54 protein-coding genes and 2 pseudogenes (2 of these 56 cut by a window edge) are annotated in these 57,671 nt (G+C 44.2%); 19 read left to right on the forward strand and 37 right to left on the reverse strand.

The features are described from left to right. On the reverse strand, positions 1–655 hold the 5' portion of the coding sequence (lolC, locus tag ACED48_RS10895; RefSeq protein WP_017057028.1) for a lipoprotein-releasing ABC transporter permease subunit LolC. Its footprint begins 554 nt before the window's first position; 655 of the gene's 1,209 nt are visible here — the first part of the coding sequence; the start codon lies at positions 653–655; its stop codon lies off the left edge, out of view. 227 nt (positions 656–882) lie between these two features. Here lolC and ACED48_RS10900 point away from each other — a divergent pair, with 227 nt between their 5' ends. The 4 genes from ACED48_RS10900 to ACED48_RS10915 all read left to right on the forward strand — a co-directional run bounded on the left by ACED48_RS10900 (position 883) and on the right by ACED48_RS10915 (position 6,429). Then, positions 883–1,452, forward strand: coding sequence for a hypothetical protein (locus tag ACED48_RS10900; protein ID WP_017057027.1), 570 nt, complete (start codon positions 883–885; stop codon positions 1,450–1,452). Between the two features lie 6 nt (positions 1,453–1,458). Continuing rightward, positions 1,459–4,920, forward strand: a complete 3,462-nt coding sequence (gene mfd, locus ACED48_RS10905; protein WP_017057026.1) for a transcription-repair coupling factor — start codon at positions 1,459–1,461, stop codon at positions 4,918–4,920. Positions 4,921–4,982: 62 nt separating this feature from the next. Beyond that, positions 4,983–5,750 (forward strand): peptidoglycan binding protein CsiV, encoded by a 768-nt coding sequence (locus ACED48_RS10910; RefSeq protein ID WP_017057025.1) that lies wholly within the window; start codon positions 4,983–4,985, stop codon positions 5,748–5,750. 133 nt (positions 5,751–5,883) lie between these two features. Beyond that, a complete protein-coding gene (locus tag ACED48_RS10915; protein ID WP_017057024.1) occupies positions 5,884–6,429 on the forward strand; it encodes a GNAT family N-acetyltransferase in 546 nt (181 codons plus the stop codon). A 114-nt stretch (positions 6,430–6,543) separates the two neighbouring features. On the opposite strand, the gene ACED48_RS10920 is transcribed toward ACED48_RS10915, so the two are convergent. The 7 genes from ACED48_RS10920 to hinT all read right to left on the reverse strand — a co-directional run bounded on the left by ACED48_RS10920 (position 6,544) and on the right by hinT (position 13,081). Continuing rightward, a complete protein-coding gene (locus ACED48_RS10920; RefSeq protein ID WP_017057023.1) occupies positions 6,544–7,833 on the reverse strand; it encodes an NAD(P)/FAD-dependent oxidoreductase in 1,290 nt (429 codons plus the stop codon). A 493-nt stretch (positions 7,834–8,326) separates the two neighbouring features. Then, positions 8,327–8,866 carry an alpha/beta hydrolase YcfP gene (gene ycfP / locus ACED48_RS10925; RefSeq protein ID WP_017057022.1) on the reverse strand — a complete coding sequence of 180 codons (540 nt, stop codon included), beginning with the start codon at positions 8,864–8,866 and terminating at the stop codon, positions 8,327–8,329. 111 nt (positions 8,867–8,977) lie between these two features. Then, on the reverse strand, positions 8,978–9,832 hold the full coding sequence (locus ACED48_RS10930; RefSeq protein ID WP_017057021.1) for a phosphotransferase: 855 nt from the start codon (positions 9,830–9,832) through the stop codon (positions 8,978–8,980). A gap of 155 nt (positions 9,833–9,987) precedes the next feature. After that, positions 9,988–10,578: a penicillin-binding protein activator LpoB gene (lpoB, locus tag ACED48_RS10935; RefSeq protein WP_017057020.1), complete on the reverse strand. Its 591-nt coding sequence runs from the start codon at positions 10,576–10,578 to the stop codon at positions 9,988–9,990. A gap of 115 nt (positions 10,579–10,693) precedes the next feature. Further along, positions 10,694–11,077: a YcfL family protein gene (locus ACED48_RS10940; protein WP_017057019.1), complete on the reverse strand. Its 384-nt coding sequence runs from the start codon at positions 11,075–11,077 to the stop codon at positions 10,694–10,696. Next, positions 11,077–12,468: a COG3014 family protein gene (locus ACED48_RS10945; protein ID WP_017057018.1), complete on the reverse strand. Its 1,392-nt coding sequence runs from the start codon at positions 12,466–12,468 to the stop codon at positions 11,077–11,079. Before ACED48_RS10945 ends, ACED48_RS10940 begins: the two co-directional genes overlap by 1 nt. A gap of 262 nt (positions 12,469–12,730) precedes the next feature. Beyond that, positions 12,731–13,081 carry a purine nucleoside phosphoramidase gene (gene hinT / locus ACED48_RS10950; protein ID WP_004736268.1) on the reverse strand — a complete coding sequence of 117 codons (351 nt, stop codon included), beginning with the start codon at positions 13,079–13,081 and terminating at the stop codon, positions 12,731–12,733. A 277-nt stretch (positions 13,082–13,358) separates the two neighbouring features. Here hinT and ACED48_RS10955 point away from each other — a divergent pair, with 277 nt between their 5' ends. Both ACED48_RS10955 and ACED48_RS10960 read left to right on the forward strand, forming a co-directional pair. Further along, complete coding sequence (locus ACED48_RS10955) at positions 13,359–15,350, forward strand: methyl-accepting chemotaxis protein (protein ID WP_017057017.1); 1,992 nt, start codon at positions 13,359–13,361, stop codon at positions 15,348–15,350. 195 nt (positions 15,351–15,545) lie between these two features. Then, entirely contained in the window at positions 15,546–16,712 is a 1,167-nt protein-coding gene (locus ACED48_RS10960; RefSeq protein ID WP_017057016.1) for a DUF1887 family protein, read from the forward strand. A 192-nt stretch (positions 16,713–16,904) separates the two neighbouring features. On the opposite strand, the gene udp is transcribed toward ACED48_RS10960, so the two are convergent. The 4 genes from udp to ACED48_RS10980 all read right to left on the reverse strand — a co-directional run bounded on the left by udp (position 16,905) and on the right by ACED48_RS10980 (position 22,474). Next, entirely contained in the window at positions 16,905–17,663 is a 759-nt protein-coding gene (gene udp / locus ACED48_RS10965) for a uridine phosphorylase (protein WP_017057015.1), read from the reverse strand. 300 nt (positions 17,664–17,963) lie between these two features. Beyond that, positions 17,964–20,315 carry a zinc/cadmium/mercury/lead-transporting ATPase gene (locus ACED48_RS10970; RefSeq protein WP_029627074.1) on the reverse strand — a complete coding sequence of 784 codons (2,352 nt, stop codon included), beginning with the start codon at positions 20,313–20,315 and terminating at the stop codon, positions 17,964–17,966. A gap of 154 nt (positions 20,316–20,469) precedes the next feature. Further along, entirely contained in the window at positions 20,470–21,930 is a 1,461-nt protein-coding gene (locus ACED48_RS10975; RefSeq protein WP_102506288.1) for an MATE family efflux transporter, read from the reverse strand. A 127-nt stretch (positions 21,931–22,057) separates the two neighbouring features. Then, complete coding sequence (locus tag ACED48_RS10980; protein ID WP_017057011.1) at positions 22,058–22,474, reverse strand: CBS domain-containing protein; 417 nt, start codon at positions 22,472–22,474, stop codon at positions 22,058–22,060. A 418-nt stretch (positions 22,475–22,892) separates the two neighbouring features. Between ACED48_RS10980 and ACED48_RS10985 the strand changes: the two genes are divergently transcribed. Then, entirely contained in the window at positions 22,893–23,189 is a 297-nt protein-coding gene (locus tag ACED48_RS10985) for a hypothetical protein (RefSeq protein WP_017057010.1), read from the forward strand. Between the two features lie 121 nt (positions 23,190–23,310). Here ACED48_RS10985 and ACED48_RS10990 read toward each other — a convergent pair whose 3' ends face one another. Further along, on the reverse strand, positions 23,311–24,267 hold the full coding sequence (locus tag ACED48_RS10990) for a glycosyl transferase family protein (RefSeq protein ID WP_017057009.1): 957 nt from the start codon (positions 24,265–24,267) through the stop codon (positions 23,311–23,313). Between the two features lie 255 nt (positions 24,268–24,522). On the opposite strand from ACED48_RS10990, the gene ACED48_RS10995 reads away from it, so the two are divergent. Next, on the forward strand, positions 24,523–25,017 hold the full coding sequence (locus ACED48_RS10995; RefSeq protein ID WP_017057008.1) for a peptidylprolyl isomerase: 495 nt from the start codon (positions 24,523–24,525) through the stop codon (positions 25,015–25,017). Between the two features lie 81 nt (positions 25,018–25,098). Here ACED48_RS10995 and ACED48_RS11000 read toward each other — a convergent pair whose 3' ends face one another. The 8 genes from ACED48_RS11000 to ACED48_RS11035 form a co-directional block, all read right to left on the reverse strand. After that, positions 25,099–25,965: a DMT family transporter gene (locus ACED48_RS11000; protein WP_029627073.1), complete on the reverse strand. Its 867-nt coding sequence runs from the start codon at positions 25,963–25,965 to the stop codon at positions 25,099–25,101. A gap of 127 nt (positions 25,966–26,092) precedes the next feature. Then, positions 26,093–26,962, reverse strand: a complete 870-nt coding sequence (cyoE, locus tag ACED48_RS11005; protein ID WP_371692183.1) for a heme o synthase — start codon at positions 26,960–26,962, stop codon at positions 26,093–26,095. Between the two features lie 8 nt (positions 26,963–26,970). Next, positions 26,971–27,282, reverse strand: coding sequence for a cytochrome o ubiquinol oxidase subunit IV (gene cyoD, locus ACED48_RS11010; protein WP_017057005.1), 312 nt, complete (start codon positions 27,280–27,282; stop codon positions 26,971–26,973). After that, positions 27,282–27,899, reverse strand: coding sequence for a cytochrome o ubiquinol oxidase subunit III (gene cyoC / locus ACED48_RS11015; RefSeq protein WP_017057004.1), 618 nt, complete (start codon positions 27,897–27,899; stop codon positions 27,282–27,284). Before cyoC ends, cyoD begins: the two co-directional genes overlap by 1 nt. Next, positions 27,889–29,964, reverse strand: a complete 2,076-nt coding sequence (gene cyoB / locus ACED48_RS11020; RefSeq protein WP_017057003.1) for a cytochrome o ubiquinol oxidase subunit I — start codon at positions 29,962–29,964, stop codon at positions 27,889–27,891. Before cyoB ends, cyoC begins: the two co-directional genes overlap by 11 nt. Positions 29,965–29,969: 5 nt before the next feature. After that, positions 29,970–30,866, reverse strand: a complete 897-nt coding sequence (cyoA, locus tag ACED48_RS11025; RefSeq protein ID WP_077680639.1) for a ubiquinol oxidase subunit II — start codon at positions 30,864–30,866, stop codon at positions 29,970–29,972. Positions 30,867–31,609: 743 nt separating this feature from the next. Continuing rightward, positions 31,610–32,134: a lipocalin family protein gene (locus ACED48_RS11030; protein WP_017057002.1), complete on the reverse strand. Its 525-nt coding sequence runs from the start codon at positions 32,132–32,134 to the stop codon at positions 31,610–31,612. Positions 32,135–32,283: 149 nt separating this feature from the next. After that, a complete protein-coding gene (locus tag ACED48_RS11035; protein ID WP_017057001.1) occupies positions 32,284–33,246 on the reverse strand; it encodes an AraC family transcriptional regulator in 963 nt (320 codons plus the stop codon). A gap of 52 nt (positions 33,247–33,298) precedes the next feature. Between ACED48_RS11035 and ACED48_RS11040 the strand changes: the two genes are divergently transcribed. After that, on the forward strand, positions 33,299–33,469 hold the full coding sequence (locus ACED48_RS11040) for a hypothetical protein (protein ID WP_017057000.1): 171 nt from the start codon (positions 33,299–33,301) through the stop codon (positions 33,467–33,469). Positions 33,470–33,600: 131 nt separating this feature from the next. Next, positions 33,601–35,331 carry an amidohydrolase gene (locus tag ACED48_RS11045; RefSeq protein ID WP_017056999.1) on the forward strand — a complete coding sequence of 577 codons (1,731 nt, stop codon included), beginning with the start codon at positions 33,601–33,603 and terminating at the stop codon, positions 35,329–35,331. 75 nt (positions 35,332–35,406) lie between these two features. On the opposite strand, the gene ACED48_RS11050 is transcribed toward ACED48_RS11045, so the two are convergent. Together ACED48_RS11050 and ACED48_RS11055 are read right to left on the reverse strand one after the other, a co-directional pair. Continuing rightward, positions 35,407–35,856 (reverse strand): septal ring lytic transglycosylase RlpA family protein, encoded by a 450-nt coding sequence (locus tag ACED48_RS11050; RefSeq protein WP_017056998.1) that lies wholly within the window; start codon positions 35,854–35,856, stop codon positions 35,407–35,409. Positions 35,857–36,225: 369 nt separating this feature from the next. Further along, a complete protein-coding gene (locus ACED48_RS11055; RefSeq protein WP_017056997.1) occupies positions 36,226–36,717 on the reverse strand; it encodes a VOC family protein in 492 nt (163 codons plus the stop codon). 452 nt (positions 36,718–37,169) lie between these two features. Here ACED48_RS11055 and ahpC point away from each other — a divergent pair, with 452 nt between their 5' ends. Together ahpC and ahpF are read left to right on the forward strand one after the other, a co-directional pair. Beyond that, positions 37,170–37,727, forward strand: a complete 558-nt coding sequence (gene ahpC / locus ACED48_RS11060) for an alkyl hydroperoxide reductase subunit C (protein WP_016798107.1) — start codon at positions 37,170–37,172, stop codon at positions 37,725–37,727. A gap of 210 nt (positions 37,728–37,937) precedes the next feature. Continuing rightward, positions 37,938–39,530, forward strand: coding sequence for an alkyl hydroperoxide reductase subunit F (ahpF, locus tag ACED48_RS11065; RefSeq protein WP_017056996.1), 1,593 nt, complete (start codon positions 37,938–37,940; stop codon positions 39,528–39,530). Positions 39,531–39,696: 166 nt separating this feature from the next. Here the strand turns inward: ahpF and ACED48_RS11070 are convergent, their stop codons facing one another. Next, a complete protein-coding gene (locus ACED48_RS11070; protein WP_017056995.1) occupies positions 39,697–40,296 on the reverse strand; it encodes a LysE family translocator in 600 nt (199 codons plus the stop codon). Positions 40,297–40,417: 121 nt separating this feature from the next. Here ACED48_RS11070 and ACED48_RS11075 point away from each other — a divergent pair, with 121 nt between their 5' ends. Together ACED48_RS11075 and ACED48_RS11080 are read left to right on the forward strand one after the other, a co-directional pair. Then, positions 40,418–40,903, forward strand: a complete 486-nt coding sequence (locus tag ACED48_RS11075; RefSeq protein ID WP_017056994.1) for an Lrp/AsnC family transcriptional regulator — start codon at positions 40,418–40,420, stop codon at positions 40,901–40,903. After that, a pseudogene (locus ACED48_RS11080) lies at positions 40,904–41,017 on the forward strand (LacI family transcriptional regulator); the annotation flags it as partial. It abuts the gene before it with no gap. Positions 41,018–41,040: 23 nt separating this feature from the next. Here ACED48_RS11080 and ACED48_RS11085 read toward each other — a convergent pair. From ACED48_RS11085 to ACED48_RS11110, 6 genes are all read right to left on the reverse strand, one after another. After that, positions 41,041–41,454, reverse strand: a complete 414-nt coding sequence (locus tag ACED48_RS11085; protein WP_029627068.1) for a globin — start codon at positions 41,452–41,454, stop codon at positions 41,041–41,043. Positions 41,455–41,591: 137 nt separating this feature from the next. Then, positions 41,592–41,972 carry a VOC family protein gene (locus ACED48_RS11090; protein WP_017056992.1) on the reverse strand — a complete coding sequence of 127 codons (381 nt, stop codon included), beginning with the start codon at positions 41,970–41,972 and terminating at the stop codon, positions 41,592–41,594. Positions 41,973–42,114: 142 nt separating this feature from the next. Continuing rightward, positions 42,115–42,555, reverse strand: a complete 441-nt coding sequence (soxR, locus tag ACED48_RS11095) for a redox-sensitive transcriptional activator SoxR (protein WP_017056991.1) — start codon at positions 42,553–42,555, stop codon at positions 42,115–42,117. Positions 42,556–42,719: 164 nt separating this feature from the next. After that, positions 42,720–43,241 (reverse strand): NADPH-dependent FMN reductase, encoded by a 522-nt coding sequence (locus ACED48_RS11100; protein WP_017056990.1) that lies wholly within the window; start codon positions 43,239–43,241, stop codon positions 42,720–42,722. A gap of 325 nt (positions 43,242–43,566) precedes the next feature. Continuing rightward, the gene (locus ACED48_RS11105) at positions 43,567–45,129 is read right to left on the reverse strand and encodes a glutamate synthase-related protein (protein ID WP_017056989.1); all 1,563 of its coding nucleotides are present in this window, start codon (positions 45,127–45,129) and stop codon (positions 43,567–43,569) included. Between the two features lie 214 nt (positions 45,130–45,343). Continuing rightward, on the reverse strand, positions 45,344–45,901 hold the full coding sequence (locus ACED48_RS11110) for a DUF1439 domain-containing protein (RefSeq protein ID WP_017056988.1): 558 nt from the start codon (positions 45,899–45,901) through the stop codon (positions 45,344–45,346). 288 nt (positions 45,902–46,189) lie between these two features. Between ACED48_RS11110 and ACED48_RS11115 the strand changes: the two genes are divergently transcribed. Further along, positions 46,190–47,539 (forward strand): sigma-54-dependent Fis family transcriptional regulator, encoded by a 1,350-nt coding sequence (locus ACED48_RS11115; protein WP_017056987.1) that lies wholly within the window; start codon positions 46,190–46,192, stop codon positions 47,537–47,539. 94 nt (positions 47,540–47,633) lie between these two features. On the opposite strand, the gene ACED48_RS11120 is transcribed toward ACED48_RS11115, so the two are convergent. Further along, on the reverse strand, positions 47,634–49,424 hold the full coding sequence (locus ACED48_RS11120) for a hypothetical protein (RefSeq protein WP_017056986.1): 1,791 nt from the start codon (positions 49,422–49,424) through the stop codon (positions 47,634–47,636). A 387-nt stretch (positions 49,425–49,811) separates the two neighbouring features. On the opposite strand from ACED48_RS11120, the gene ACED48_RS11125 reads away from it, so the two are divergent. From ACED48_RS11125 to ACED48_RS11140, 4 genes and pseudogenes are all read left to right on the forward strand, one after another. Next, positions 49,812–50,198 (forward strand): thiol-disulfide oxidoreductase DCC family protein, encoded by a 387-nt coding sequence (locus ACED48_RS11125; RefSeq protein WP_029627066.1) that lies wholly within the window; start codon positions 49,812–49,814, stop codon positions 50,196–50,198. Positions 50,199–50,583: 385 nt separating this feature from the next. Then, positions 50,584–51,903: an AarF/ABC1/UbiB kinase family protein gene (locus ACED48_RS11130; protein ID WP_017056983.1), complete on the forward strand. Its 1,320-nt coding sequence runs from the start codon at positions 50,584–50,586 to the stop codon at positions 51,901–51,903. Positions 51,904–52,008: 105 nt separating this feature from the next. Then, positions 52,009–52,554, forward strand: coding sequence for a glutathione peroxidase (locus ACED48_RS11135; protein WP_017056982.1), 546 nt, complete (start codon positions 52,009–52,011; stop codon positions 52,552–52,554). A 24-nt stretch (positions 52,555–52,578) separates the two neighbouring features. Continuing rightward, a pseudogene (locus ACED48_RS11140) lies at positions 52,579–52,668 on the forward strand (DUF3429 domain-containing protein); the annotation flags it as partial. 17 nt (positions 52,669–52,685) lie between these two features. On the opposite strand, the gene ACED48_RS11145 reads toward ACED48_RS11140, so the two are convergent. From ACED48_RS11145 to ACED48_RS11170, 6 genes are all read right to left on the reverse strand, one after another. After that, a complete protein-coding gene (locus tag ACED48_RS11145) occupies positions 52,686–53,120 on the reverse strand; it encodes an N-acetyltransferase (protein ID WP_017056981.1) in 435 nt (144 codons plus the stop codon). Positions 53,121–53,462: 342 nt separating this feature from the next. Beyond that, positions 53,463–54,899: a lipopolysaccharide biosynthesis protein gene (locus ACED48_RS11150; RefSeq protein WP_017056980.1), complete on the reverse strand. Its 1,437-nt coding sequence runs from the start codon at positions 54,897–54,899 to the stop codon at positions 53,463–53,465. A gap of 16 nt (positions 54,900–54,915) precedes the next feature. Continuing rightward, positions 54,916–55,842 carry a glycosyltransferase family A protein gene (locus ACED48_RS11155; protein ID WP_017056979.1) on the reverse strand — a complete coding sequence of 309 codons (927 nt, stop codon included), beginning with the start codon at positions 55,840–55,842 and terminating at the stop codon, positions 54,916–54,918. 406 nt (positions 55,843–56,248) lie between these two features. Continuing rightward, positions 56,249–57,040 carry a ribonuclease H family protein gene (locus tag ACED48_RS11160; protein WP_017056978.1) on the reverse strand — a complete coding sequence of 264 codons (792 nt, stop codon included), beginning with the start codon at positions 57,038–57,040 and terminating at the stop codon, positions 56,249–56,251. A gap of 81 nt (positions 57,041–57,121) precedes the next feature. Further along, entirely contained in the window at positions 57,122–57,451 is a 330-nt protein-coding gene (locus ACED48_RS11165) for an AzlD domain-containing protein (RefSeq protein ID WP_017056977.1), read from the reverse strand. A gap of 2 nt (positions 57,452–57,453) precedes the next feature. Then, positions 57,454–57,671, reverse strand: partial view of an AzlC family ABC transporter permease gene (locus ACED48_RS11170; RefSeq protein WP_017056976.1) — the end only. 511 nt of this gene lie beyond the right edge of the window; 218 of the gene's 729 nt are visible here — the last part of the coding sequence; its start codon lies off the right edge, out of view; it ends in the stop codon at positions 57,454–57,456.

The following is a 57,671-nucleotide window of genomic DNA, read 5'->3' on the forward strand; positions in this document are numbered from 1 at the left end:
TGTCAGACTTATAACGCATCAAACGACCTGCATCTTGAATGTGGGTAACCATTAATTGAGCGTCAATATCTGAACCTGTATTGAAAATACCGGCTACGGTAAAATTTCGTTGGCTTGGAATACGCCCTAACGGCGTGTATTGACTAGCACTCGTAACCATTAAGCGAACTTTGTCGCCCATCGAGACTTTTAAGTTTCTCGCCAAAGTATGACCAAGGAATAACTGATACTGACCCGCTTTAAGTGAAGACAATCTACCGGCAATCAAGTGATTCTGAAGAGGGTCATCTGAATTAGGTTCAATGCCGATTAACAGACCCGCAGATAACTGAGCAGGGCTTTGTATCACTGCTTCACTACGAACAATCGGTTCAACGTGACCATTGAGCGACATTTGCTCTGCAAAGCTAGGGGCTTGAGCAGCAAGTAACGTTGTGCCTCCTTGCTCATAAACGACGGCTTGAGGGAGCACGCCAAGAATTCGGTCTTTTAACTGCGCTTCGAATCCATTCATTACCGATAAAACAGTAATCAAAGACAGCACACCAATGGTAATACCCGCCGTCGACATATAAGAAACAAAACGGCTAAAGCGATCACCTGAACGGCCTTTCAAATAACGCAGGCCAATAAACATTGAAATAGGATGAAACATACTTTGAACCATCAAAAAGGGATGCGGGTTAATGTAACGGGTATTGCTGTTACTGTGTAGGGGGTAATTGAAAATATAGAGTGAATTAACTCAATTAGTTAGGCTTGAAAAACAGAACCTTGTCAAATAGTGATATTTCAAACAACTATTTAAGACTTTCAATTAACTGACCTTGATTACTGCGGCCACATAGCGATAATCAATAGATCACTTCAAGGAACTAACGCATGACAGAACAAGAGTTTTTCACCGTTCACCACAGCCTTACCGCGAATATAGAACCAATGGAAAGTAACTTCACTTTACCCTCTCAAATTCAGTTCGAATCCGAGATCCCTGCCCCTTTTGTTGTGGCGAGTGAATTTAGCCAATTGGACCTGTTAGCCGACAGTGCTCGCGCTGAACTGAAAAACAGCGACTTGAAGAATGTCACCAGTTTATTGGATGCACAAAACTCTAAATTAAACCTCTTGTTGAGCTTTATGCTATCACAACAAGATGATGAGAAATTTCGTACACACACCTACTCTTTTGGTGCGAGTCAGTTCTCTTGTTTTTCCAAAACAGATATCGAAACAGGTCGCTTAGTTAAAGCTAAGCTATTTATCGAGCACCCTGCCGCCGCTATTTATTGCTACGCGGAAGTCTTCGCTAGCGAACCTAAAGATTCAGGCTTCGAAATAAAATTTAAATATGCTCATCTTCGCGATACTGACCAAGACTTACTGATCAAGGCTGCACTTCATCAACAACAGAAGCTCTTACGTCAACGCTCTCTAGAACGAGATAACAAGTAAATTAACATGACCAAACAATCTATTTTTACACTACCTACACTCAAAGGAGCCGGTGACAAGAAGCACATCGGTAACCTAGTCGGTTCCTCTCTCGCTCTAGCCATAGCTAAACTCGCAGAGCAACACAATAGCCATACTGTACTTGCAGTACCAGACCCACAAGTCGCACTTAAGCTACAGTCTGAAATAGAACAATTTACAGCGCATGAAGTCGCACTATTTCCTGATTGGGAAACACTGCCATACGACAGCTTCTCACCGCACCAAGAGATCATTTCAGATCGTATCGCACGCCTTTATGCCTTACCGACGCTAAAAGATGGTATTACGATCGTGCCGATCAGCACGCTATTGCAACGTCAATCACCGCGTGACTTTTTGCTGCAACACACCCTAATGGTCAAAACAGGCGACCTCTATTCACTAGAGAAACTGCGCCTGCAGCTTGAAAAGTCTGGCTATCGTTACGTTGATCAAGTATTTGGTCCGGGTGAATACGCAAGCCGTGGCTCTATTCTCGATCTGTTCCCTATGGGCAGTAAAGATCCGTACCGTATCGACTTCTTTGATGACGAGATCGACACCATCCGTACTTTCGATCCTGAAAATCAGCGCTCTATCGAAGACATCTCTGAGATCCGTTTGCTGCCAGCTCACGAGTTCCCAACCTCTGAAAGTGCTATTGAAGATTTCCGCATTCGCTGGCGCCAACAATTTGATGCGCGACGTGAACCAGAATCTGTTTATATGCAGGTATCTAAAGGCACATGGCCTGCTGGTATTGAATATTGGCAACCGCTTTTCTTCGACCACACCGAAACCTTGTTCGACTATGTTGCCGATGAAGCGCAACTCTTGGTACTTGGTGACGTAGAAGCAGCTGTCGACACTTTCCTCACAGATGTTGCTCACAGATACGAGCAACGCGGTGTTGATCCACTTCGACCATTACTGACACCAGAACAGCTTTGGTTGAAGAAAGACGAACTGTTCGCACACTTCAAACAGAAACCACAAGTCAGCCTGAGCTTAGATTCAATCGAAGAGAAAGCCGGACGTATCAACCTTCCAGTTGTGTCTCTTCCAGACCTCAGTGTACAACATCAGAATAAAGAGCCACTCGCAAACCTAAGAAAGTTCACTGAAGCCTTCGACGGCAAAGTGGTCTTTTCGGTTGAATCTGAAGGTCGCCGTGAAGCACTTAGTGAATTGATCCACGGCATCAAAGTTCGTCCAAGCGAAGTTGAAAACCTCGACGCGGCGATTAAAGGTAAAGATAAGTTCAGCCTGATCCTCGGTTCTGCTGAGCATGGCTTTATCCACGAAGAGCAAAACATCGCCATTGTCTGTGAAAGCGACTTACTCGGCGATCGTGTTGTACAGCGTCGTAAGAAAGATCAGAAAAGCGTAAACAGCGACACCGTAATTCGTCACTTAGCGGAACTTAAACCGGGTCAGCCTGTTGTTCACATTGACCACGGCATTGGTCGCTACATCGGCCTGCAAACACTTGAAGCCGGCGGCATGAAAACTGAATACGTGACCCTTGAGTATCAAAACGATGCCAAGTTATATGTGCCTGTTGCGTCTTTGAACTTAATTGGGCGCTACTCTGGTGGCGCTGAAGATTCTGCACCGCTACATAAACTCGGTGGCGAAGCGTGGCAGAAAGCTCGTAAGCGCGCGGCGGAGAAAGTCCGTGACGTTGCAGCAGAACTACTTGATGTTTACGCCAAGAGAGAGCTCAAACCTGGCTACAAATTTGTATTAGACCGCGGTCAGTACGCGACCTTCAAATCTGGATTCCCATTTGAAGAAACCGATGACCAAGCGATGGCCATCAATGCCGTTATGTCTGACATGTGCCAAGCAAAAGCCATGGACCGTTTGGTGTGTGGTGATGTTGGCTTTGGTAAAACGGAAGTCGCAATGCGTGCAGCGTTCGTATGTACCGATAACAGTAAACAAGTCGCTGTATTGGTACCGACTACACTACTTGCTCAGCAACACTTTGAAAACTTCCGCGACCGTTTCGCAAACCAACCGATACGTGTCGAAGTACTGTCTCGATTTAAGTCTGCTAAAGAACAGAAATTGATCATGCAGGATGTCGCCGACGGTAAGGTTGATATCTTGGTTGGAACTCACAAGTTACTTTCTAGCGATATTAAATTCAAAGACCTTGGCTTACTGGTTGTCGATGAAGAACACCGCTTTGGTGTACGTCAGAAAGAGAAAGTGAAAGCGATGCGTGCCGATGTTGACATCCTAACACTCACTGCAACGCCAATTCCAAGAACCTTGAACATGGCAATGAGCGGTATGCGTGACTTGTCAATCATCGCCACACCACCAGCACGACGCTTGGCGATAAAAACCTTCGTCCGCGAGAGTGATGATGCCGTCGTAAGAGAAGCGGTACTTCGTGAAATCATGCGTGGTGGTCAAGTTTACTTCCTGCATAACCAAGTCGACACGATTGAAAAGACGGCTGAGTCACTGCAAAAACTGATTCCAGAAGCAAGAGTCACCGTGGCTCATGGCCAGATGCGAGAACGCGAACTAGAGCGCATCATGAATGACTTTTACCATCAGCGCTTCAATCTTCTGGTGTGTACGACCATCATCGAAACAGGTATTGATGTTCCGACAGCAAATACCATATTGATGGATAGAGCAGACCACCTTGGTTTGGCACAGCTGCATCAATTGCGTGGTCGTGTGGGTCGTTCTCACCACCAAGCTTATGCTTACTTACTAACGCCACATCCGAAAGCAATGACCAAAGATGCCATCAAGCGATTAGACGCCATTGCTTCTTTAGAAGATTTAGGGGCTGGATTCACTCTCGCGACTCATGACTTAGAGATTCGTGGTGCAGGTGAACTGTTAGGCGATGATCAAAGTGGCCAAATACAATCCGTTGGTTTTACACTTTATATGGAAATGCTTGAACAAGCCGTTGAAGCACTGAAAGAAGGCCGAGAGCCTTCACTTGATGACCTGTTGCGAGAACAGACGGAAATTGAAATGCGTCTGCCAGCACTATTGCCCGACGACTATATTCCAGACATCAATACTCGATTATCGACCTACAAGCGTATTGCGAGCGTCAGTGATACTGATGAGCTAGCAGAGCTGAAAGTTGAGCTAATCGACCGTTTTGGTAGCCTTCCTGATGCCACCAAGAACTTGTTGTCCGTATCTGAACTTAAGTTAGCGGCCGCGTCTATTAAAGCGAAGAAAATTGAAGCTCACGATAAGGGCGGATTCTTAGAATTCTACCCGGATGCTGACATAAACCCGGCCTACCTTGTTAAACTATTGCAATCCCAACCGCAAAAGTTTTCAATGGAAGGACCAACAAAGTTCAAATTTACGATACCATTGGTCGACAGACGGAAACGAATTCAATTTGTTAGTGATTTATTGAGCGAATTCAGACAGAACTTGCTGCCTTCGGCATAAAGCCCAATCCACTGCACATATAAATTATCCAGCCGTAACAGCGGCTGGGAGACGGAGTAAAAATGAAAAGACTGATCCCACTACTACTATTGTTCGTCTCACTGCCAAGTTTGGCGCAGAGACAATTTGATATAGAAGTGATCATTTTCAAGCGCGCTGTTGATGCGGAAAAAGTCAACGAGTCTTGGCCGAGCACTCAGCCTGAAATTTCACTTGAGCGCGTTGGTTCATTTCAAGATACCCAATATCGCTCCAGGAAAGGCGTGCAGATGCTCCCTTACTCGGAATATAAGTTAGCGCCTCAGAAAAATAGACTGAGCAATCATGCCGGCTTTGAAGTTTTGATGCATACCGCTTGGCGTCAAGGTGACCAAGGTAAAAGCTATGCTCCTGTCTTCCACATTCAAGCTGGTAGAGACTTCTCTAAGCAGTTCAATGCCGACGGTTCTGAGAAAGGCGCTGTGACTGCATCAAACCCGGATGGCTTTCAAGAAGAGACCATTGATAAGCCGCTTTATGAATTAGACGGTAAGCTACAAATCTACGTGCAGCACTATTTATACGCTGAAACAACGTTAGATTTAAAAGCACCAAGTGTTCGTGAAGTGACTCTACAAGAACAACAAATCGAGCTAGATTCACCAGTGAGTGGGGCAGAGAGCAACGTTCAAGTAGGTAACCTCACAGAGATATCTCCGACCGTTGAAGTGGAAGAGTTCCTTAAGAGCTACCGCATGGACCAAAAACGTCGTATGCGCAGTACCGAAACTCACTACCTTGACCACCCACTTCTTGGAATGGTGATTCAAGTTCGACGTGTAGCACAATAAGTCGATGTATAAATAACTTAAGGTATATTGATTCTATACGCCCTCCATTGTGAGGGCGTTTTATTAAGTACAGCACATATTCACACGTACTTACTATTCTTACCTAACATTTACACATTCTTCGGTACTTCTTATGAGCCCTGATTTTCAGATTAATACACAGCACCTTAGCCTCAAAATCATTGAAGCCTCAGATGCTCAAGAATTTTCTCAGCTGGTAAAGTCCTCCCCTAGCTTACTTCCATGGATAGACTGGTGCCACAATGAGTTTTCTATCGTCGAAGCCGAGAAGTTCATTCTGGCAACTCGCTTAAATTGGGTCAAAGCAGACGCATTTGGCTTTGGTATCTTTGAGCGAAGAAGCGATAAGTTAGTCGGTATGGTTGCGATCAATGAACTTTATCACACCTTTAATATGGCGAGTTTAGGTTATTGGGTGGGTGATGACTTTCAAAGGAAAGGGATCGCTAAAGAAGCGATGCTCGCACTATTTGAATTTTGTTTCGCGCAACTCAAGTTAACGCGTTTGGAGATTGTCTGCGACACCGAGAACCTACCAAGTCAAAGGTTGATTGAGAAATGCGGCGCTGAACGAGAAACCATCGCCAAGAATCGCTTTATCTTTAACGGTAAGCCGAAAGATGGCGTTGTTTATTCCGTGTTACCTCCAACCTCTTAACCGTTGTTAGAGTGGGGTATGCAGAGATAGCAATGAATCAACACAAACAAAAAGAGCTCCAAAGAGCTCTTTTTGATTATTGGTGTACACCACTCTTTAAAAAAGCGTAACCGATTAGTGAAGCTTTAAGTTTGGACGAAGTACACGGTTAATACGGCCAACTAACATCATCAACGATGTTTTGATTAATCCATGAAGCGCCATTTGATGCATACGGTACAAAGATATATAAACTATACGAGCAATACGACCTTCAACCATCATCGAGCCTTTGGTTAGGTTACCCATCAAGCTACCTACCGTAGAGAAACGGCTTAATGAAACAAGCGATCCTTTATCTTTGTAGATGTAATCTTTCAGGTCACGACCGTTTAGTTTGGCAATAATATTGCTGAATGCACAACTTGCCATTTGGTGGGCTGCTTGTGCACGCGGTGGAACGAATGAACCATCGGCTTGTGTACATTGTGCCAAGTCACCAATAGCAAAGATGTTATCATCCAGTGTTGTTTGCAGCGTGTTTTTCACAACCAACTGGTTGATACGGTTCGTCTCAAGACCACCGATATCTTTCATGAAATCTGGTGCTTTGATACCTGCTGCCCAAACCATTATTTGCGCTGGGATCTTGTCACCATCTTTGGTTGTTAGGCCATCAGCATCCGCTTGCGTCACCATAGTATTAGTACGAACGTTTACACCAAGCTTCGTTAGCTCAGAGTGTGCAGCACTTGAAATACGAGGAGGAAGAGCAGGGAGAATACGCTCACCCGCTTCAATAAGATTCACGTTCAGCTTACTTGAGTCTAGGTCGCCAAAGCCGTAAGTACGAAGCTCTTTAACCGCATTGTGTAGCTCTGCAGAAAGCTCTACGCCTGTCGCACCAGCACCAACAATCGCAATATCGACGGTCCCTTGACCGTTTTTAGCGTGAAGCTTCAAGAACTGATTGTTCATCTCTGTACGGAAACGGTGTGCTTGCTCTGGGCTATCAAGGAAAATACAGTTGTCACGAACACCTGGAGTATTGAAATCATTTGACGTGGAACCTAGCGCCATCACCAGGATATCGTATTCGAGCTCACGGCTTGGCATAAGCAGTTCACCGTGATCATCTTTAAACTCGCTTAGAGCAATGACTTTACGCTCACGGTCGATGTCGTTCAGGCTGCCCATTTGGAAGTCAAAGTAGTGGTTTTTTGCATGCGCGCGGTAACTCAATGCATCAACACCTTCATCTAACGATCCAGTTGCTACTTCATGAAGTAATGGCTTCCATAGGTGACTTGCTTTGCGGTCTACCAAGGTAATCTGAGCACGTTTTTTACGACCTAAGGTACGACCGAGTTTCGTTGCTAGCTCTAAACCACCAGCACCACCGCCTACTACGATAATTTTTGTCACAATGACAATCCTCTACAAAATGAATAAATGGGGTTCGGCTCGATTACTCCAACCGATAAATTCTATATATCTACTCGGCCTACCTTCAAAGGTTACGGCTTATTTGATAACTGTGATAATGGCTGACAACAGCTCACGAGTAGTTAGAGGGGTTTCAAATAACAAATGCTTTTCTGTTATTCTGCTCACGTGGGTAAAACTAAAAGGTGTCGACCTTCGAGGAAGAACACAAATAATGGGCAAGTTTTTCACTCGCTCTCAATTTTTTTTGATATTTGTCAAAATATTTTTCTTGTGAACATTATATATAGCAAAAAGATGACCGCAACAATAATCCTTAACCTTAATGAGGATTCGCAACGAATGAGCTAACGTTTGAACAGCTCATAATCAAACATACATCAACATCTAGAAAAAAGAGTCCCTCTTAGTTTAGATGTAAAAAAGCAGCACTCGATTAAGTACTGCTTTTTTAGAAAATAGAATAGAGTGATTAAGCGTTTTTGAAAGCACTTATTGTCTGAAGGTGCTGAGAAATTTTTTTGAACTTATGGCTCTCTTTCTCATCCCAAATAACATCGTAGTAGTCTTCAAGCGCAGCTGCAGTCTTTGTATTATCATGAATTTCATCAGCACGAGAAAGTATAACTAAGCAACGTCCTTTATTCTTCATGCGATACTGAGCAACACACTTAGTTGCGATATCTTCGTACTCTTCGGGGCGATCTATTCGGCCAACCATGTTGTTCTCAGGTTCCAAATTAGGGTTGAACAAGACCTGCTTAATCCCACACAAAAAACCAATACGCTCAGACCAAAAACCCCCTAAACCCACGCCACAAATGATTGGATGTGGATCATCGGATTGCTCTATCACTTTATGCACTTCTTTAAGTAAATGTTGCATATCGTGTTTGGGATGCAAAGTACTGTAGTTAATAAAACGAACATCATCATCAATGAATTGCAGCTGCAATATCTTTTCGTGATTGCCGGGACTCGTAGAGTCGAAGCCATGCAGGTAAATAATCATTTGTACCTCCCTTATTGAATACTGGTACGCTTAGATTAATCTAACATGAAAAGTAAGGTTTTAAAGTAAAGAGAAATAAAATTAGATTTTTTTCACTTCCTAAACGTGAACCTAATTACAGAAAGTGCGGCTAAGATCTTCCGCTTCCTCTACGTAACTACCGTCTCCCCATAACTGATGTGCCAATAAATACCATAGCATTGCCATCATTCGACAGCGTGGTAACCATTGATCTACCCCGTCCACCCAGGTCTGCACATCATGGATGTCTCGCAGCTGACAATACTGATGAACGGCTTCAGCGATAGGCGCACCGGCAACAGAGATGGTTAAAGCCAAGTCTAATCTTGGGTCTGCCAACGCTGCGTATTCCCAATCAATGATTTTGATTCCGTCGCGACTCTTCACGAGGTTATAACCACCCAAATCAAAATGACACAGAGATAAACCAACACTTGAGATGTTCGGAGCTGATCGCCATTCTTGATAAATAGTAGTATAGGTTTCGTTCTTGTGTGCATCATCAAGTTGAAGCCAGTAATGGTCAACTCGTGCGGTGAAGCTAAACGGTTGGAGTGGTAGTCGCTTGGTGTTAACTAAATGCACCGATGTGAGTGTTTTTAAGAGGTGATATAGGTCTAGCCCCTCATATAACGTATCACCTGCTACCCACTCGACTAGTAACCCGTGCTGATTAACCAGTATTGGGCTTGGGCCAATACCAAGACGTTCTATGGTAGACAATACTTGGTACTCTTCATGGCGAGAGATAAAAAAAGCTTTAGTGATCGGCGTAATCGGGCGCCAAACATACGCTTTCTCGTCTGCGGAAACCAATTTCCAACATCGATTAGTCAAACCGCCTGTTAAGGTCTGCGCCCTGATTGGTGGCTCAGAAAAGTAACCATCAAGCGAACTCAGACTGGTATCAAGAAGCTTAGCCTCAGACCAAGAAAAAATTGCCATTGTTTATTCCCTATAAACGTCTTCAGTTCTTACAAAAAAGACACTGACCAAAAGCCAGTGTCTCTTCATAAAACAGCATTTGATCTGTTGTATTGGCGTATGGCCAAGCTAAACACTGTCAATACTGGCTGCGTTGAGTTAACAAGTAAGCGAAATTAAAGACCCAGTAGGCTCTTAGATTGTTGCTTCCGGATTTCAGTCTCATCTGCCCATTCAATCAAACCAGACTCAAGATCCATTAGACGCATCGTCATTTTGTAGTAAACATCTCCATCGCTACCGTCTTTCTTTACAATGCTTGATAGGTTGCCGTACAACATATATTGCGCACCGACCATTTTACCAAACTGGATTGCTGAGCTTTGGTTTACCAACTCATCATTATTTTGGAAATTCAACTGGTCACGAACAGACTCTACACGGTCCATATCAACGAAGCGAAACTTGCCAGAGTTCAACATCTTAGTACTGATAGTGTCAGTAATTGACTCTGTATCGATGTGCTCACTGGTTTTGTTCTTGATTCGCTCTACAAACACGATTGGACGCTGCTCACGAGTGATGTAAGCCACAGAACCAGAAGCCATCATGCTATCGACCATTTCGCCCGCAATCGTTTGAAGGTCAGTTGAACCGAAATCGATTGTCGTGGTTTCTACTGCTTGTGCATCACCGTAGCTTACCTTGTTTGAACAACCACCTAAAATAACCGCTAAACCTAGTAACGCAATGACACTCTTTTTCATGTTATTTCCTTAACTTATCACTGAGTGGGGTGACCCTCACTCTTAAATTCTTGTATTAGCGAATCAATAGTTCTTCTTTTTTGATCCCTGTTTATTTTAACTTTGTTCTGATGAGTTACTGCTCTCGGAACTGAACTCGGAACTGAGTTGCCTTCGGGTTTACCGATACTTCTGACAACGAAATACTTTCAAAGCCACGAACAATCGCTTGCTTCCAAGGGCCTTGTTTTAGGTTGACCTCAAGCCCTGCATCGTCGTACCAATAGAAACGATAGAGGATATGTTGATCGCCTTTATAGTTGCTGTTTAAACGAACGATTCCTCGTGTATGACCATCAATTTGGTCGGTGCGAATATCTTCAACCATTAAACGGCTGCCCAATACCTTGTCACCAAAGAATACGTTCTGAGTCAGGCTATCAACCCTTACGCCAGCTGTATTATCAGCACAACCAGCTAGAGCTATAACCGCTGCTAAGCTCACTAACCACTTTTTCATTACAGCCTCCCTAGCTGTTTATGCCACATTGTTGCGTTGTTTCCTTGTCGAGAAATCCAAACCACGGTGGTCTGCCCTTCTCGAATATCAAAGTCATACGTTTTCACGCCCGCTTCTAACGTATATTGACCGCTACTTGCTACAAACGTGCTGCTCTTAATCTCAGCTGGTAACGATTGCCAACTACGAGTATCTGGTTGTTCGGTGAATACATTCCACACATTGAACAAAATATTACCAACGTCGTTGCCTTTAGTTGCTTCTTTTCGGATACGATCTTTTGCCACAACACGCAGAGCCTGACGAATTACAATAGTCGTCAGGCGTTCAGATAAATCGTTCTGAGCCATTGCGTTTACGTCCGTGAGCAAGTGTTCTTGCAACGGCTGCCCACTGATTCGTAGGGCTGGAAAACGCTCTACACTCTGACTTGGGTAATATGGCAGCGCCAGAGAATATACCGCTCCCTGATCTCGACTGTCATAAATAGGTAAATCCAATCGCCAACTGTCCATTGCTTGAACAGCGCTTTGCTCCTGAAGCACAATCACACGGCCTTGACCGTTGCCAAGCTTAGACGGTTGCTTGTAACGCTTTTCAAGTGTCGCTAAATCTTGTCTCATTCCTAAACGAGCGGCTGTCACCATCGTTCTATCAATTACTTCTTGGTTCTCTGGCATAACCGCTAAAGCACGTCGATAGTCGACATAAGCGCTGTTTAAATCGTTTGAAGCTTCATAAAGCAATCCAGACAAAAACATCAAATATGCATTCTGAACTGACTGTAACTTCTTACCCGCATCCGGATAATTGGCAAGGATGCTACCGACATTGGCAGACAAGCCTTGCTTCTTCGCATCGTTAGCGGCTCTTTCTAGCTCAGCTTCACGTTGCTTCTTTGCTTGTTCTTGAACTTGGTTGGCACGACGCATTTCGATCACCGCACCTTCTAGATCGTTCTTCTTGAGGTAGTTTAAGCCAAGATAAAGATGAAGAAAGCCTAACTCGTAATCGGGCGGCACATACTCGGTAATATTATCGTTGACAGCCAACGCACCCACGCTGGTCGCACTGTCTGAAATAGAGATCACGGCTTTGTTTTGTTGCTCTTTTACGGCCTGATCGGCCAATTCAAACGAAGACTTACTCTCAGGGTACTTTTGATCGAGCAGATTAATTCTGCCTCTTTCAAAGTTATCAAGGATGGCGCCTGCCGCGTAATCTGGTAACTCTTGTTGAGCCTCTGAATAATCTCCAGACTTCACCGCTTGATAGATAGCTTTGTTTTGTGCGCTGTAATGACTGAACAGGCTGCCTGCAGACATACTTGCACATCCCGCGGTCAACGCCGATAACAGGGCAATGGAAGCGAATCTAAACTGTTGCTTCACTTATCGTCTCCGTGCATGTTTCAAATGCCAACTTTAGTTGTCTCATTATCAAAACGAAACGTGTTGTAAAAAGGATCTCAAGCCACTTGAAACCCTACTGATTTAGCCTCTACCTAGGCGATGCCGACATTCAGACAACAGATAGAACTAAAAGTTGGCATACAAACTACAAATTTTCCAACTAGCTGTTTATGTGAATCAACTAATTGGCGAGTTTTCGTTAGCTCATTAGCTTTTTAACCAACTCATCAACTTGTTTTGGTTAGCTCATAAGCAACGGACCAAGCGGACGGCCACCCACTAAGTGCATGTGAATATGGTAAACCTCTTGACCACCATGAGAATTACAGTTCACGATAAGACGATAGCCATCTTCTGCGATGCCTTCTTCTTTTGCTAACTTACGAGCAACGGTAAACATGCGCCCCATCATCGCTTCATCTTCGACTTCAACATCGTTGGTTGTTGGAATCAGCTTGTTTGGGATAATCAAAATATGGCTAGGAGCGCGAGGGTTAATATCGCGAAACGCCGTTACTAAGTCGTCTTGGTATAGCAGATCTGCAGGAATTTCTTTATTGATGATCTTACTAAAGATGGTTTCTTCAGCCATGTTTTTCTCCGATAAAACATTTACTTTTTAATGTTTTGAGTATGCGCTATGCCGCAACAAACCACAATGAATCCGCTTTAAAGCTTAATAAAAAACACCGTTCAAATCAAAGAAAACGAGCTTTAGATCTCAAGAATGGCATATTGGTTATAACTGAGGGTTATTTTTGACGTGTGCGTCATAAAATGCGTACGCTTAGCTGAATAGAATGCTGATAATTTTGTTAGTTTTACTTTGACCTGACATTGGGTCTGCATTTTAATTTAGGGAGAAAGCCATGAAGGGATCTGTGATCAAGCGTATGTACGCTGGCTTCGCACTGATCATCATCATGTTTGCCGTCACGATAACCATTATGATGAACAGCATGAATCAGATACACAGCAATTTCGAGAGTGTCTCTGAAACCTCATTACCGCTTGTTGCGCTTTCAAATCAAACGAGTGTTCAACTGCTTTCAGCTGATAAATCGTTTAAAGATTTTTTAACCACCCAAAATACAGAGCGCATGTCTGCAATGCGTACAGAATTTGCTGCATCGAAAGATGCTTTTTCTGAAGTACTCGGAAGACTCTCTGTAGCAAGCGGCAATAACGCGGCGCTCGTAGACCGTATTACACAGCTAAGAGCAATGGAAGAGCGCTACTTTGCAGAAGCAGCTGAAGCCATGAGCAACTACTTGGCGATGTTCGAAGCACAAGAACAAGTACAAAAAGCATCACGTGACTTCCAACGCCTACATTCAGAATTAACGGTTGGCATGAAAGAGTACGTTGCCGACCAAAAAAGCATCTCTGTAAAAGTGATGGCAAAGAGCTACTTCATTAAACTGCAAGACGCAGAAGTCATCACCTCTGATGCACTTGCTAGCTCTGATGTTGCCTTCGTTCAGAAAGCCGTTAACCAAAACAAAAAGGCCGTTACTCACCTCAACTACGCTTATCGCGGCTTATCAACGCAACTGCCGGCACTTAAAAATGTTTTTGATGAATCGGTTCAAAAGTTCACCAAAGACGTTGGCCAGAAAGGTGGCGTACTAGACAAACACAACAACTACCTGCAAGCAAAACAAGCGCTGTACGTCAACATCGCTAACCTTGCGGTGGAAATTGACCAAGCGATGGCCGTGTTAGATTCATTCAACGTGACCGCAGAAGAGCAACTTAACGCTTCACTGGCAGACGCGAGCAGCATTTACGACAAAGGCCTATTTAACGCGATTGCGATTGGTATTGTTGTAACAGTATTCGCTGCAGCAATCGGTTACCACATTGCACACAGTGTAAGAGAGCCATTAACTCGTATTCTAGGGACCTTGGAAGGCCTAACTGAAGGCGATATGACTCAACGTATCGACATTCGTTACGACAACGAATTCAGCCGTGTGAGCCGTCACATCAACACCTTGGCCGACAACCTACACAATATTCTTGTGAAGCTGAATGATGCTTCAGATGACTTAACGAAGACCGCAAGCGTAAACCAGAAGACGTCTTCTGAAACGCAGGTGCAACTGAACAACCAACGCGAACAAACTGCAACCGTTGCGACGGCGATGACAGAAATGTCTCATTCTGTGCAAGAAGTGGCGAACAGTGCGCAAAGCTCATTAGGCATGGTTCAACAAGTCGAATCAGCTTCTGAATCTGGTCGTCAGATAATGAACACTAACATCAGCACTATCAATCAACTTGAAGTTCGTCTGACTGAATCTGTCAGTGCGGTGGGTGAACTGCAGCAAATGAGCAGCAAGATTGGTTCGATTCTGGATGTAATTCGTGGCATTGCCGAGCAAACTAACCTCCTCGCATTGAATGCGGCGATAGAAGCGGCACGAGCGGGTGAGCAAGGGCGTGGTTTTGCGGTAGTAGCAGATGAAGTTCGAGTACTGGCACAGAAGACCACGCAATCAACATCTGAAATTGAAACCATGATCAGTAACCTGCAATCAAGTTCGAAAGCGGCTAGCAACGTAATTGAAAGCTGCATGAATGATATGGACATGTCGGTTGAACAAGCTTCAAGTGCCAATAGTGCGATGGAAGAGATTCAAGCATTAATAATGGAAATCAGCCATATGAGCACACACATCTCTCAAGCTGCTGCTGAGCAGAGTGAAACCTCTGGGGATATCGCGCGCAACATCGAGGACATCAACCACATCGCAGATGCAAGTTACCAAGCGATGTCATCGATTGCTGAAGCGAGCCAAAACCTAACGATTCTAGCGAATCAACAGGGTGATTTGGTTCATCAATTCAAGCTATAGATAAACGAAGAATCGATAGATATTTACTGCAATTCTAGAGACTTGCTACCCAATAGTGGTAACTAATTGAACAAGGGCAACTTTTATCAAGGGTTGCCCTTGTTTTCCATGAGCTTTGTCATTATATGATTACTATGGCTTGCTGCTTTTCGTTTTCTTTCCCCTTTATGAGCGAGCCGCTATTAAGGAATTTATATGGCTGTTCATGTTGGTATTATCGATCAAGACCCCATTCGCTTGATCACCCCACTACTCGATAACCGAACGACCAGCACTCATATTGTGTTTATCGGTGACAAGAATCAAGCAAGTATGTATCAACGCTTGCACAACGTTTTGCAAAAACGCGACATTACGAGTGAGTTTTTCGAAATCCCGACGATCGTAAACACGTCGGCTATTAAGGAATCTATCCAAAGCTTAGCAGAAGACCTCAAGGCACGTGGCCAAGAAGTCAAGCTCAACGCTAGCTGCGGCCTACGTCACCGCTTACTTTCCGTTTACGAAGTCTTTCGCACTTATCATTGGCCCATTTTTGTAGTTGAACCAAACAGCGACAAACTGTGCTGGCTCTACCCAAACGGCAAAGAAGATACACAAGTCCAAGACCGTATTACTATCGATGACTACCTGACGGTATTTGGTGCTCGTGGTGAATTCAGCGACGTAAAACTGTCTCCTCAGCTTGATCAAAAACTTTATGAACTGGGTGAGCGCTGGGCAAGCAATGCACTAGAATTAGGCCCTGGCCTTGCGACATTAAACTATCTAGCAACGACCTGCCGTAAAGAACAGAAGCTTGATGTTGGACTGTCTGAGAAACAACAAGGCTACCGTGAACTGAACATGCTATTGAACGATCTGGTTGAAGCTAAGATTGCGACTTACAATAATGGTATTTTGACCTTTGCCAATGAAGACGCGCGTCGCTTCTCAAACGGTGAATGGTTGGAAACTCTGGTTCACAGTACCGTGAAACAAATCCAAGATGACATGCCGACAATACAAGACCGTTCGTTGAATGTTCAGGTATACCGTCAGCTCGGTGAACGTGAGGTTCGAAACGAGCTTGATGTTGCATCAGTGGTGAACAATAAACTGCACATAATCGAATGTAAGACCAAAGGCATGCGCGATGATGGTGATGACACCTTATATAAACTGGAATCGCTAAGAGATTTATTGGGTGGCCTGCAAGCACGTGCAATGTTGGTGAGCTTCCGTCCTCTCCGTCATAATGATATCACTCGTGCTGAAGACCTTGGATTAGCATTGATTGGCCCTGAAGAATTGAAAGATCTCAAAACACACCTAAAAGCATGGTTTACAGCGGCTGGTGGTAACGAAGATTTAGAGTGCTAATCTGAAGAAAATTGAGCAACTCGTTCATCAATAAGTAAAGAAAAAGGCGAACGGCTTAATTAGTCATTCGCCTTTTTTGTGCTCGTTTACTTTTATTTATCTTAATAAAAAATGGCCGCATCTTCCGATTCGGCCATTTTCAAAATCTTTCTGATACTTTAGTTCATCTAAAACTAAAGCATAAAGTAATGCTTAAAGCATTTTACGGGCAGCTTCTACAACGACTTTGATTGAGCGTGCTTCAGTCACTTTTAGAGTGTCGTGATCAGGCGTTTCTTTTTGAGTACGGTTGATGATGACACCAGCAACACAACCCGCCTTCAAACCAGAACTTGCACACATTGTTAGTAGTGTGGCTGATTCCATTTCAAAGTTTAGAACACCCATGTCTTGCCATTCTTGCATAGAACCTTGGAAACGCTTAACAACGCGACCAGAGAATGTATCGTAACGCTCTTGACCTGGGTAGAAAGTATCACTTGAAGCGGTTACGCCCATGTGAACGTCTGCACCTGATTCTTCAACTGCCGCTTTCATCGCCGTTGCAACATCAAAGTCAGCAACCGCTGGGAACTCCATCGGTGCGAAGTGCAAGCTAGCACCGTCTAGACGAACAGAACCAGTTGAAACAATCATATCTCCCACTTTTACGTGTGGTTGGATAGCACCCGTCGTACCAACACGTAGGAAGGTGCGAACACCAAGTTGAGCAAGCTCTTCAACTGCGATAGAAGTAGATGGGCCACCAATACCTGTTGAGCACACCACAACTGACTTGCCGTCTAGCTCTGCACGGTAAAGTGTGTATTCACGGTGGCTAGCAAGAAAGACTGGATTTTCCATCTCTTCTGCAATTTTTTGTACACGAGCAGGATCACCAGGGATGATCGCAAGAGTAGCACCGTTAAGATCTGCTTCAGTAACACCTAAGTGGAAAACAGCTTGAGACATAGTTCGCTCCTTTTGGCTTATTGGGCTTTTTACCCTTATTTAAGCTCATAGTAAATTCGTGGGGTACGCACACACTCTAACTAAGCTCACTACAAAATGAAGTGACACTCATCACACCAATGATCGCAACAAAGTTCAATGTTTCACGAAAAACCGATTGGCATCACAAAAAACAAGCAATACGTAAGTCTATGTTGCATATTAATGAGACAAGAGCGCCTGTAACGCATTATCGCGAATAACGTACTATCGCTAAAGGCGCCGCTTAAATTAAGAGTGTTCTATATAAGCGATCCGAACTTAATCCGCTTTGGATTTAAATCGAAGCAGACGTAGAGCATTCAGTGTAACTAGAGCGGTCGCGCCAGTATCAGCCAACACCGCAACCCATAAACCAGTAATCCCAAGCAAACTGGTCACCAAGAATACGGCTTTTAAGCCAAGCGCGAGTGCTACGTTTTGACGAATATTGTTCATGGTTGCTTGCGATAGCTCAATCATCGCCGGCAGTTCCGTTAAGCGGTTATGAGTCAGTGCTGAATCCGCCGTTTCCAAGGCCACATCAGTCCCCCCGCCCATCGCTATACCCACATTAGCGGTTTTCATCGCTGGCGCATCATTAATACCATCCCCGACCATCGCAACATGCGATTGTTGAGAAAGCTCTTCAACATAAGACACCTTGTCACTTGGAAGTAAGCTCGCCTTGTATTGCATACCAATCTTGCTACTTATAGCAGCCGCACTGCGTGGGTTGTCACCCGTCAGCATGATAGATTGAATACCCAAGTCGTTAAGTCGTTCAATCGCAACCTTAGCGTCACTGCGTAACGTATCTTGCCACGCAATCAATCCAATAGGTGTCACTTGATTTGTTGATTCTTCTTGATGCTTAAGCTCTAGAGCAATAACAACCGTCTTACCCTCGCCTTCTAGAGCTTCTACCTGAGACACAACATCAGTATCAAGATCGAAACTGACTTTAGAAGGAGCCAACACTTGGTATTTAATGCCATCGACATCACCTTCGACACCACTACCAATCAGCGCCTTTTTATTGTGTGATTCTGGGATGTCTATCTTCAGCTCTTTTACTTTCGCCACCAGCGACTGCGCCAATGGATGAGTAGAACCGACTTCAATAGCACCCACTACGCGTAACATTACGTCTTGCTGCCAACCCGATAGAGGCTGAATATCGGTAACCTGAGGTTTCCCCTCCGTCAATGTACCCGTCTTATCGAAGGCAATCGTTTGAATTTTGCCAAGTTGTTCTAGTGCCGCGCCGCCTTTAATTAGCGCACCACGTTTTGCCGCAGCAGCCAAACCAGAAGTAATGGCAGCCGGCGTTGAGATAACCAGGGCACAAGGGCAAGCAATCAACAACAAGGCTAAGCCACGATACACCCAGGTTTCCCAAGGTTGAGCGAACAACAGTGGAGGCGTGATGATCACCAACAAGGCAACCAACATCATTAATGGCGTGTACCAACGGCTGAACTTATCAAGGAAGCGTTCCAGTGGTGCTTTACGAGATTCCGCCTCTTCAATCAAATGAAGAATACGGTCGATCGCATTCTCACCCTGCTTTGATGTGATAGTGATGAGAACGACTTTATCCACAACCACAGCACCAGCCATGATGCTGCTGCCTTCGATATGTTCAACTGGGACAGATTCGCCAGTCAATGCACTTTCATCAAAACTCGCGGAATCTGTAATCAGTTGACCATCAGCGGGTAAACGAGATCCTGCAGAAACTTCGATAACATCACCAGGTACCAGCTCACTCACTGCAACTTCAGTCCGTTCGCCGTTGATAATTTTAGTTGCATTCTCTGGCACCAGTGCCATTAGGGCTTGCACACCACTTCTTGCTCTTGATGAAGCAAAAGCCTCCAAACGCTCACCAATCAAGAACAGCAGTAATACCATGGCTGCTTCAATGGTTTCACCTAGATATAAAGCACCAAGAGCAGCGACACTCATTAAAGTTTCTATCGCGAAAGGTGTCCCAGATCGCGCTAATTGAACCGCCTTTTTCGCTACTGGATATAAGCCAAGTAAACAGGTTGCGGTAAATAAGCCTTCGCTGAATTGAGGTAACGAGTTTCTCAGAAGAGCAGCGATCAGCATTGAGGCTGCAATCGCTATGATTTGTAAATTAGGTTGGATATGAGCTTGCCAAAACGTCTCTGGTTGTTGTTTTTCTTTCTTCGCACCCACTTCGGTTAGTGGGAAGCCAGTTTTGATAGAGACTTGTTCAATGGTGTCAACGAGACTTTCTTTTTCGAATTTCACAACCAACTTTTCGGTAGCAAAAAGAACCTTGGCTTGAATCACACCGTCAATGTTACTGATCGCGTTCTCTATTTTTCTTGCACAAGCTGGACAGTCCATTCCGGCCACCAACCAACTTTTGGAGAATTTGGCATCGAGAGATAAGGTAGAGGAGTGACTGTCTTCCTCTCCACTATCCGATCCGCAACAATCATCTCCAGACGACGAAGACGCAGCATCAGAACTACAACATACAGATGAAGTACCTGCTGCGGTAATGCTTGAAATTTTAGGGCTAGAGCAACTTGCTCCTGCCGCTTGAGGTTGAACGTCCACTTTTGTTGAGCGGCACACTGCATGTTTTGCGCACATATTGTATCTCCTTAATACTCAAAAAGCCTTGAGGCAGTTGCTGACTGATAACAACTGAACCCTAAGTTCACCAAAAGTATAAACCTTAGAGGTAGCTCCAAGGTCAAGAAGAAATTTACAAGCCGATGAACCTTATATTAGAACATCGGTGTTATTATGATTTGAATTTTTTACATTCTTCCCGATTCGCCGACACATCATCGATCAGAACAGCATCGTGCGAACAAAATGGCGGGGTATTCAAACTGACTATCGATACATCCTCTTCACCATGATCCACTTCAGATCCTTGCATAAGCTCAGCAATATGATGACGAAGAACCAAGATCCCCAACAATCCAAACAAAATATTACCTAATGCTTGTCCATACAACACGCCTAACGCGCCATACCATTGTGAACCCAAGTACACGAATGGCAGAGTACCTAATGTCGCTTTACCTAAGTTAAGCGCCGTCGAGTAAAGTGGTTTACCTAGGTTATTAAAAGAAGTATTCGCTACAAATAACGCACCATTAAAAGTAAAAGTAAAGGCAACATAAGTACAGAAAGCAGCAACAATAATGGCCGCATCCCCCTGAAGGCTAAAGCCTTGAATCACGTAGCCCTGAACTAAATACAACACAATACAAACAGCAATGGTGTAAATCGTTGCCACTAGCAAAGAGTTATTCAATGTTTCTTTAACTCGGTCCATTCTTTCAGCCCCGAAGTTCTGACCAATGATTGGTCCCACGGCGCCGGATAATGCAAAGATAGCGGCAAAACAAACAGGCGTTAAACGACCAATGACCGCAAAACCAGCAACGAAATCCTCACCATATTGTGCGATACCTGTCGTCACGATCGCATTACCGATCGGCGTTGCTGTATTAGCAATAATGGCTGGAATTGCGATTGTCAAAATAGGGCGAATATTAATACGCCACTGCCCTAAAGAAGGTGGAGCAACCAACTGATGACTACGAATAAGAGGATAAAGCGAAAAGAAAAGAACCGAAAAACGTGCAATGACAGAAGCAATTGCTGCCCCTTCTATGTTCCAACCAAAACCAAAGATAAATAGAGGGTCTAAGATCGCGTTCACGATACCGCCTGACAAAGTCGCCCACATCGAACGCTTTGCATCACCTGCCGCTCTTAAACCAGCACCTGCCGCCATCGCCAGGGCTAGAAATGGCCCACTTGGCAATAAAATTTGTAGGTAAGCTTGAGCCCGTTCTGCCGCAACGCCTTTGGCGCCAATGGCAGTCAGCAACTCAGGGATATAAACGAACATAACCGTAGCCACCGTCGAACTGATGACAAACGCAGTCAACATAATACTAACACTAAGGTTTCGAGCTTGGTCTCTGTCTTTGGAGCCTATCGCTTTCGATACCAGGGCACCCATGGCAATTGAAGTACCAATCGAAACTGAAGTGGCGAAAAAAGTGAGTGTACCTGCAAAACCAACTGCCGCAGCCAATTCAACCTGTCCCAACATACTGATGAACAACATATCGAGTAAATCGACAACAAATAACGCCATCAAACCAACAGAGCCGGCTCCCGACATCATCAATATATGGCGCATCGTCGAACCTTCCACAAACTTTGCAGTTTGATTTGACATGAAACCTCCAAAAGCTGAAATACCACAAGCTAACGATCTACAAAGAAAAGCTCTACAAAGAAGAAAAGACGCTAATGCGCCTTTTTAACCTAGAATATTGGAAGGTATAATCGTTCGTATTACACGACTACACCTGATGTTTGAAGCATTCATTTAAATTCTTGCCTATTGCTTTTAAAACATCCGATCTTGTTATCATGCCCACCAGTTTTTTATTATCAATCACTGGGTAAGCTTTAGGCTTGCCAACCTGCATCATGTCTGCCAATTCAATAATTGACAATTCAGGCGATACCGATAACACCTCTTGGTACATGCAATCGCGCACGATGTGCGTGTCTTGGCAGAAGTAGCTAACCTTGACCAGTTTATCTAATAAATCTTGTTCCGAGAGGAAACCGATAACTTGCTCGTTATCATCAATTACAGGTCCTCCCATATGAGGACTTCGCATCACTTTATCTAACGCTAGACTTAAAGGCATATCAGGAGTGAATGTCACAACCTGCTTCGTCATGTAATCTTTCACTTTTATTGAATGCATTATGTTCTCCCTAAATACTTTTCGTCATGGCTTTTCCGTCTTGTTAAGTTAATTGTTGTCTAAAATCTTGATTTTACTAAATGGATTTCAACAATTTTATTGATAGGTAAAACCTACTAAGACAAAAATGTGAGGTCGCAAAAGGCTTGAGCGTGTTTTAACATCACAAAAAAGAAAAATTTGAGCATAAGAAATCCCCCTTAGCCTGCTCATTAAATAGCGGATTCATACACATATTGTCTTGAACAAAGTTAACCAGCATTGTTATTAATGTATCGATATCGTATTTTGTAGCGAGTTTTTAAGCGGGTGACCTCTTTGACAATAGTGGAGGCTTAAATCGATATACTTCGTTCACTGGAGCACTGGTTGTGTGAACTTTGCTCTTACTAATTTAATTTCTCAAATACGGTCTACTATGCCTTTATCAACCTATTCTCAGACTCCTCTATCTAAGTATTTACCAAGGCTAAAAGCCTACTTCAATGAATTATTAGACTTCCAATCGCGTATTTGGGTTGTGCATATCTTTGAAGGCTCCATTACCGACCAATCGTTTGTGATTAACGAAGATGGCTTTAAAGAACCATTAGAGTGGATGAAAAAGCGTGACTATCAAGGGAAAATGCTTGATCGTGTTGATAAGATGAAAGTCTCGCAAGTGATTGAGATTAAGTTTGAAGACAAGATGCATCGACTGATGCGAGTTAAATAACCTTTGTAACTTAATCATTTACCGAAATACCTGTGCTAAAAAATGAGTCACAAAAAAACAAGCACAAAAAAGGCCAGCAACGACGGCTGACCTTCTCTCATTTTATGTCGTTAGTTTGCCGCTAACTTTCACAATAAGCTTCCCAAAGATACAATGCTTTTGCATAGGCTTCAGCTTTGTCATGTGTTTCTGCAAATAAAATAGCCGTCATACTGTCAACCACACTATTCGCCATTAGCTCCATCTCATCTTCCGGAGTACCCAAGACACATTCGGAAGGAAGAGGCAGTTCTGCGTTCATGGTTCCTTCCCAATAGAAAGACTCCACCTTTTCAGGTGAGCTCATCCAAACCGTTTGGCTAACCTTAGGGTTATATTCCGACTCGCCATTCATGCCTTTGAATGAAATTACCGAGTGGGATTTATTGCCAATGACATGCTCAACTTCAGCGTGCAACTGAGGAAAACCAGGGTGGAAACTTCCACGTAACCCTAAACGGCCACCACCTGGGTTTAATGCTCTAACTACAGTGTTGATTGGCGTCCTCAACCCATAACGGTGTTTCCAACCAATCATAGTTTGAGCTTCTGGAGCAAAATTCACTAGAGGTAGATATGCAATGCCATCAACTTCTAGGATCTGTTTCGCGTCTTGTGGATCGGCCGCTCTACGAACACCAACGAGATCTAAATAAGTCTCAACGTGTGTGCGACCGCTTGGCTTATCCATATAACCATGCATCAAGACTTTGTAGCCATTATCTGCCAATATCTTCGCAGCAAGTAAGTTCCACGGTTTACCACTCGCCGTATCGTTCCGCTTACCGGCGTAGCAAGGCCAATCAATATCAGCGCCCAAGTCAGGCACACGTGATTGGAATGCTTTTACAAAGCCAGCTATCTCTTCGTTGGTTTCATTTTGTACACGAATTAACATCAATAGCATCGCCATTTGGTCGTCACCGACCTTTCCGCTTAAATACTCATCCATGATGCGATAGGCTTGTTCGAACGATAAAGGCTTACGCCCCCTTTCCCCTCGTCCAACAGTACGAATACACTCTAAAATACTACTCATTGACTGTTAATTCTCTTCCGTAGATATCAATAAAATTTACTACGTTTTCGATTCTATGTCACTCATAGCGCATTGCAAAGCGATTCGAGCGTATAGTAATAACTGCAGTGAGTTTATTAATGATCGATAAGTAAGCGGCCTAAAGAAATATAAACCTAGCGTGGAATCCACCACTGGCATCTGCCGTGATTTTTCATATACTGCACCCTATTGAAACATTCACTACTCTGTAAGACACAAATATTGGGCACTTTTATGATCATTCTGAGCACCAACTTTGGCGATATCGAAATTGAACTCAACCTTGAGAAAGCACCTGTCAGCTCTAAAAACTTCCTTAAATACTGCCAAGATGGTTTCTACGAAGGCACCACATTTCACCGTGTTATTGAAGGTTTCATGATTCAAGGAGGTGGACACACTATCGACATGACAGAAAAACCAACTCGCGCACCCATCGTCAACGAAGCAAACCGTGGCTTGAAGAATGTCATTGGCTCTGTGGCGATGGCTCGCACAGACGCACCACATTCTGCGACAGCACAATTCTTTATCAACCTTGATAACAATGACTTTTTAGACCACACCTCTACCACAAATGCAGGCTGGGGCTATGCTGTGTTTGGTAAAGTATCTGCGGGCATGGATGTAGTCAGCAAAATCGCTGCCGCCCCAACGACCATGCGTTGGGGACATGAAGATGTGCCTTGCGAAGATATCGTGATCACTAAAGTCAGCATCAACGAATAGTTGTCAAGGAAACATAAAGACGAAGCGAGACCAACACTAATATAGAACTGAGCCTGTCACAGCCCTAATTCGCGCAGGCTTTTATTTTCGTCTCGACCATTTGATATAACAAAACAGTGAAGCAATAATCACCGTACCACCAAGCAGCTTCTGCGTTTCAACACTTTCTCCTAGCACGCCAACACTCAGTAATAGTGTCCATACAGGCTCTAGAATCATAATCAATGCAGCCACTTCCATATTCACGGAGTGTTGACCGACGGTTTGCAACAAATAGCGAATAGAGGTTGCGACCACCGCAGACACAATAAACCAGAAGATCAACGAACGAGTCATTTCAAAATCAGGTTGAGTCGTCATTGCAGAAAATGCCAAGCCACTAGCACCCACAACAAACAGCTGCACGCATATGGAAGCGATAGGTTTTATATTAGTAATCACACGCTTGTTCATCACAAAATGAATCGAGAGCAGCATCGACGCCAATAAGAAATAGATCTGACTCTGTTCGACATTCCAGCCATTGCCTAAGGTCAGTAATAACATGCCGATGATCGCAATTGGGAAAGACATCCAAAACGCACGATTAGGCTTAACTCGAAACAGAATCCAAGAAACAAACGGCGCAATGATCATGGCTAAGCTCATGATAAAGGCCCCTTCAGACAAGCTTTCGGTTACCGAAACCGCAAATACCCATACCTGCAATGAGGCAGACAGCAACAACCCCACCCCGCAAAGAGACAAGATCTGCTTAATCGAGAGCTGGCGAATATGATGAATACAGAATGGCAATAAAATAAGGCTTGCAACAAAAAATCGCACACCGATGAACACTGGCCCCGGCATTTCCAATACCACCAACTTAGATGCGATCCACCCTACCCCAGCTAGCAGGGTGGCAAATAGGAGGTAAAGTTCTCCACGCATCGATTTCACGTTCATCATTTTCAATCGTCCGATAACAAAAAAACAACCTTACTCTGCAAGGTTGCTTTTATAAAAAATTCAACAGGATCAAGATACTATCCGTTACTCAATATACCAAGTCCTTTGGGCTATATCTCTATTGAAGTTACAAAAAAGGTAACGGAATCAGTTCTATCCCGAGTACGCCACTGATGCTCATCACAACCAGCAGAGAGACCTTGAAAACAGTCTTTGACCACTGAATGTAGTTTAGGCAATCGACTTTTCGGAATGTCACTTTAGTCCACATAAAGCAAACCGCTGCCGACACCGCTAGGTATTCATAACCTGCTTCTCCGAGTAGGAACAGCGCCAACGAGACTGCGCCAAACGCCACAACATACGCTTTCATGTGTTGATGTGCTTTGTCGACGCCCTCTTTCACCGGTAACACAGGAATACCTGCATCTCGGTAATCTTGAAGGCGGAACATCGCAATCGCATACGAGTGTGGCATTTGCCATAAGCAGAACATCACGAACAACAACACCGCTTCAAGGCTGATGTAATTAGTCACCGCCAAATAGCCCACCAATGGCGGCACTGCTCCCGAAATACTACCCACTAAAGTGCCGTAAACCGATGTACGCTTGTACCACATGGTGTAGAAAAAGACGTAAAACACATAGCCAAGCAACACCATGACCGCAGAGATCGGGTTAGCGAACTGAAACAGCAGCGCTGTGCCGGCTAGCAATAAAACCAAGGCATAGACGAACGCTACGTCTGTATTGATGTTGCCCTGAACCAATTCTCGATTTTGTGTGCGCTTCATCTTCTGGTCGATATCTCGGTCAAAGATGTTGTTCACAACACAACCTGATGCAATCACCAGTCCCACGCCCGCTAATGTTGTTAGTAACAACATCGCACTGGCGGGTTCTGTTTTTGCGGCGAGGAAGAAACCCGCCGCAACAGAAATCAGGTTGCCGAAAATGATGCCCGGTTTGGTGATAGACAGATATCTTTTCAGCATGCCCTAGCCTACAACTTCATGTTGACGTTCATGTTGTAGATGATCCATACCGAGCCAGCGATAAGAATCAATACAACAATGGCGGTAAACATCAGTGACACCAAGTTCCAACGTCCATCGGAAGATTTCGCTTCCATGTGCAAGAAGTACTTAAAGTGCACAAAGATTTGTACCAACGCACAACCGAACAAGATCACGTAAGTTTCCGTGCTTGGAAGCGCATGCGACCACACAATGTAGAACGGAATAATGGTGAGAACTAGTGACGCAATAAAGCCTTTCACGTAATCCGTTGCACCGCTGTCTAGATGCTGTTCCATTACATCACCCCCATTAAGTACACGATGGTAAATACACAAATCCAAACGATATCAAGGAAGTGCCAAAACAAGCTTAAGCACTGGAAACGCATCGACATGTTGTCGTTCAAGCCTTTGGTTGAAAGTTGGTGATACGCCACTGCCATCCAAATCAGACCAAACGTTACATGCAAACCGTGTGTGCCTACCAAGGTAAAGAATGCTGAAAGGAACGCACTCTCTTGAGGGCCATACCCTTCTGCAATCAAGTGATGGAACTCATACACTTCCATACAGATGAAGGCTAAGCCCAATACGAAAGTCACTTTGATCCAGCGCTTCAGTCCGGCCACATCTTTGCGCTTCATCGCAATCATGCCAAAACCGAAGGTGATACTACTGAACAGCAGCATCATGGTTTCGACAAACACGAACGGCAGTTCAAAGATGTCTTTGCCTGTCGGACCTGCGATAGATCCACTCTCAAGCACGGCATAAGTCGCGAAAAGCGTGGCAAACAGGACACAGTCACTCATCAAGTAAACCCAGAAGCCAAACAACTTATTGCCCGCAGCTTCGTGGTGATGATCATGCGAGTGTGCAAGATCATAAGTGTGTGACGGAGTATTAGCTTGCATACGTCGTCTCCAAATCATCTTTATTGTCGTTATTACCACTATCAGCGCTGTTACCACGACCAGAATGGTCGCCTTTCACTGACTGTTTCTTTGCTTCTTCAAGCTGTGCACGTCGAGCCGCTTCAATCGCTTTGATCTCTTCAACTTCCACGTAGTAGTCCACATCGTCGTTGTAGCTGTGTTGAATACACGTCACCACGATGCCCACTAAGCTTGCAGCCGCTAGCCACCAGATGTACCAAATCATTGCGAAGCCAAATGCCAACGCCCATGCAGACACATAAATGCCTGTCGGTGTGTTCTTCGGCATGTGAATACGTTCGTATTCTTCTTCCTGAGTTGGGTCAAACTCGCCACTTTGCTTTTGATACCAAAATGCGTCTATCTCATCGCCCTTAGGAAGTTTTGCAAAGTTATAGAACGGTGGTGGTGAAGATGTTGCCCATTCAAAGGTACGCCCGCCCCATGGGTCACCGGTTAGATCTCGGTTTTGGTCGCGGTCACGAACACTCACGTAAATCTGAACGAATTGACACACCACACCTATCGCAATCACGCCCGTACCTGCAGCCGCAACCGCCAGTAGTGGGAAGAACTCAGGGTTGATGTCTTGGCTCAAACGACGCGTCATGCCCATAAAGCCGAGTGCGTAAAGCGGCAAGAACGCCATTAAGAAACCGATGATCCAGCAGTAGAATGCGCGTTTGCCCCAAAGCTCGTTCAGAGTGAAACCGGTCGCTTTCGGGAACCAGTAGCCAATCGCAGCAAAACAGCCGAAGACAACACCACCGATGATTACATTATGGAAGTGCGCAATCAGGAATACCGAGTTATGCAGAATGAAATCCGCACCCGGAACCGCCATCAATACGCCCGTCATACCACCAACGGTAAAGGTGATTAGGAAGCCCACTGTCCACATCATTGGCGTGGTGAAGCGGATACGACCTTTGTACATGGTGAATAGCCAGTTGAAGATCTTAACCCCAGTCGGGATAGAGATAATCATGGTCGCGATGCCGAAGAAGGCATTCACATTGGCGCCAGACCCCATGGTGAAGAAGTGATGCAGCCAAACCACAAACGCTAAAATAGTGATAGCCACCGTTGCCCATACCAGTGAGGTATAACCAAACAATTTTTTGCGAGAGAAGGTTGCAGTCACTTCAGAGAACACACCGAAGATAGGCAAGATTAGGATGTACACCTCAGGGTGTCCCCATGCCCAAATCAGGTTCACATACATCATCACGTTGCCACCAAGGTCGTTGGTGAAAAAATGCGTGCCGATGTATCTATCCAACGTCAGTAACGCGATGGTGACCGTTAGGATTGGGAAAGAGATGATGATAAGGATGTTGGCACACAGAGATGCCCACGTGAATACAGGCATCTTCATCATTGGCATAGACGGAGTACGCATGCGCAAAATAGTCGCAAAGAAGTTCACACCCGTTAACGTGGTACCCACACCGGATATTTGCAGTGCCCATATCCAATAATCGACCCCGACTCCCGGACTTGCCTCAATGCCAGACAACGGCGGATATGCCAACCACCCCGTACGGCCAAATTCACCCAAGCCCAGTGACATGTTGGTTAGGATGATACCCACCACAAACAGCCAGAAGCTCAGGTTATTGAGGTAAGGGAATGCAACATCACGAGCACCAATTTGCAGCGGCACAATGATGTTCATCAGGCCGATAACCAAAGGCATCGCGACGAAGAAAATCATAATCACGCCGTGTGCCGTGAAGATCTGGTCATAGTGATGTGGCGGTAAATAGCCTGTCTCACCCGCTGCGGATAGCAATTGCTGACTACGCATCATGACCGCATCGGCAAAGCCACGAACTAGCATCACCATTGCGACCGCAATGTACATGAAGCCCAATTTTTTGTGGTCTACAGAAGTAAACCATTCATTCCAAAGGTATTGCCACTTACCGGCTTTTGTTACCGCATAGACCACTAAACCACCCACTAAAGCGATCATGGTTAACGTGAACAAAATAATGGGTTCGTGGTAGGGAATTGAGTCTAGAGTTAATCTTCCAAACATGACGATTATCCTTGGGTTTCCGGCAAACAGTTCATTGAACCAGGGTGCTGGGTCACGACATCAGTGAATAAAAATGGTGGGATACTGGAGAACAGAGTCACAGGTTCAGCCACACTCGGCGCAGCCAAAGAACGGAATTGCTCCCAATCTTCAATACGGTCCGGGCTTGCTTTCACTTTTTCCACCCAGTTTAGAAACGCCACTTGATCAGGCATGGCTGATGCGGTGAATTTCATTTGAGAGAACCCTTTACCACTGTAGTTCGATGCAAAACCTTTAAAGTCACCTTCGTGGTTCGCGATCAAATTCAGCTTGGTCACCATTCCCGGCATCGCGTAGATCTGCGAACCAAGACGCGGGATAAAGAACGCGTTCATGATGTTGTCTGAAGTTAGCTTAAACGTCACCGGTACATCTTTCGGGAACGCAACATAGTTAACCGTCGCAATGTTTTGCTCCGGATAGATGAACAGCCATTTCCAGTCCAGAGAGACCACTTCGATCACCATCGGCTTAACGTCACTCTCCAGAGGCTTGGAAGGCTCTAGTTCGTGTGTTGTTCGCCAAGTGATGGTGGCCAGAATCGCAATAATGATGATTGGAATCGTCCATACCACTATTTCAATCTTGGTTGAGTGCGCCCAGTCAGGTGCATACTCTTCTGTGGTGTTGCTTTCACGGTATCTATAAGCAAAGTAGATGGTCATCAGGATCACGGGGATGACGACAATCAGCATCAGCAACAGAGCCGTAATAATCAGCTCCTTTTCCTGAACGCCAACGCTACCTTTTGGGTCGAGCAATGCGGAGTTACATCCTTCGAGCATCAGGACGGTTCCCACCAAACCAATCCTCGACAGATTTGCTCTCGATAAAATGCGTTTATATCTTGAAGCTTCCATTAACTTTCTCGATGGTTATCCAGCCTCAGAACGAACGCCCGAGTACTGGTTGTCATGGTCATTAGAATATTTATGTGTTGAGCATGTGAAACGACACATCTCAAATGCGGAACTGAAGTAGCCGTGTTTTTGAATAGTTAAACTGCCAAATTAAAACGACGGTGCTGCGCAGCCGAAACATTGCCGCACGGTTAAAACCACACAAAAAACATGACTTAATTGTTACACTTTGAAATGTATTGTTACATTTGGCGCATTATGAAGAGTTGAAATGGAAAGCTCACCAAACAAACTTGGAAACTAACCTTTCATTAATGACGGCAGAATATAAGAAAGAGAACGCAATTCTGACGCGCGACAATTGCGTGCCACATGAATTAGGCCAATGCTGGTAAGGGCTTAAAGAGAGATGTATGAACAAGTAGCTCCCACCAAAGCACAAGGTAAGATCGAGGCATATTAGAAAGTGCGAATCAATGAAAACATGACTAAGATCACATTTCTGAAATCACATACCATTTACAAGGTATTCATAAACAGAGCTGTTTATTCACCCTACCTATTCATCAGTTAGATATTAGAATATTCAGTAATACAAAATTGTGGAAAGCCAATGTTGCTGTAAACGTGAAAGCAACACAAAATGGCGGGATAGAGAAGAGTTTGACAGAGAAACAACACCATAACCGAGACAAAATGCGAAGTCATAATCGGTGCCGTTGCTCAATCATATATGGGCGTATCTACTGGCTCTTGTTATGCTCCACGAAAATCAGCTTGTCAGTGTTAAAGCCACGCTCTTTAGACATCGCTTTGAACCTCTCCATGACCTCAGACGAGACTTCTGGGGTTCTAGAAAGCAGCCACAAGTAATCGGTATTTGGTCCTGAAACAAACGCGTATTGGTAATTCTCTTGGTCCAATTCAAACACCACATAAGCGCCGTAAAATGGTCCGAAGAACGACACCTTCAGATAACCCTGATAGCTGCCCTCGACAAAATACGCTTTGCCTTCCGCCTCGTTCCACTCGCCATCTTCATCTGAATAGCCGCGGTTAATTACCTTCACGCCACCATCATCACGTAGGCTGTATTCGGCACTGATGTTGTCTAAGCCACGCTCAAACGAATGGTCTAAACGAGCCACTTCGTACCATTTACCCAAGTATCTATCCAACTCAAACTGTTGAACAGGCTTTACCGTTTCGGGCATGCCCACACAACCACCCAATAAGATCACGCTAAGCAGCAATAATATTTTTTTCATCCTAACCTCGACTTGTTTTTATTAGTAATGCGAGTAAGTCTCGTGAAAACATAAACTTACATCCTTGGTAATACGTTAAATCCATTTTTATAGTTCACTTAACTGTAATTTATTCAAATCTTATGTGAATCGTTTAGTCTGCGAATGAATCAATGACGTTTCATTGCTGTTCGATATTGAGTCGGTGTCACCTGCTTATACGATTTAAACTGACGATTGAAATTGGCTTGATTGTCATACCCTACTTTCTCCAAAATCAAACTCACTGGTAATGAGGTGTTAATCAATAAATCACATGCCACATTGAGCCTAATTTTCTTTAGCCGTTGACTAAAACTCTCGTTGTAATGCTTTTGAAATAGCCGCCTAACACTACTCTCACTAATGTACAGGTGACTGGCTAAGTCGTTAACCGAGATATCGCGAATAAAGTTATTCACCAAGAAAGCTTCAATCTTATCCAGCTTATCGCTGACCTCATCTTCGTCACCTGAATTGAACATAGGGTTGATCAATTGAACTACCTCCTGATCATCAAGTAATAACGAAAACAGAGCGAATAATGTAAGAAGTTGTTGATGTGGCGACTGAACCATCACCTTATTCAACAGTTCTGTTGCTTTTTCTGCGGTAGCGGGCGAAAACTGTAGCCCTTTCTTTGAATCTTCTAGCAGTGTACGCAGCGGTTCTAGCTCCCGACAGCAGGCTATTAATTGTTCTATCCAGTCTTTTCGAAACCAAATAACATGCGTTTCACAGACTCGCGAGTCATCAGGATTCTCGTCCGAATAGATGGCATGAGGTAGATCTGGACCAACCAAAATCATGTGGTTGTGAAACACATTACTTTGGTGATGCCCAACAAGGCTATGACCAAAAAAGTGACGATGAATCGCTATCTCATACTCTTCATGTCGGTGCCAACCATAGCTTTTACTGTTCTCAATAATTCTCTTGTAACGCCATGACGTGCCAATTCGTTGTGGCACTTTTTCCAAGTAACCCTTCATTGCAATGCTCAGTGACTTTTTAATATTGAAAGTATACGTATCAAACCATCTAAATGAGAGTTTTGACTGAAAAGTATTGAAAATTGCACTAACAATACTCATCCGGTTGTCACTGCTAAATATACTGCAAGTGAACTTAACCAGGAGAGCAACTATGGATACTTTATTATTAAAAATTCGCGATATGATTCTTGCCACACGTCAGCAGTGGATAGGCGAGATCACCTACAACCACAACATCAAGGGTGATCACACTTGGAAACTCTATGGCTATAAATCTTATGACGAATACAAAAAAGATCTGCGTAAAAGCCTAAGACAATAGTCGTGATGAAAAGCTTATTCAAACCACAATTTATTGATTAATATCGGTTTTAATTTGTCATTCATGTAGAGTTTCACACTTGCCACTCGCTTTCTATACTTACTAAACAGTGGAATATGGAATACATAATAATGAACAATAAGCTCACTCTGCCACACACTGCATGGATAGCATTACTCGCAAGCTTAACGGCCGTAACGCCGGTTCTTGCACAAACCAACACCGTTGTTCATGAGCAAACAGCCGTTAAAAGCCAAGTCGCAGACCAGATATTTACTAATGCCGACATCTACGGGCATCGTGAGTCAGACTCGATCGTCACCCATAAAGGTAAGATCATCTTTATCGGAGAACGTGAACAGGCGCAATCGTTTGAAGGGCATAAGACCGATGTCATCGACTTGGAGAATGCCTTTGTCTTACCGGGATTTATTGACAATCACAACCATGTTTTCGAAGCTGCCTCAGAGCTGGGGGGAAATTGTGAACTCGACTCTGAAGCGACGTTAGAAGAACAAATCCCCTACTTAGAAGCTTGTAAAATCAATGCTGATACCGATGGCAGAGGTTGGCTAATGGGTTATGGTTTTTCTTTGGAAGCGACGCTCGATAGCGACTCCGAATACACGCCACTTGAAATCATCGACAGTATCTTCCCAGATCGCCCGGTGGTGATCATGGAGCAGACTTCACACTCGATGTGGGTCAACTCGAAAGCATTGAAAATAGCCCGAATCAGCCAACAATCTCCAGATCCACAAGGCGGCGCTTATTTAAAGAATCCTGATAACGGAAGGCTTAACGGCATTCTATTAGATAACGCTGGCGACCAAATCATGGAGATGGCGTGGAACAGCCAAAGCGAGCTATTTGAGCAAAGCTACCAAGGCTTAATGTTCGGGCTTGAGGAAGCGGCAGCCCACGGCATCACCACCATTGGCGACGGTCGCATGTATTGGAAACGAGGTTGGTATGACGTTTGGCTAGAGGCCGAGCAAAATCAAGACTTAACGGCGCGCGTGTCGCTGCGACCTTGGGTGTATCCATCAATGGCAATACCTTCTCAATTAGAAGTCTTTGAAAAGATGTATTCCGACGATAAAAGCCGTCTATTACTTGTCGATCAGGTGAAAATGTACAGCGACGGCATCTTCATCAACGGCACCGCCAAAACGCTCGCGCCCTACTTAGATACTTATCTTCCCCAGTCTCCTAATGGCTTGAACTATATTCCGCCGGAACAAATGAAAGAATGGCTAACTGCGCTCGAAAAAATAGGTTTTAGCGCCCACATTCATGCCATTGGTGATGGAGCGGTTCGTGAATCGCTTGATGCGATAGAAAGCATTCGCAAACAAGGTTCAACCAAACCCTACACCCTAACCCATGTCGAATTAATCAATGATGAAGATGTGCCACGCTTTCACCAATTAGACGTGACCGCAGATTTCCAAGTCGGCTCTGATTACGTTGCAAGGCATCAACACCAATGGGCCGAAGCTTTCCTTGGTGCTCGCCGAGCTAAAGCTATGATGAACCTCGACGCGATACTCAAGACCGACGCGAATATCACCTTAAGCAGTGACTGGAACGTACACGATATCAATCCTTTAGTCGGCATCGCGAACAGCTTAATCATGGGCAAAACCGGCCTAACTGATATCTACACCGCAATAGACGCTTACACGCTCAAGGCAGCCAAGAGCCTTGGAATTGAAGACATTACGGGCTCTATTAAGGTTGGTAAATCGGCTGACTTTGCCATTCTCGACAGAGACATCACCACCGTATCAGCAAGAGAAATCGCCAAAACTCAAGTTTTGATGACGGTATTACGTGGGGATGTGGTTTACGAGAAATAAGGCTAACAAGCGCTCCGAAAAGCGTGAAGAGATACAGATCTCAGAGGTAGATTAAAGGAGGAGATTAGGAAGTGATTAGTGTTTGTACCTAAAGGTATTACTGCCATCAACAACCTCAATTTTAACAGGCACCGTTCCTTGCTTAACGTTACCTATTTGGGCAAATGCTTTGTGAGAAAGGTCAATAACTCGGCCTTTTACATAGGGACCTCGATCATTAATTTTTACATCGACAGACTTATTACTGGCTGTATTGGTCACCCTCACGATAGTCCCAAAGGGCAAGGTTTTATGAGCGGCTGTATAAGCATTTTTATTATACGTTTCACCACTTGCCGTGAGTTTTCCATGGAATTTATCGCCATACCAAGAAGCTTTACCAACAAGATCATGTGACTTGGCATAGCCCTTTGTTTTTGAAGTATCGACAGCCGCATGAGACGAGCATCCGGCAAGCAAAGTAATAAGAAAAGCGGCAAAGATAAGGTTTAGTTTTTTCATGCTATTTGAGTAGATCTTCTTCATGTAATTATCTATTTTCATTGTAGTGCGATTTAGCAGTATTGAGCTGAGTATTGTGAGTTCTCAGCGAAGGCTATCACCAGTGTGATTCGACAATGTTTTCATGAAGCATGCTAGCTTCAGTCATATTCATGAAAGGTTTTATCTTCAAAACGTCAACTTTCACAACACATTCAAGTTATCTATTTATTGACCATCCATACGAATAAACACTAAAAGAGAACATTTTAAGGCCAAATTATTTGTACCCACGCCGATGTAAGTACCCTCTACTTCCCCAAAAAATAGTTGCACAAAAGAGGATTGGTATCTCTACCAATCCTCTTTAGGGAGTGTTTCGGTTTTTCAACCTTATGACAGGTAGTAACGCGATTACTCGTAGTCAGTCGCGTACGTGTCTTCGTATGTGTGCGAGTAGAATTCGAATAGGTTGCCAAACGGGTCTTCTAGGTAAACCATTTGTGCTTGTTTTAGTTCGTCTTCTGGGTGGTAACGGTGAATATCCATGCGTACTTTACCGCCAAACTCTTCAACACGCTTGATAGCTGAATGAAACTGCTCTTTTGGAAGCTGCAGACAGAAGTGGAAAATGCCTAGGCGAGAGAAATCAACGTTATGACGCTCTTCACGGTCAACCATTTCGAACAGCTCAACACCAATACCATCAGATGTGACTAGGTGTGCAATGTTGAAGCCTTTGAAGCCTTCACCAAATACGGCAATACACATACGGCCGATTGCTGATTCGCGCTCTTCCATTACTTTAGTGTTGTTCATTACGACTCTTAGACCTAAAGCTTTCGTATAAAACTCGACTGCTTTGTCCATGTCGCCAACCATGATGCCTACGTGATTCATTTTCATAACTTTCTCCAAATTCGTTTTAAATTCTGTGCTTTTCGAAGACTCGCTTCGGTATTTCGTTTCGATGGAGAGAGTATATGGAGATGCGATGATTAGATGAAATTATCATAAATTATGTTAATGATAATTTTTTATTATCTTGAAATTTACAGAGATCTCAGCTCCCTTAAAGAAGCTACACCTGCCCTTGCCTACATATATACATAGATACATAGAGGCTCACGTGAATAGAGGTAAGCCTAAATAGAGAACAACCTAAAGAGCATAGCTACCCAAATAGAACCTAGCCCTAGTTTGATAGCTTTTATCGATAGCCTTCTTCTATCAAAGATAGGATTTGCCTATTGAATCTATAGAAATGTCCGATTTCACTAATTTTCGGCGCCAATGCAATATATCTACATCGACGCGGGATAGCGTTAAACACTACAAATTAGAAAGAGAGTCAAATCATGATCAACACAGAAATCAAACCATTCAACGCAACAGCATTCAAAAACGGCGAATTCGTAGAAATAACTGAGCAAGACGTTAAAGGCAAGTGGGCTGTATTCTTCTTCTACCCAGCAGACTTCACGTTTGTATGTCCAACTGAGCTAGTTGACCTACAAGACAAATACGCAGAGCTTCAATCTCGCGGCGTAGAAGTTTACTCAGTATCAACTGACACGCACTTCTCTCACAAAGCATGGCACGATACTTCTGACAAAATCGGCACTATCGAATACTTCATGGTAGGCGACCAAACTGGCAACATCACAAACAACTTCAACGTTATGCGTGAAGGTCAAGGCCTTGCAGACCGTGCAACTTTCCTAATCGACCCAGAAGGCGTTATCCAAGCAATGGAAATCACAGCTGAAGGCATCGGCCGTGACGCTGAAGACCTACTACGCAAGGTTAAAGCAGCACAATACGTAGCCGCTAACCCAGGTGAAGTTTGCCCAGCTAAATGGAAAGAAGGCGAAGAGACTCTGGCTCCATCTCTAGACCTAGTAGGCAAGATTTAATCTAAGCCTAGCCAAAGAACAAATAAAGCTGAATAGCTAAACGGTTCTACAGGCGCGCTTCGGCCCCCCTCCTAAAGGGCAGTCGCGCGCCACCCTTTCAAGCCATCAACAACACAATATTTGCCGACTTGCGCCCCCTTTTTATTTTCCTTTTTCAGCAAGAAGGTATTGGTCAATACCAAGACACCGAATTTAAGAGCAGGCACGATTATGTTAGATCAAGCAATGAAGCAGCAGCTAAAAGCATACCTAGAAAACCTAAAAACCAATGTTCAGTTAATCCTTAGCCTGGATGGCAGCGACACCGCGAACAAACTTCAAGATCTGGCGAATGACATCGCGTCTTTAACCGACAAAATTGAAGTGACTCGCGATGACAGCGCAAGCACTCGCAGTCCTATCATGCAGGTAGTGAACCAAGAGAAAGGCACCACGATCGGTTTTGCCGGTTTGCCAATGGGTCACGAATTTACGTCACTGGTTCTAGCACTGCTTCATAGTGGTGGTCACCCTATCAAGCTTGAAGCTGACGTAATCGAACAAATTAAAGAACTCGATCAAGAGCTTAATGTAGAGGTTTTCATCTCGCTATCATGCCAAAACTGTCCAGAAGTGGTTCAAGCATTCAACATGATGTCGGCGATTAACCCTCTAATTAAGACAACGATGATTGATGGCGCAGCATTCCAAGACGAAGTGAAGTCTCGCGACATCATGGCAGTACCAAGCGTGTTCGTTAATGGTGAGCTATTTGGTCAAGGCCGTATGTCACTGGCAGAGATCTTGAACAAGGTTGATTCAGGCGCAGCGGAAAAGAAAGCAGCAAACCTAAACCAACAAGCACCCTTTGATGTATTGGTTGTCGGTGGCGGCCCTGCAGGCTCTTCAGCGGCAATTTATGCTGCACGTAAAGGCATTCGTACTGGTGTGGTTGCTGACCGATTCGGCGGCCAAGTGATGGATACCATGGCGATTGAGAACTTTATCTCAGTGAAAGCGACCAACGGCCCTAAGTTAGTGGCAAGCCTTGAAGAGCACGTAAAAGAGTACGGTGTTGAAGTGATAACTGAGCAGCGCGCTACAAACATCATTGCGGCAGAAGACACTGAAGACGGTTACATCCACGTTGAGCTAGAGAGCGGCGCAACACTACGAGCTCGCACGGTTATCACAAGTACCGGTGCTCGCTGGCGTGAAATGAACGTTCCGGGTGAGCAAGAGTACCGGAATAAAGGCGTCGCTTACTGCCCACACTGTGATGGTCCATTGTTCAAAGGTAAGAAAACAGCGGTTATCGGTGGTGGTAACTCAGGTATCGAAGCGGCAATTGATTTAGCGGGTATTGTTGAACACGTAACCGTACTTGAATTTGCAGACACACTGCGTGCCGACCAAGTGCTTATCGACAAAGCGAACGCAACCCCAAACATCGAAATCATCAAGATGGCGCAAACGACGCAAGTAATTGGTGATGGCAACCGTGTAACCGGTCTGGAATACAAAGACCGCAACACCGATGAACTAAAACAGATCGAACTTGCGGGTATCTTTGTTCAAATCGGTCTGATGCCAAACAGCGAATGGTTGAAGGGTTCAAAAGTTGAGCTGTCACCACGCGGTGAAATTGAAATTAACGCTCATGGCGCAACATCGATGAAAGGTGTGTTTGCGGCGGGTGATGTAACGACCGTACCTTACAAACAGATCATCATTGCGATGGGTGAAGGTGCGAAAGCAAGCTTAGGTGCATTTGACCACCTAATCCGTAACTCAGCTCCGGTTAAAGAGGCTGAAACCGCTTAAACTTAAAACTTAAAACTTAAAACTTAAAACTTAAAAGCTTCTAGGCATAAAAGCTTTTAACTCAAGTTCCTTAAATATTTGTTAACTTAATTCTTTACTGTTAACGACTTAGTCGACATTTAGACACCACTCCTATGGATTTAGGAGTGTTTTTTTTCTTTCTGATCTATGCCGGTTGATAAAGCATGAAAGCAACAACAAGCGCAAGACTTCCACCCAAGCAACGGTTCACAAACATCATCTGTTTTGGTGATTGAAGCAACTTTTTAAGCATGGTGCCGCAATACGCCCACACCAACATGCACGGTACGCCCGTGATCACCATACCCGCGATAATGGTCACGACTTGAATCAAGTAATCTGCGTTCGGAGTAATGAACTGTGAAAACACGGTTAATGACGCTATCCAACCTTTAGGGTTTAACACCTGCACCAACACACCAGACATGAAACCTGAACGATTGTCGGTAGTGCTTTCTTCGATTTGCATGTTCGCAATCGACCACGCCATGAACAGCAAATAAGCCGCACCCGCGTATTTCAAAATGTTGTATAGCTCTGGGTAAAGGGTAAATAGGCTCACCAAACCGACACTGGAACCCGCCAGTACGATGATGATGCCAACAGCGTTCCCAGAGATAAAAGGTAAAGTCGCAGCAAATCCATAACGACTTGAAATCCCAAGTAATGCGATATTGCCTGCCCCAGGTGTAATTGCAATTGATGTTGAAAATAGCAAGAACGCCAGCATTAATTGAGAGCTCATTTCCTCTCACTCCTGATAAGTAAAGATTTATAGGGAGAGAGTTTACAGATTCGACTAGGAATTAAATTGCTATATAGGCTAATATTAATGCAAATTTGAGCAAGACTTTTCTAAAAAAACCATGAAACAGAAAGAATCCACCAAAGAAGTGTTAGATGACACAGATATCGCCATCTTAGAGTATATCCAGCAAGACGGACGCATAAGCAACAGCAAGCTCGCAGAGAAGGTCAACCTCAGCGAAACCCCATGCTGGCGTCGTTGGAAACGCATGGAAGAAGCTGGCTATATCGATGGTTATGCCGCGAAGCTGAATCGTAAGAAATTAGGCTTTCATGTGGCGGGTTTTACTCTTGTGACTTTAGGTAATCATGAAGTAGAAAACACAGAACCGTTCGAAGAGTTTGTCGCGGTAACCGATTGGATCCCAATGTGTCACTGTATTGCAGGCGGCGCCGATTACATGGTGCAAGTGTTGGCGAAAGATTTGGAAGAGTACTTTGAGCGCATTAGCTCGATCAGAAGAGTGAAAGGCGTGAGCGCGATTCAATCGAACATCTCGGTAAAAGAGTTGAAAAACAGCTATCGACTTCCTCTAGAAGAATAGCGTGAGTCAGTGAAAATTGTCGTAAGCCAAATTCAAGAGCAAGAGACGAACTTTGTAAAACTCGTAGTTCCAGTTCAATTTGTCGAACGTAATACCATGCTTAAAATTAAGTAAAAAGATTCCAGATAAGAAAATGTCTATGATTCTGACTTTACTACGCACTCTTTTTTCATGATATTTAGCCCTTGTTCAAGAGTCTGGGCCCAAGCTCGTTCGACGCTTTCATCGTAAAGGGGATCGTATTTTTTGACTGTATTCAGCAATGAGTTAAACCATTCGTTAAGCTCTTGTTCAGAGATATCCATCCCCAAATCTTTATGTCGCTTACCAAGCTTTTTAACCGAGTTTCTTACACTCGGTAAACCAGAAGAGTTGTAAATCAAGATGATCGAGGCTTTGAGCATCTTAGTTTGTTGCTCTAACCCTATGTTTTCAAAACGTTCTGAAAACCTAGGGTTGTGCTCACAGAAATCGGCCAAAAATGTTTCCAGAAACTCTTGGTCGATCCGGCAACGTTCAAAACTCTCATAAAACAGTTCATTTGGTGTCATCTGGCAAATCCTTTGCAATATTTGCGAGTCTTCAAGGAAACAGACAAGTTCAGAGCCGTAATTCACAAGCTCTGAACAATCAACATAACCTAATAATACGCCACCGTGGTATAAAGTGAACAGTGGCATAAGGTGAACTATGGCATAAAGTGAGTGGCGCAGATCTTGTTTCCATCAGGGTCTCGTAAGTAAGCCAAGTAAAGGCGGCGCTCATCAGTTCCCCTCACTCCTGGACCATTTTCAATACTTGTACCCCCGTTTTCTACACCAATACGATGCCACTCATCGACGACTTCTGGTGAGGTTGCTAGAAAACCTATCGTCATCCCATTGCCATAAGTGGCAGGCTGGCCATCAATCGGTTTAGTTAAACCCAGTACACCGGTTTGAGTCACGTAAATGCAACGCCCTTTAGGGTCGACAGAACCTTCGCTGTAGCCAAGCACCTTCATGATTGGGTCATAGAAAGACTTCGCGCGTTCAATGTTTTCAGTACCAAGAAAAACATGGCTAAACATAACTAACCTCTTCTTATAGTGAAAGAATGCCCTAAACTAGACCCTTAATCCCTATTTGTCTACACAAGGTACGCCTTACCACCACTGATCCACTTATTGATAAAACGCTCAAATTTAGTTCGATATTCAAACGAAATAAAAGCTAATCAACAATACGCTGAGCGCCCTGCCCTTGATCATGCAGGATGTCCTCAGGGTTTAGTAATTGGCATTTCTGCATACTCAAACAGCCGCAACCGATGCAACCGGTTAAGTTCTCTTGTAACGACTTAATTTGCGCCATTTTACTATCGAGCTGCCCTTGCCACTTCTTAGCCACAAGCTCCCAATCATGTTTAGTCGCCGTATGGTTCATCGGTAACGTCGATAGCTCATCGGTGATCTCTTCAAGCGTGAAACCTATCGATTGAGCAACTTGTATCAGTGCGATTCGTCTCAACATCGCCGACTGATACCGACGTTGATTTCCGTTAGTACGAATCGAAGCAATCAACCCTTTGGTTTCGTAAAAACGTAAGGCAGAAGGAGCCACGCCACTGCGCTCTGCCAATTGGCCTATGGTGAGATATACGATGTTTCTCATTGTCACACTACCCTTGAGATCATAAATATTTAAAGCTTACTTTAACTTTAGAATAGCGACCTATTGTTACCTTAACCAGTTAATGTCCATAAACTTTGACTGCGGGCTCAACGAAAAGCAGTCATGAACATAGCTGCTTTGTCTTATTGAGGTGTTATCGATTTCTAAATTTGACTCATGACCGATTTCAGGTTTTCTGCCATTTCGGTATTGATGAGCTCTCCCGTTTCTACATTAAAGTTGTCGTAGAAACTTGGCACCGACATCGAACCCTTCACATCAGCATCAAAGTAAGGTGCGGAGTTTACCGCAGACAACAACACAGAACTTGCGCCGCCTGGACCTGGTGATGTGGAGAGCATAACAACAGGCTTGCCTTGATACACTTTCATGTCGATTCGTGATGTCCAATCAAACACATTCTTAAAGGCTGCGGTGTATGAACCGTTGTACTCTGCAAAAGAGATGACCACGGCATCTGCTTCGCCAATCTTACTAAAAAAGCGCTGCGCGTGTTGATGAACGCCAGACTCTTTTTCTCTGTCTTCACTGTAAATGGGCATCTCGAAATCATTAAGATCGAGCACCTCTACTTGCGCGCCCTCAACTAAGCTTGCGGTGTACGCTGCCAATTGTTGGTTAATCGATGTTTTACTGTTGGTCGCGCCAATCGCTAATACTTTCATTGTTGATCCTTGTTCATTTTTCTCACCTTTACGCACTCATGACTTCAATTGCGGAGCTCAAAGTTCATAACTGAAGATTCGTAACGTCTGTTTGATAACATCAAAACCTGCACTAGGTGACAAGGTGATAGATTGTGTTTTTAGATTTGGGATGATGATAAAACCTTAAGTTAACTTGAGGTAAAGCGATATTTTCAAAAAATAGGAAATGATCTAAAAACACTTATAAAGCAGTTAATTACGAAAGGTTAACTATAGATTGGCATTACACAGACAAAAATAAGCACACCCAAAACACATTGGGTGTGCTTTATCGAAATACTATTTACTTAAGTTGATTTAGTGAACTGACACCAGAGTAAGCGACTCCAGATAGCTCGGCCATTTCGCGATTCCATGTTGCCAGATCGTGAGGATTAAACTGATTCAAATGATCATGTCCGCACGCTCTCGCCATCACTTGCATCAACTCCGTCGAGGCTTCGAAGAAGTTCTTCAATTGGTTCGATGCCTTCTCAACATTTAACCGTTGGCGTAAATCGGCTTTTTGAGTCGCGATGCCCGCCGGACAATTATTGGTGTTACACATTCGGGCGGCAACACACCCTATCGACTGCATGGCACTGTTTGAGATAGCGACTCCATCAGCGCCAAGCGCCATCGCTTTTACGAAGTCCATCGGAACACGAAGACCACCAGTAATGATTAAGGTGACTCTGTCACTTACGCCTTGCTTGTCTAGATAGGATCTGGCACGAGCAAGCGCTGGAATGGTTGGCACGCTAATATGGTCACGGAACATTTCTGGCGCTGCTCCTGTACCGCCACCACGCCCATCCAAGATGATGTAATCGGCACTGGCATCGAGTGCAAACTGAACATCCTCTTCAATATGATTGGCACTCAACTTGAACCCTATTGGGATACCGCCCGTTACTTCTCGAACTCGGTCGGCAAAATTTTTGAAATCCTCGACGGTTTTTAGATCAACAAAGGTGGGTGGAGAAATCGCGGCGGTACCGGCTTTAATGCCACGCACCTCTGCTATCTTGCCAATGTTCTTCGCACCCGGTAGGTGACCGCCTGTTCCGGTTTTAGCCCCCTGTCCACCTTTAAAATGGAAGGCTTGGACATTTTTGAGCTTAGATTCATCGTAACCAAATTGTGCGCTGGCTAATTCATAAAAGTAACGTGAGTTCGCCGCTTGCTCTTCGGGTAACATTCCGCCCTCCCCCGAGCAGATCCCCGTTCCCGCAAGCTCCGCGCCTGTCGCTAAAGAGATTTTCGCTTCTTCAGACAAAGACCCAAAACTCATATCAGAAACAAATAAGGATATGTTCAACTTGAGTGGCTTTTTCGCTTTTGGCCCAATAATAAGCTCAGTACCGACGGGCACATGTTCCAATAACGGTTTGGTCGCCATTTGTGCAACCATCACTTGAATATCATCCCAGTGAGGCAGTAGATATCTTGGAACACCCATTGAGGTCATCGGCCCATGGTGACCCACTTTGGATAAGCCATCTCGTGCTAATTGATGAATGAACTCAACCGTGGGCTCCTCTTTGGTTGCAGAAGCCGCAGGTGAGAGATCGGGCGTTGCCGCTTGGATATGAACATCAGGGCCTTCTTGGCCCACTTGCTCAGCCGTAAACTGTTTATGGGTACCGTCACAAAAAGGGAGATTATTCGAATACTTACAGCGGCACAGGTAAGCGTCACCGGTTTCCTCGGCCACGAAACTCTTCGGTTTGAAGCCCGTTCCTGCATGAGAACCATCACAAAACGGTTGGTTTTTCGATTTCCCACAGGTACAGAAGTAATACTCCTCCCCTTCTGTTAGCTCGACCTTAACGGGTTTGTTATCCGCTACTACTGGATTCTTCATAGTTCGCTCACCTTTTCTTTCTTATGATTTGATGACTGAAGCGATGACTTGCTCATAAGAGTAAAGTAAAGGTGAGATACGCGGCGAATTCAATAAATGAGCCAGAGAAAACTAACTGAATAGACAGCCTAAAAACAGAAGCATTGTTTGTTCAACACGAACAAAAATGGCCACCAAATCGGCAGCCATTGTATTTTAAATTAAACGTGAAAGGTTAATCGAATAACTCAATGACCAGCTTGTTGTCTTTAATCACAAGATTAGGTTCCGATGACTTGATCAGTGACTCTTGAACCTTATTACTGTCCAGTTTGTAAACTGGTGACTGGGACAAAGCAAAACCAATCATAGAAACGGCAGGCTTAAGTAGTTTAGCGATCTCAGGAGAAAGCTGCTTGTCTTTTTCTTCAAAGCGCTCTAAACGCAGTGATTTCAAATAAATCTCTCCACTTTCTTTATCGTATTCAGGAGTCGCACTGAATTCGATATCAAGATCCAACCCCATATTCGGCATATTAAACACTTGAATCTTTGCATTGGTATTCGCCAGAACAGAAACACGCTGACTCTCTGCTCGCCCGATTTTAACTTCTAGATCATCAACGGCTACTTGTGCATACATGACGCTTTCAACACCAACTTCTTGCTCTAACATCACCGAATTTTGCAGGTAGTTAGTCATGTCTTGTTCAGTCACGCTGTAGCTAACACAACCGCCTAGCATCAGCGCAGAAGCTGCCAAAATGAACTTTTTTGCTACGTTAATTATCATCAATATCAGCTCTTTATCGTTAGTGATTAGCGCGGAGTTTACTGTGTGATCATCAATAAACAAGACAGTAAAAACACGATATTTGTCAATACCTTTAATTAATAAGCATAAATATCAGTAAGTAAAGCACCAGATTGGCTTTCTCGCTTGAAGTACTGCCACTTACTTGCTCAACGTTCTTAGGTTTATGTACTCGAATTATTCGAATTTTGCTCCTAAGCTTATGGGATATTTAGGGGGCTTACTGAAGGTTTCATCATGGATATCGAAACATGAAGAGTGAGCACAATGCCATCAAAAAGAGTATCACCTGAGCCAATAACTCGTTCTGTGATTTTGTTATGCAACACCGCATGCCTGCACCATAGTCAGTGGGTAGGTGAGCTGCGTCTCCATAACTGGGAAGCTCAAGTTGCAGAAACGACCGAACAGGCCATTCACTTACTCGATACACGCAGCCACAGCTACGCACCAATTGTGGTTTCTTGTCTAACATCATCCTCAATCGACAAAGAATGTGAACAAATATCAGTGCTGAAGGCTCACTCTCCAAATTTAAAAGCAATCGCTATCTGCAACCAACCACCAAGCCGCAACTTATCGCTCATCAAGCAAACCTTTTGGGATTATTACCACCTCCCTATTGATACAGAATGGCTTTGTCGAAATTTAGGGCATGCGTATGGCATGGTCGACACCAAGCAAACTAAACCTAAGCCTAAGCCTGCCTCGTGCCATGAATGTCAATTAGTGGGACAATCCAGCACCACCCAACAACTTAGAAAGAAGATAGCCAAGCTCGCTAACAACGATTTCCCAGTACTGATTCAAGGGGAGACCGGAACCGGAAAAAGCCTATGTGCGCGTTTAATACATGAGGCCTCAGCCCGTAGCCAGAAACCTTTCATCGCTGTAAATTGTGGCGCAATTCCACAATCACTGATTCACTCGGAGCTATTTGGCTTTGAAAAAGGCTCGTTCACGGGAGCAAACAAACGCTACGTCGGGCATGTGGAAAGAGCGAACGGTGGCACGCTATTTTTGGATGAGATCGGCGATCTTGAGCTATCACTGCAAACCTACTTGCTCCACTTTCTAGAAAATAACTCGATAGAGCGATTAGGCAGTAACAACCAATTGCCCGTAGATTGCCGTGTAATTTTCGCCACCAACGTCAATATCGAACAAGCCGTTGCTGCGGGTAAATTTCGAAAGGATCTCTTTCATCGCATCAATGTACTTCCATTAGACCTAGTACCACTCAATGAGCACAAAGAAGACATTGAAGATTTGGTTCGCTTTGAACTGAAGCACAATTACGCATCCAAAACCAAACTGCCTAGTGACACTCTTGAGCAAATGAAACAGTACCATTGGCCGGGCAATATCAGAGAATTATTCAACTGCATAAAAAGAGCGATTGTTCTTTCTAATTCAAGCGTCCTCTCTACTCGTCATATGGGGATTCAATTGAAAGACGCGTCGTCCGACACTGATAGTGACACTCGACTTTCTTCAAAAAATGTTCGTCGAGTGATTCAGCAACACCACTACAATATTTCCCAATCCGCTAAAGCATTGTCTATTTCCCGAACAACCTTATACAAGCTGATCAAAAAACATCAGATAGTAATTTAAGTCGCCTAGCTAACTAATAAACTAACTAACTAATAAAGCAGCCTAACGAATTAGGCTGCTTTAGAATTTAATTGAGTACAATTAATGAAAGTACTTATTGCTCAGGTACAGTAATTGGACAAACATCACAGGTTGCAATGTTCGATGTTTCCATAAATGCTTCTTGCAAGAACAGCGAATCAAACGTTGCTGTCACTTGATTAGATAGCATTCCGTCTACTCCAGTTGGTAACACATTTGGCGCATAAGTTTTGCTTACTTGGGTACACACTTGACCAATCGCATCACCAAAGTTCGGTATCCACTCTCCTTCACCCGTTTTACAAGCAAACAACTCGGGGTCAGCACTCAATGCACTACACATATTACCAGCACCACATGTGGTCACATCCTCAAGATTATCGCAAGGTAAAGCAAAGTCGAGGTAGTAACTGCTGTTGACTACTTCGGTAGGTAAATCAGAACGGCTCAAAGAACCATCCTTAGAATCCATCAGCGATTCAATGGCTAATGGGATATCACCGGTATTACATATTTCAACATCATAGGTTTTCTTAAGCACAACTTGACCGCCATCAACCTCTAAGAAGCTATTACACACCTTAGAAATGTCAACCATCGGGCTCAAGTCTATTGGTGGACAATTGTAGGCCACTGGCGCTTGAGCATTCACGATAAGCCCATCAAGATCCACCGAACCATCTATGACACCGACAGCACCATTATTTACAGACAAGTAATTCCCCATGAATGAGAATGACTCACCGACACTCCACACTTCATCACCGTTACCCACCACTGGAAGCGCACCTAAGATTGGTGACTCAGATAAAAAGGCCACTTCGTAGTCACCATTGGTGCCTAACGAACCAGGGCCAGTATTGGTTACCGTCACGGTGTAGTCGATGTTGAACATGCCATCAACCGTAAAGCTGGTTGTGTTACAAGTCGCCGCTATGCTGATGCTACATAAACTGAATGAACCGACAACGAAGTCAGCTAAAGATGCATCAATCGAACGGGAAGCTCGTGACTCCACTAAGAAGCTACTGAAACAAGGAATGTCGCTGATACCAAACTCATCATTCAACAGAGCTGACAAGTTTAATCGACCTTCCACGAAGCTCTCGGTTGGAATCGTTGTTGTTTCACCCGTTTTAGCTAGATAGTCCCAACCTTGTACATTGGGTAGCGGTATTGCCCCGATAGAGTCATCATTGGAAATCGCACATATCTTATCGACACCAACAGCGCCACTGCCACATCTAGCTCCCACAAAATCATTCGATTTAGGGTCACCGTCTGTTTGGAAAGTTCTCGTCATGTTGTCGGTGACATCGCCATTATTCAAATCCCACTGCAACACTTCTATATACGGATTACCACCACTCGCTTGTGGAAATGAAATCAGCACAAGGATGTCTCCATTGACATGCTGCCCAACAAAGTCACCCTTAGTTTTCCCATCCGGCAATCCTACTTGGTCTTGTAGGAACCAGAAGCCAATGTACATATCACCATTGTTTGCATATCGGTCTGCACCAAAGTAAATCAGCAAATCGCCTTCGCTTTCAAAGGCAGCGGCATACGCATTGGTAAAGTCATCTTTTGGTTGTGGTGACGCCGTACGGAAAGCCCAATCCGTTATGTCGGAATCATCTTTTGACCCACCCTTCCAAAATATTTGGTCGATACCATTACGGTCTTTTTCGAAGAACTCTGCAATCCCAACCATGCTGTTGGGATCATTGACATCGTCCCAATCAATACCACTATTATCACTGGTCGCATTACCATCAAGTTCCATCACATCAACAGTAGCCCACGCCAACTGGGGGCTACTAAACAACAAAAGCACACTAAGTAAATAATTTATAACCTTCATGTTCTCTCTCCATTTATCCATACTTATGCTTTTAGGGTTTTCTGCCTTGCCCACATTGGAGAAAATCCTTTAGCAATTCGTAGTTCGATAGAGCATATTCCAAGCCAAGTTCAACTAATTGATTTGGTTGATGTTTATATATTGAAGACACACCTTTATTGGACGCTTTGTTATCATTTGTCCATAAACCAGAGATTTGACCAAACAATCAAGGACTTGAAAGGATGAACAAAGTGTCTACGTCAGACATTCTTAGAACTTTGGATACAAGGTGAGTGATCTTTAAAAGGTGCAATCACGTAGCCATTGCTAGATTATTGAATAACAAGCGATTGAATTGACGGGTGTAACTGAAGGTTCACTCGTGAAATGATAGGCGAACAGACGATGACACAACTTACGATATTCTACGATGGGACATGTCCATTGTGCGCAAAAGAGATGGCGGCACTTGCCAAGCATGATACCGAGAATAAGATTCAAACTATCGATATCTACAGCGAAGCCTTTTCAGACTACTCTCAGATTGATGCGGACGCAGCCAATACCGTTTTACATGCTTTAGACGAGAACGGAAAACTGCTGCTAGGTTTAGACGTGACCTACCAAGCGTGGCGCTTAGTAGGAAAAGGTTGGCTATACGCCCCTTTACGTTGGGCGATATTCAAGCCAGTGGCAGATTGGTGTTATTTACGATTTGCCAAGAACCGATATAAAGTCTCGTTCTGGTTAACCGGAAAGTCGCGCTGCGATGGTAACAGCTGCACAAAATAGCGCTTGGTTAAGACATACCACTCGCAACTTTGTAATACACCACACCAAACAGCGCAGCAAAAACTAAAACGGTAGCCGCGACTTTTAACCAAATAAACTTCATGTTTTGTCCTTTAAATTCTGTTTACTGTTTCGCGAGACAAATTACCACAACAAAACATTCGGTTGGGTAATGATTTATAGAACTTTGTAGTCATACCAATCACAGTAAGTAAGTGGTCAAAAATAGCGCAGGAAAAAAGCTGGAGAACAAGGCGGATTTTTTCGATAAGTAGTTATTCTACAATCAAAAAATCTAACGACGTTATCGAGATTTTTAACAAGCTAGGGTGAACAGTTATTTACTACGATTGGTATCAATCTTGATAACTAAGTGAGAACCTTTATGTCGGCAAAAGAAAGAAATCTACCTACCCATCGCATTTCAAGATTCAGTAAGTTTGCCTCGCTGGCAACAAGGGTCGCGGGTAATGTGCTAACGGAAGGCACCAAGCAAATAGCACAAGGCAACAGGCCCAAAGCAAAAGACTTACTGCTAACGCCACAAAACATTGCTCGTCTAACCGATCAACTCGCATACCTGCGCGGTGCAGCAATGAAACTGGGGCAGATGCTATCAATGGATGCAGGAGATATCTTAGAACCCGAATTAGCCAACATTCTCGCTCGCCTGCGTTCAGACGCTGACCCACTGCCAGCAAAACAGCTCAGCCAAGTGTTAGAAAATTCACTCGGAATGAACTGGAAGGCGGAGTTTATCTCCTTCAACTTTAAGCCCATCGCCAGTGCGTCCATCGGTCAGGTTCACCGAGCGTATAGCGACTCTGGAGACAAACTTGCCATAAAAGTCCAATACCCTGGTATTCGAAAAAGCATCGACAGTGATGTGGACAACGTTGGTACATTGCTCAATATTGTGGGGTTGATACCAAAGTCAGTCGATTACAAAGGCTTGTTAGAAGAGGCAAAAAAACAACTACATGATGAAGCCGACTATGCTCGCGAGGCTGACTATGCGACTCGTTATCACAATGCATTAAAAGAGCACTCTCACTTCGTAGTGCCTAAGATTCATCCGCAAGTCTCTTCAGAATCAGTGCTCGCGATGGACTTCATTGAAGGCGTCTCGATAGAGCAAATAGAAGGTTACGACCAAAGCACCCGTGATTTTGTGATGCACAGCTTGCTCGAGCTTCTGTTCAGAGAGTTATTCGACTTCAAGATGGTGCAAACCGATCCCAATTTCGCCAACTATCTCTACGTTGAAAACACCCGACAGATTGGGCTTTTAGATTTTGGAGCAACACGTGAATATAGCGACCGCTTCAGTGATGGCTACCGTTTGGCTTTTACCTCTGTGATTAATCAAGACGAATCAGGGCTCAATCAAGCACTCGAACAGATTGGATTTTTTAGCGAGACGATTCTTCCCGATCAACGCCAAGCGATTCTAAACCTCGTAAAAATGGCCTGTGAGCCGATGTTGGTTGACGAGGAGTACGATTTCAAAGCCAGTGGTTTAGCCCAAAGGCTTCGTGAAGCAGGAACCATTCTCAGCATGGAGCAAGAGTATTGGCATACCCCACCCGCCGATGCCCTATTCCTCCACCGAAAGATTGGAGGCATGTACCTGCTGGCATCTCGCCTTGGAGCCAAGGTCAATATCAAGCGCTTGGTGGCGCCCTATTTACTAAGCGACAATTGATACTTAAGCGACGGTTGATACTGAAGCGATTCTGGTCTTTAAAGTGATCATTTTAAGTCGTTGAACAGTAATAACAGTTACGCCAACTAAAATTGAGTCAGACTTATGAAACATTCACTGCTGTGCTCCACCGCCCTAATCGCGAGCCTAACAAGTTCATTCGCTTTTTCAGCAAGCTGCCCTGAGATACTCAAAGGCAAACAACGCTTGTTGAACTCAACCGAGGAAATTGCCCTGTGTGATGAGTTTCAAGGCAAGACTCTTTTGGTGGTTAATACCGCGAGCCAATGTGGATTCACGCCACAGTTTGAACAACTCGAGCAGCTCCATCAAACCTATAAAGACCAAGGCTTCACGGTTATCGGCTTTCCAAGTAATGATTTTCGCCAAGATAGAGGAAGCGAAGAGAAATCCGCTAAAATCTGCTACCTAGATTATGGCGTCACCTTTCCGATGATGGCGCGCGCTTCACTCTCTGGGCCTGACGCAAATCCAGTCTTTGCCGAAATCCAACAACAAGCCGGTATCAAACCGAAATGGAATTTCTACAAGTTCTTGGTCAGCAAAGAAGGCAAAGTGATAGCAACCTTCCCGAGTTCTACATCGCCAACCAGTAGTACCCTCAAAAATGCAATAGAGCAGCAGTTATGAAGGCCGACTACATGGCGACAATTCAAAGGCCAAGGGCCCGATAGCTGCGTTGACATGGGATCGCGGCTCTTCTCTAGCGTCGTGTTAATGCACGGTATCGTGATGTTGACCTAGATCTGTGAGCCTTTAATCTAGATGATGAGCTGCATCACCAACCTTGGCTCATCATCACCAAAGTAGTTTTCTTCTTGTTTAATAGTAGAGAATCCCATCGATGCATAGAGTGCACAGGCCGATTCGTTATTAGGATCCACGGTGAGCATTACCTTGGAGCCTTGGTCCGCTCCATCTATCGCCTGCTCCATCAATGAACGACCTACTCCCATTCCTCGATAGTGACTCTCAACGGCCAATGACAGAATCCAGTACTCTTGTGATTTGTTCGTTGGTGTCATTAATACATAACCTGCAACCTGTAACTCTTGTTTCGCTACCAACAAGCCCTTTCCCCAGCAATCAAATGCCTGACGAAAGAAAACCAATGGATAAGCATGCTCGCCAAACAAAGCATGTTCAAGCTGGTAAATATCAGCCAATTCTTGTTTTTCTGCACAAGTAATATTCATAGATAGACCTTAATAGATTTGACTACAACCCCCTTCAACTGGTGAAGCCAACCAAGTTAGTAGCTTTACTCTTAATCAATGGTTGTACTTTGAAGCCTCAGGGTTGTTACGCGCGACTAATATATTCGTGACTTATATTAGGGTCCAGCTTTTCACGACTATTAATTGCTTTACTAGAACTTCACGAAAATGAGAAAGGATTAACATTCACTTATTCATACCTCTTTCCATAGCTAACCTATAAATACGTTCTAATCCAAAAGATTATACACGGTGTTTTATTGTGGCTGTTTAGACTTTTACTCGCTTAACGAAACACTGAATAGCCCGAGTGACATGCTTTTAGCTGACATGCGAACACTTGCCGAGCGTCAATTTATCAAGCAAAGTTTGAGGAATAACGATGACCGAGTATTTGATAAAGGCCACCAGCGTGATTAGACCAACAACAGTTCCAAGAATAAAATCATGGACATCAACCAACACCAATCCCAGAAGTTGATCGCTCACTATCGCCACTAATGCAATACTGACTGCGACGACACACTTGCTATGTTCATAAGGTAATGGTTCCATCGTTTGACTGACAAAATACAAAAGCATGAGTCGCACGGAATAAGTTGCACAAAGAACGGCGACAACCCCCCACACTCCATGAATGGGCGTCACTGTAAAATAGCCAATGGCCGCCAAGATCGCACATCCACCTTGAATCCACATCTGAGATTGACTTGAGTCACCGCTAAAACAACCTAGATTCAAATAGTCACCTGCATTTTTGATAACGCTAATGGTAAGCAGCGCGACAACAATGGTCCCCGCATAGTGGTAACTGCTTGGTAAAATTAGAGATATAAAACCCGGCACGGTTAGAATCATCAAACACCCCAACACAATGGCCAGGTTCACGCCGACCAGCGCTCTGTCCGCACACTCTTTCTTGCCGTCAGGTTGTTGCAGCATGGCCACCCGATTTGGAAACCACCACAGGGCGTAAGGCTGCAGTAGCAAACCAAGAAGCAACGCAAACTTGCCACTGACCGCATAGATTGCTAACTCTTCAACGCCAACAAAGCTCGCCATGACCCAGCGGTCTAGCCCTGTGATCATATACATCGAAGCACCACCAACTAACGTAGGCAATCCAAATTTTAGAATCTTAGATGAGTACTTGAGGCTGCCAAATGTGCCCATTTCTTGCCATTGATAACGTACTAAGCAAACCATCAACAACACGCTAGATACGGCAGCAGAGATCAACACACCATCAATCCCATACCCGGACTCAAGCAATGCAAAAGTCATGATGGCTTGCACACTTGCCTTCAGTACATTGAGCATGCAAAAACGTTTCGCCATTGCGTTCATTCGCATTAAGGTCAGCGGGATAGAAATCGCACCATCGAGCATGGTAGGGATAAGCAGGAGTAGGATTTGGTACGGCTGGAACTCAACGGGCAGCATTAAGATTAACAACGGCATACTGAGGGCAATCAAAGCGCCCCCAAGCACGCACACTAAGACACTCAATGTGAAACAGTTTGAGATAAACTTTTTCTTTTCTTCGCCCTCAGCAACGCCAACATATCGATACATGGCCTCAACAATGCCGAAGCTAAAAAGTATCGTTCCGATGTCAGCCAACAAGACTATAGCTTCTAATGAACCGTATTCTGCCAACGTCATCTTATGGGTGATATAGGGAATCATTACGAGTGATATCCCTTTCATCATTAATATGCCGATGGCGTAATAAGCAGACTGCTTTAACGAACCCATAGTCGTTACCTATCCCTTACCAAGCTGGCGTTAGGAAACTCTTACAGTCTCCAATTAGGTGTCGCAATGTGCGTTTTTGAGGTGACATGACCAAAGAACGGAAACTGTAGGCAACGGCCTGTCTGTTCTGTTGTAAACCTCGATAATAGTCAGCGTAGCCTTCTAATATTCTCGCTTTTGCGATTTTGAAGCTTGAAGTGGGTAGATTCCAACGCTCACTATCATTTTGGTAACGCTGAAGAATAGATTCTATAGACTGCAGGTTTCTCAGCTTAAGACTTTCAGTTTGAGTGACGGAACTCGCTCTCATCAAGTAGCCAACCTGCACTGAGTTCAACACACCAACCTGATGATTTTCACTCATTCGGAGCCACAATTCCCAATCTTCACCATATTTGATGTCTGCATTAAAACTGTCGGTTTGAGAAAACACCTCAGCCTTGACCATAACGGTCGAGGTCCCAATCACGTTGTTTTCGATGATGAACTCGAGAGGGTTCTCGATATTGATGAACAACTCGTCTTGATCTTGAAATTGTGACCAATAACTAAAACAGTCAACAATCACTTGGTAATCTTCAGTAAGGTGTTCGTAGTTAGTAAAACTCATCGCTAGATCGGGGAAGCGTTGATGAAATTCGAGTTGGCGCTCAATTTTCTCTGGAAACCAGAAGTCGTCCGCATCTAAGAAAGCGATGTATTCTCCCGAAGCTTTTTCTATACCAAGATTTCTCGCTTGAGGCGCACCAACACCCAAAGTGGGTATAGTAATAATGCGTTCATCATCTATCGACGCGAGATACGTTGACGTTCCATCATTGCTATTATCATCGATAATGATCAACTCAACGTCGTGATATGTCTGTTTGAGCACGCTGCCGATGGCTTTCGGAAGATAGCTTAAACAATTATAGGTCGGGATAATGACACTCACTTTAACCATGATGACGCTCTCATATTTACATGTTATACCACTAACGTTGCATGTTCTGTGCCGTACAATTCCAGTGAATAAATCACAATAATATCAGCCATCTAAGTACCGATTCGCAAAATGACGAAGAAGACAAATAGTAAATAAACTCACAATGTCAAATTGATTACCATTTTGAAAAGATGACAAGTATCCAGGTGATAGACCTCAGAAACGAAATGGGATGAACGCAAGAACAAGAGTCGAGCAACGCTTCAACTCATTTAAGCAAACACAAGCGTTATCTCACTGAATAGAGAATCCAGCTTATTAGATTGGTGAATAGCCTTAATAAATAGATGGGAACAAAAAACCAAGCGTTACATTGAAGAAAACTGTAGCGCTTGGTTAGTTATGTTTTAATTATCGACCCTTCTTAACCAGCTCGCAGAGCTAAGATTTCGGTTAGATCGTCAGTTTCTGAATATCGACTCAAGTTTTGCTCTTTAGAAGAAATCGCCACAATAGACATGCGGTCGGCCAGTTCATTGCCTTCAATACCCACGTGACCGTTAACATGGTGGATGGTAATTTGAGATGCGAGTTCTTGGTAAAGTGCATAAGCAGGCTTGATGATATCGAGGTTTTTGATCTCACCACCCGACTTGGTCCAACCCTTTTTCTCCCAACCTGATGCCCACTTAGTAATGCAGTCTATCGAGTATTTCGAGTCGCAATAAATCGCAACCGACAAACCCGCTTGCCGCTTTTCTTTTGCAAGGATGAGTGCTTGCTTCAAACCTTGCAGTTCCGCGGTATTATTAGTGCCCATTGGTTGATACAAGCCATACCACAACTCGGTTAGCTCATTCTTCAAGTAGACCGCTAAGCCTGTACCCGCTTCACCAGGGTTTGGCTCACAAGCCCCATCGGTAAAGATCTTGATGTCAAAAGGCATATCCGTAATTTGCTGCTCAGAAAGAGGCGAGACTTTCACTTTCTTAGGCTTACCCGCAGCACTTGGCTTGGTCGATGAAGATCCAGATGTTGAAGTAGAACTAGACGCAGAAGATGCTTTACCGCCGAAAGCAGACTCTGCTTCGCCTAATGTTGGAAACGATTTATATCTCGCGCCTGCAAAACCATCGACCTGAGTTTTACACTCGTTCCAAGTGGTAAAAATACCCGGTGTGCGACCTTTCCAAACCACATAATATTTCTTAGCCAAATTAACTCCTTACCAAAACCTAAATACACAAATAGTGAATAAAGACATTAGAAGTCACCACGCCATACGTTGCAAGGTCAATCAGTTAAAAAGGAAATCAACTGCGACGAGATTGTAGAACAAAAACACCGCCATGCTGACGCCGATCGTTAGTAGCACATTGCCTGTTTTCCATATCAACACGCCAGTCACAAGAGCGCCTATCAAATAAGGATTCTCAAGGCTTGGCCAAAATGTCTGCTCCGGTGCAAACACAATCGGCCCCCAAATCGCAGTCAGCACCGCGGGGCTTGAATAGCGTAACAGGCGACGCGTGGTTTGATTTAATCGAAGCGGGATTGCAGGCTCAAGAAACAGATACCGACTAAAGAACACAATCGCCGTCATGAGTAATATCGTTAACCAAATCATCTCTATTTACCCTCCACAATTGGCTTATTGCCATTGTTTCGCTCTTGAAACGACTCACTGGAAAAGCCAGCTAGCATGCCAGCAATCGCCGCAATCATTAGACCGCCTTCAACGTTATTCACCGCCATAGCAACCGAAGTAACCAATGAAACCACCACACACACGACAACAGGCAATGTTCTGATTAATGGAAAAACCAACGCAATAAAAGTCGCGGCTA

Origin of the sequence: Vibrio sp. 5S239 (genome assembly GCF_041439575.1) — a bacterium.
Classification (GTDB): domain Bacteria; phylum Pseudomonadota; class Gammaproteobacteria; order Enterobacterales; family Vibrionaceae; genus Vibrio; species Vibrio kanaloae.

What these genes read in the sequence shown, in the direction of transcription:
- ACED48_RS10900 (WP_017057027.1), top strand. Translation starts at nt 883, where the DNA reads ATGACAGAACAAGAGTTTTTCACCGTTCACCACAGCCTTACCGCGAAT.
- mfd (WP_017057026.1), top strand. Translation starts at nt 1,459, where the DNA reads ATGACCAAACAATCTATTTTTACACTACCTACACTCAAAGGAGCCGGT.
- ACED48_RS10910 (WP_017057025.1), top strand. Translation starts at nt 4,983, where the DNA reads ATGAAAAGACTGATCCCACTACTACTATTGTTCGTCTCACTGCCAAGT.
- ACED48_RS10915 (WP_017057024.1), top strand. Translation starts at nt 5,884, where the DNA reads ATGAGCCCTGATTTTCAGATTAATACACAGCACCTTAGCCTCAAAATC.
- ycfP (WP_017057022.1), bottom strand. Translation starts at nt 8,866, where the DNA reads ATGATTATTTACCTGCATGGCTTCGACTCTACGAGTCCCGGCAATCAC.
- ACED48_RS10930 (WP_017057021.1), bottom strand. Translation starts at nt 9,832, where the DNA reads ATGGCAATTTTTTCTTGGTCTGAGGCTAAGCTTCTTGATACCAGTCTG.
- lpoB (WP_017057020.1), bottom strand. Translation starts at nt 10,578, where the DNA reads ATGAAAAAGAGTGTCATTGCGTTACTAGGTTTAGCGGTTATTTTAGGT.
- ACED48_RS10940 (WP_017057019.1), bottom strand. Translation starts at nt 11,077, where the DNA reads ATGAAAAAGTGGTTAGTGAGCTTAGCAGCGGTTATAGCTCTAGCTGGT.
- hinT (WP_004736268.1), bottom strand. Translation starts at nt 13,081, where the DNA reads ATGGCTGAAGAAACCATCTTTAGTAAGATCATCAATAAAGAAATTCCT.
- ACED48_RS10955 (WP_017057017.1), top strand. Translation starts at nt 13,359, where the DNA reads ATGAAGGGATCTGTGATCAAGCGTATGTACGCTGGCTTCGCACTGATC.
- ACED48_RS10960 (WP_017057016.1), top strand. Translation starts at nt 15,546, where the DNA reads ATGGCTGTTCATGTTGGTATTATCGATCAAGACCCCATTCGCTTGATC.
- udp (WP_017057015.1), bottom strand. Translation starts at nt 17,663, where the DNA reads ATGTCTCAAGCTGTTTTCCACTTAGGTGTTACTGAAGCAGATCTTAAC.
- ACED48_RS10970 (WP_029627074.1), bottom strand. Translation starts at nt 20,315, where the DNA reads ATGTGCGCAAAACATGCAGTGTGCCGCTCAACAAAAGTGGACGTTCAA.
- ACED48_RS10975 (WP_102506288.1), bottom strand. Translation starts at nt 21,930, where the DNA reads ATGTCAAATCAAACTGCAAAGTTTGTGGAAGGTTCGACGATGCGCCAT.
- ACED48_RS10980 (WP_017057011.1), bottom strand. Translation starts at nt 22,474, where the DNA reads ATGCATTCAATAAAAGTGAAAGATTACATGACGAAGCAGGTTGTGACA.
- ACED48_RS10985 (WP_017057010.1), top strand. Translation starts at nt 22,893, where the DNA reads ATGCCTTTATCAACCTATTCTCAGACTCCTCTATCTAAGTATTTACCA.
- ACED48_RS10990 (WP_017057009.1), bottom strand. Translation starts at nt 24,267, where the DNA reads ATGAGTAGTATTTTAGAGTGTATTCGTACTGTTGGACGAGGGGAAAGG.
- ACED48_RS10995 (WP_017057008.1), top strand. Translation starts at nt 24,523, where the DNA reads ATGATCATTCTGAGCACCAACTTTGGCGATATCGAAATTGAACTCAAC.
- ACED48_RS11000 (WP_029627073.1), bottom strand. Translation starts at nt 25,965, where the DNA reads ATGATGAACGTGAAATCGATGCGTGGAGAACTTTACCTCCTATTTGCC.
- cyoE (WP_371692183.1), bottom strand. Translation starts at nt 26,962, where the DNA reads ATGCTGAAAAGATATCTGTCTATCACCAAACCGGGCATCATTTTCGGC.
- cyoD (WP_017057005.1), bottom strand. Translation starts at nt 27,282, where the DNA reads ATGGAACAGCATCTAGACAGCGGTGCAACGGATTACGTGAAAGGCTTT.
- cyoC (WP_017057004.1), bottom strand. Translation starts at nt 27,899, where the DNA reads ATGCAAGCTAATACTCCGTCACACACTTATGATCTTGCACACTCGCAT.
- cyoB (WP_017057003.1), bottom strand. Translation starts at nt 29,964, where the DNA reads ATGTTTGGAAGATTAACTCTAGACTCAATTCCCTACCACGAACCCATT.
- cyoA (WP_077680639.1), bottom strand. Translation starts at nt 30,866, where the DNA reads ATGGAAGCTTCAAGATATAAACGCATTTTATCGAGAGCAAATCTGTCG.
- ACED48_RS11030 (WP_017057002.1), bottom strand. Translation starts at nt 32,134, where the DNA reads ATGAAAAAAATATTATTGCTGCTTAGCGTGATCTTATTGGGTGGTTGT.
- ACED48_RS11035 (WP_017057001.1), bottom strand. Translation starts at nt 33,246, where the DNA reads ATGAGTATTGTTAGTGCAATTTTCAATACTTTTCAGTCAAAACTCTCA.
- ACED48_RS11040 (WP_017057000.1), top strand. Translation starts at nt 33,299, where the DNA reads ATGGATACTTTATTATTAAAAATTCGCGATATGATTCTTGCCACACGT.
- ACED48_RS11045 (WP_017056999.1), top strand. Translation starts at nt 33,601, where the DNA reads ATGAACAATAAGCTCACTCTGCCACACACTGCATGGATAGCATTACTC.
- ACED48_RS11050 (WP_017056998.1), bottom strand. Translation starts at nt 35,856, where the DNA reads ATGAAGAAGATCTACTCAAATAGCATGAAAAAACTAAACCTTATCTTT.
- ACED48_RS11055 (WP_017056997.1), bottom strand. Translation starts at nt 36,717, where the DNA reads ATGAAAATGAATCACGTAGGCATCATGGTTGGCGACATGGACAAAGCA.
- ahpC (WP_016798107.1), top strand. Translation starts at nt 37,170, where the DNA reads ATGATCAACACAGAAATCAAACCATTCAACGCAACAGCATTCAAAAAC.
- ahpF (WP_017056996.1), top strand. Translation starts at nt 37,938, where the DNA reads ATGTTAGATCAAGCAATGAAGCAGCAGCTAAAAGCATACCTAGAAAAC.
- ACED48_RS11070 (WP_017056995.1), bottom strand. Translation starts at nt 40,296, where the DNA reads ATGAGCTCTCAATTAATGCTGGCGTTCTTGCTATTTTCAACATCAATT.
- ACED48_RS11075 (WP_017056994.1), top strand. Translation starts at nt 40,418, where the DNA reads ATGAAACAGAAAGAATCCACCAAAGAAGTGTTAGATGACACAGATATC.
- ACED48_RS11085 (WP_029627068.1), bottom strand. Translation starts at nt 41,454, where the DNA reads ATGACACCAAATGAACTGTTTTATGAGAGTTTTGAACGTTGCCGGATC.
- ACED48_RS11090 (WP_017056992.1), bottom strand. Translation starts at nt 41,972, where the DNA reads ATGTTTAGCCATGTTTTTCTTGGTACTGAAAACATTGAACGCGCGAAG.
- soxR (WP_017056991.1), bottom strand. Translation starts at nt 42,555, where the DNA reads ATGAGAAACATCGTATATCTCACCATAGGCCAATTGGCAGAGCGCAGT.
- ACED48_RS11100 (WP_017056990.1), bottom strand. Translation starts at nt 43,241, where the DNA reads ATGAAAGTATTAGCGATTGGCGCGACCAACAGTAAAACATCGATTAAC.
- ACED48_RS11105 (WP_017056989.1), bottom strand. Translation starts at nt 45,129, where the DNA reads ATGAAGAATCCAGTAGTAGCGGATAACAAACCCGTTAAGGTCGAGCTA.
- ACED48_RS11110 (WP_017056988.1), bottom strand. Translation starts at nt 45,901, where the DNA reads ATGATAATTAACGTAGCAAAAAAGTTCATTTTGGCAGCTTCTGCGCTG.
- ACED48_RS11115 (WP_017056987.1), top strand. Translation starts at nt 46,190, where the DNA reads ATGCCATCAAAAAGAGTATCACCTGAGCCAATAACTCGTTCTGTGATT.
- ACED48_RS11120 (WP_017056986.1), bottom strand. Translation starts at nt 49,424, where the DNA reads ATGAAGGTTATAAATTATTTACTTAGTGTGCTTTTGTTGTTTAGTAGC.
- ACED48_RS11125 (WP_029627066.1), top strand. Translation starts at nt 49,812, where the DNA reads ATGACACAACTTACGATATTCTACGATGGGACATGTCCATTGTGCGCA.
- ACED48_RS11130 (WP_017056983.1), top strand. Translation starts at nt 50,584, where the DNA reads ATGTCGGCAAAAGAAAGAAATCTACCTACCCATCGCATTTCAAGATTC.
- ACED48_RS11135 (WP_017056982.1), top strand. Translation starts at nt 52,009, where the DNA reads ATGAAACATTCACTGCTGTGCTCCACCGCCCTAATCGCGAGCCTAACA.
- ACED48_RS11145 (WP_017056981.1), bottom strand. Translation starts at nt 53,120, where the DNA reads ATGAATATTACTTGTGCAGAAAAACAAGAATTGGCTGATATTTACCAG.
- ACED48_RS11150 (WP_017056980.1), bottom strand. Translation starts at nt 54,899, where the DNA reads ATGGGTTCGTTAAAGCAGTCTGCTTATTACGCCATCGGCATATTAATG.
- ACED48_RS11155 (WP_017056979.1), bottom strand. Translation starts at nt 55,842, where the DNA reads ATGGTTAAAGTGAGTGTCATTATCCCGACCTATAATTGTTTAAGCTAT.
- ACED48_RS11165 (WP_017056977.1), bottom strand. Translation starts at nt 57,451, where the DNA reads ATGATTTGGTTAACGATATTACTCATGACGGCGATTGTGTTCTTTAGT.